Genomic DNA, 57,671 nt, shown 5'->3' with positions numbered 1-57,671 from the left:
GACGGGGCGGACCTCGTCGCTCATTCGAGGAGCTGCAGGCCGATGATCGGTCAGCCGGGCAAGCAAGCGGCTCAAGATCGACAAATCGGCTGCAAACATGCCCAGGTGTTCGCGACTCCATGCGTCGATCTCACCCAGTTTCCCGATGGCTGCGTCGATATGCGCGAACAGTTCGAGTTGTTGCGCGCGCAGATCATCGAGTTGCCGCGTCACGGAATCGACCGATAGCGCATCGCTCGGCCGCGGCTGCGCGAAGGCTCGCTCGACATCGCGTACTTGCAGGCGTGAAACCGACGAGCGCGCAAGCGCGATCTCGCGCACGTCCGCAAGCAAGCCGTCCATATCGGTCAAGGCCTGCAACGCGTTCATGCGGATTTCCAGCGCGGCGTCACGATCTTCGTCGACGCCCAGTTGCGGATGCACGGTATCGGCGAAAGCGTTCAGCCAGGCGGCAAGCAGGCCAAGGCCTTCGGCGAGTCCTGCGAACGCAGCCAGCCGCGTTCGACACCGCGTGAACAACACTGCGAGACGGATGTCTTTCGCCCGCATCATGAGCCTGCGGCAATCGCGCTCGATCTCGCTCCAGTTGACCGGTTCCGGCGTGCCGACGAAGTCGCCATACTGCGTTTCCGTGCGCGCGGCGACCCGCCCGAACAGCAGGATGAATTCCGGATCGTATTCGGGGTCCGCTCCGCAGGGCATATCCGCTGTGACAGGCGTCATCCAGTCGTGAGTGAGACCGGCTTCTGTCGTTACATTGCGCTTCTTGCTCATGCCGCACCTTCAACAGTTGTTTTCCGCGATGATCCGCGCTTCACGTATTGCTCCGGATCGAAGCGCATGCCTGTAACGGGCTGCTCATCGGGTGAGTTTCCGAGCCAACCCGACCAGCCCAATCGCTGCTCTTCACCGATCACGGCCCCAGACGCACACTCCGCGCGAATGCGCAATTCCAGCTCCCACTGGAACTCGAATCCGACGAAAGCGCGCACCCAGTCGACGAGTTCGGGCAGCGCAGCACCATGCGGCGTGAAGCGCAGATAGTCATCGAGCGACACCGGCCCGACGATCAGACGAAACCGGTATTGCCGATCCGGCACTTGTTCACCGAGCATGGCTCCGTCGCCCATGATCGACGAAGCGCTCAACTCGCCAAGATGTGTCTGCTCCTCTCGCGCCACCTCGATCCAGTGGAACACGAATTCCTCGATGCGCACCGGAACACTGAAGTAATGCTCGAGCGTCATGCGCAGCGCATCGGGATCGCGTGCTTCGCGCAAGAGGTTCGGCGATCCCGCGAGTTGCGCGTGAGCGGGTAAGGCTCGCGTCGATATTTCATCGGTATCCTGGCCCGTCAGGCTGGCGATGCAGAACGAGAAGCGCTCGTCATCGGTCCGGTCGAGACCCGCCGCTGCCTGCGCCGATTCCCATGCCCGGTACAGGAGCGTCAGATAACGATGATGGAAGATATCGAGAAAACGGCTCAGCGTCGGATCGTGCCGATTCTCCTCACGCTCCCGTGCGATCTCCGTGACGTGCAACGGCAGTGGCCCATTGGGCCCGAGCGCGCCGAGGCCGAAGAGCCGCACGTGCAACCGCCCGTTCAACTCGCCGACGCTTGCAATCTCGCGCGGCGCGAAAGCAAGACTGGGCTGCTGCCCGAGTCGGAACGGCTCGGCCGAAGGCCGCGCGGCAGTGCCGATCGGATCGATCTCCGGATTCGCACCGATACGCCGCATCAGCGAAAGAAAGCCGTAGCGCCATGGTTCGGCCTCGAGGTGCTCGATCATCTCGTGCGAGAGCGCGAGCTCACGCAGCAGTCCGCCCAGGCCTCGCCGCTCCATCACGCCACCCCACGCGTACCCATGCGCACAGGCCAGCGCATGATGCGACCGCGCTGCATCGAATGCAGTTCGGTCTGCGTGAATGAGTTCATCGACACATGTCGGGCCAGATAATGTTCGAGGATCATCCCGAAGAGATAGGGACTCGTGCCCGAGAATCCCGTTTCGTCGATGGTCAGCCGGCACTCGATGCCGCGTCCAAACACCAGCGGACCGGCACCCGGCAGCTTGCGCGTCACCGGGTTGGTCTTTACGCCAACGAGGCTCTCGACCTGTCGCTCGTGTTCGGTGTCGTCACCGCTCAGGAAGAGCCGCAGCATGTCGCGCAAGCCCTGTCCGCCCGGTCGATGATCGAGTTCTTCGAGAGGCAGATAGTTGAAGTTGAGCTGACGGATCAGCCGCCACGCGGTTTCTCCCTCTGCATACGGCGGCCGCGGCGCGCTAGGCGGGCGTATCAGTCCGATGCTCGCGAGGGGCGCATCGCCCTCCGCCTTGTCGAAGTCGTCGATGCCATTGCGCGGCACGAGCAACGGCAAGTCGCGATTGGTGACCCAGGCCCTGGCGGACAGATACCGCATGCCTTCGCGATAAGGCGCTTCGTGCTGATCGACCAGCGACACGAACGTCTCGGTGCCGATGTATGGCGTGCGCGTGCCGTAGCGTCGTGCCGAGTCGGACAACAAGCGGCGCTCGCGACGCACCGAGAAGTAGCGGCCGCGATTGCCTTCGTCATCGCTGAGCGTCTGAAACAGCGGACGAAAGGTCTGCGCGTTCGAGTTCCGCGCGACGCGTGCCTCGACCGTTTCGACCGAAAAGACCTCGTAGTCGAGCGGCTGCTGACGTCTGGGCACGAGATGGAACTCGGTGGCTGTATCGGTCAGCTCGATACGATCCAGGTTTTGCTCGAACAGATTGATGACCGGTGTGCAAAACAACGCGAAGCGTGACGCGTCGACGAGGCTGGCGAGCTTGTCCGGTGCCCGGTCGAGGAGCACGACGATCTCGGCTTCTTCTCCACGCGTCATCTTCAGGCCCGCAGCGAGCCCCGTGAGCGTGAAGAAATAAAAGCGGCTCGGACACGAGAAATATTCCTGTAGGAGGGTGTGTCCGTGAAACCTGGACCACACGAGCGGCAAGAGCCCCTGATCGGGATTCAGCCCGTCATGGACGACCGCCTTCGAACTGACCGCCGCGAACGGGCGATCCGGCGCGCTGAACTCGCCGGGCTCGCCAACGATGGACGCAATGCCCGCCGCATGCACGAGTTCGAACAGATTCGAGGCCACCTGCTCATCGCCGGCCAGATAGACCGGCAATCGATCGAGGCCCTCGAGCGTCGCCATCCTGCTCTTGTTGGTCGTGCGAATGCGCAACCTCAGCGCGCCTCGCACCTGGGCATGCGCGGGAACATAGCGCTCGAGACCATGAATGTCCGGCGGGATGCCGGTGAGCCACGCGCCGACGATCTCGAGCGGATACAGCACGACGTCCTGACTCGTCCGGAATGTGCATGGCGTGCGCTCGCCGCCGGGAGTGCGCGTTTTCAGCGACAAGCCACGCGGCACGCGAAATCCTTCGTTCAGGTTGCCTTTCGTATGCGCGGGAAACATGCGTACGACGGCCATCGACGGCGTCGGCGACACATAGTTCGGGTACGTCACTTCGAGCAGACGCTGCGTGAAGCGCGGAAACTCGGCATCGAGCTTGATGCGCATCCGCGCGGCCATCATGCAGAACGATTCGATGAGTCGCTCGACATACGGGTCGGTCATCTCGCCGGCCTGCAGGCCCAGACGCCGGGCGATCTTCGGATGCGCCTGCGCGAACTCCCCCGCGCTCTCGCGCAGATAGACCAGTTCTTCGTTGTAGTAGTCGAGTAGTCGCGGGTCCATGCAAAGGATCGCCTTTCGAAATCGTGTCGGAATCAGGCGCGCGTCGCACCGGCGCTGAGGCGGCTCGTTTCCAGATCGAGCGAACTTTGCACCATGAATTCGAGCGGGTACGGGTCCATGCGAATCATCCCGCGAATCTCGAAGGCGACCTGGTTGTGACGTCCGGCGCGATCGCCGTTGCTGCACGGGACGACTTCGAGCGATTCGGGCATCAGGCGCGGCTCGAAGGTCATGATGGCGCGCTTGACCATGCTCTCGATGTCCCGCCAGTCGCGCGATGCCATGAACGCGCCGGCGAGCGGCGGCACGCCGAAATTGACCGTCGACGCGGCGACGAGCGGATAGCGTCGCGCATCGAGCTGGTCGCCCAGATTCGTGGTGTTGAGCAGATAGGCGAGATCGCGCTGAATGATGTCGCGCAGTTGCGTGCGCGTGACGGTGTATTCGCCCGGCGCTTCCGTTTGCCGATGCGGCGCGTCGTCGCGCAAACGGTCGATCAGCGTGGGCAGCAAATGACTGTCTGTGCGCCGTGGCTCTCGCCTGGCCGGTGCTTGCGCGCTCATGCGTCTGCTCCCGCGTCATCGTTCGCGCCTGCGCCGAGCACACACTCGGCGAGGTCGAATAGACCGACGTCACCCGCGCTCGTCGTCCACGTCTTGCGGCCTTCCCCGAAGACGCCTGTGCGGCCGCACTCCCGCCACACGGTTTCGTGACCGAGCAACAGCGCGTCGCGCGCACCGGACGAAGACGTTGACGCATAGCGTGCGGGCATGAAGCCGTGCAGCGTCGTGCCGTCGTGCAGCATCAGATTGCACGGCGCCCAGACGAGGTCCACGAGCGAGCTCGGCCGACGAACTTGCCACTGCGCAATGTCATCGAATGCGAGCCATCGGTAGCGGCCTTCCGCGATGAACTCGCACACCGGACCGAGACGTGTATCGCTATCGGCGATCCACGAGAAGCGATGTCCTTCGCCCGCGCCCGCGACGAGCGGCGCCATGTCGAGCGCGGCCTCACGGGCGTCGTCGGCGGCATCGGCCTGATTCGCCGCGGACAGACCCAGCGCCGTAAGCAGGCCGCGCATCCACTCGGGCGCTTCATCGAAAATGAAATCGGGCTGCTGCTCGCCCGACATGACCTTGATCCGCGCGCGTTCGGCGCGTATCAAATGTCGATACGCGTGCACGACGCGCGTCTGCGATTCTTCGAGTTGCGCATACGTCTGAAGCTGCTGCACGGCTCGCTCCCATGCCTGAACGACGCACAAGATGTGGAACAGCGCCCAGCGATGCGCGGCGAGCGCCGGCTGCGCGCGCACGCGCGCTTCGGCTTCGCGTAGCAACTCGCCGAGCGGCGCATGCGATAAGCTTCGGATCGTGACAGGTGTCTCTGCGGTCATTCTGCTTGCACTCCTTCGCCATGACGCGTTACTGCGCCGAAGCCCGGCACAGGGCTGTCGATGGCGAGCGTATGATGCTCGCGTCGCGCAAGCGGCGGCGGCACGAAGCGTCGTTGCGCAGCGCCATTGACGTGATATTCCGAAGGTGCGAAGAGCCGCAGGATTTCCGGCGCCGCGTTCAGATTCAACTCTTCTGCGTCCAGTGCGTCGCCCTCGAGGAGCGGCCCGATTGCTTCCTCGAGCCGCTGCGGTTCGGAAAACAATTCGCTGATCGACACGTCGTCGTGTGCGCGTTCACTCGCATCGTCGTGCGATCCTGCGAAAGCCTCGAGATGCACTGCGGATACGGGCGATGCGTCCCACGAAGCCGACGACGCCAGATTCGATAAATCGAGCGCTGCACAGTATTGCCCCTGCAGCGCGCGAATGAGTTCGTCGGAATCGTGCACGGATGTAGCCGGCTTCACGGAAGGCGCGAGGGCATCGGCTGCGCCGCTCATGCTTGCGCTGAACAGTGCTAGCACGCCGTCGTTCGCGTCGCTCGCCGGCGACGACGAAAATGTGTCGAAGGCTGTTACATCGTCGCAGTCGCTCGCCTCATGGACGGCCGACGCGGCACATTCGGGCACTCGCGGCTCAATGCGCGCGGCCTCACCGGACCTTTTGCGCCGCTTGAAAATCGAAGGAGATCGCATTAACTCACTTGCTTTTTGACGTGCGGGAAAGATCGTTTAACCGCGACGCTTATGAATATCGTTTCCGTAGATTAACGCATGTCCAAGGCATTTTTCCAGACTTAATTAGGTGCCAATAGGCATTGATGGTTATCGAATAAGATATAGCGTCAAATTTCAATAAAAAGAACACCTTAATTAACAAAAATACTAGGATTACTCTTTTCCAATCTGTTCTTTTACCCTAATTTCTGATTCCACCTGCCGCCCACGGAAATGAAATCTGGATAACATCCCGTTTGTATACATATATTTAGGATACTTACAGTGTGATAACCCGCCTTACGTCAGTATTTTTAGTCGCCTAAGCAGGTTAATTACTGCGACTTGACCAACTGGAAAGACGAGTTGATTATCGAGGCACACATTTCAGTCGCTCAAAACCGAAAACACCGAGCTCTGGTTTTATCCGTACTGCGCGCATCTGAAATTCTTGTTTGAGAATAATCAATGATTTCCAGGCAGAATCTCTTTGGCAAACTCGGCACGACGCTGTTTCGGAGTATCGAATCCGCGACCACGTTCTGCAAATTGCGTGGCAATCCCTATGTGGAGCTCACGCACTGGATTCATCAACTCCTGCAACTGCCCGACAGCGACCTGCATCGCGTGATCCGTCACGCCGGCATCGAACGGGAAACGCTCGAGCAAGACCTCGCACGTGCGTTACGCGTGTTGCCTGCGGGGGCGAGTTCGATCAGCGATTTCTCGCACCATGTCGAGATGGCGATCGAGCGCGCGTGGGTGCTCGCCACGCTCGCCTTCGACGATCGTCGCATTCGAAGCGCCTGGCTTTTCGCTGCACTGGTCGGGACACCCGAATTACGGCGCTTGCTGCTCGCCGTGTCCCCGGCCTTCGGCCGTATTCCCGTCGAAGGCTTCAACGATGTCTTGCCTGGCTGGATCGCCGGCTCACCCGAGTCGAACGATGCGCCTTACGACAACAGCGACTTCAGCCCCGCTCTTCCTGGCGAGGCATCCGGCGCGCGGAGTGCATCGTCGCATGACGCGCTCGAGCAGTACTGTGCGGATCTCACCGCGCTCGCGCGTGCTGGCGAGATCGATACGGTGACGGGACGCGATCAGGAAATCCGCACGATCGTCGATGTGTTGCTGCGTCGCCGGCAGAACAACCCTCTGCTGACCGGCGAAGCGGGCGTGGGCAAGACCGCCGTGGTCGAAGGACTGGCGCTTGCGATCGCCTGCAACGAAGTGCCTTCGGTGCTCGCCGAGGTGCGCCTGCTCTCGCTCGATGTCGGCGCGTTGCTGGCGGGCGCGAGCATGAAGGGGGAATTCGAAGCGCGTCTCAAAGGTGTGCTCGAAGCGGCGAAGAAGTCGCCCGTGCCGGTGATCCTGTTCGTGGACGAGATCCACACGCTCGTCGGCGCGGGCGGTCAGGCCGGCACCGGCGACGCCGCGAATCTGCTCAAGCCCGCTCTCGCACGCGGCGCGGTGCGCGTGATCGGTGCGACCACGTGGTCGGAGTACAAGCGGCATATCGAGAAAGATCCCGCGCTCACGCGGCGCTTCCAGGTCCTGCAAGTGGCCGAGCCGCAAGAGGACGCGGCGATCGACATGGTGCGCGGACTGGCTCAGACGTTCTCGCGGCATCACAGCGTCGTCGTGCGCGACGAGGCGATTCGCGCAGCGGTCGCGTTATCGCATCGCTATATTCCATCACGTCAGTTGCCCGATAAGGCGATCAGCCTGCTCGACACGGCGTGCGCCCGCGTGGCGCTCTCTCAGCAAACGCCGCCGCGTGAGTTGCAAGACGTTCGGCAGCGATTGCAAGCGGCGCACGTGGAGTGTGACTTGCTCGAACAGGAGGCGCGCATCGGACTCGATTCGACCGATGGCGTGCTCTCCATTCAGGCGCGTATCGATACGTTGCGCGCGGAAGAAAGCGCATTGGAAGCAGATTGGAAAGCCCAGGTCGCGGCCGCGCAGGCGTTGATCAGCGCGCGGGAGGCGGCACTCGCTGCGCACGCTTCGGAAACGGCCGACGATCGCCCGCCGCCTGATGCCTTGCGCACGCTCGAACAGGAATTGCGCGCGCTGCAAGGCGAAACACCGCTCGTCTTTCCGGAAGTCGACGAAGCCATCGTCGCCGAGATCGTCTCGGACTGGACTGGCATCCCGGTAGGCCGCATGGTCACCGACGAGATCGCCGCCGTGCGCGCCCTGTCCTCCACGCTGGCCGCACGCGTGATCGGTCAGAATGACGCGCTCGAGCAGATCAGCGAACGGGTGCGGACCGCGCGCGCCGGCCTGACCGATCCGAAGAAGCCGCTGGGCGTGTTCCTGCTCGCGGGGCCGTCGGGTATCGGCAAGACGGAGACGGCGCTTGCCCTCGCCGAAGCGCTCTATGGCGGCGAACAGAATCTCATCACGATCAACATGAGCGAGTATCAGGAGGCGCATACCGTCTCCGGTCTCAAGGGTGCGCCGCCCGGATACGTCGGTTATGGCGAAGGCGGCGTGCTGACCGAAGCGGTGCGTCGGCGTCCCTATTCGGTCGTCTTGCTCGACGAGATCGAAAAGGCGCATCGCGATGTGCATGAGGTCTTCTTTCAGGTCTTCGACAAGGGCTACATGGAAGACGGCGATGGCCGCTACATCGACTTCCGTAACACGACGATCCTGCTCACCACCAACGCCGCCGCCGACCTCACCGCCAGCCTGTGCGCCGACGCGACGCTTGCGCCCGATCAGGACGCATTGCGCGCCGCGATCGCGCCCGAGTTGCTAAAGACATTCCCCGCGGCATTTCTCGGTCGCTTGACGATCGTGCCCTATCGCCCGCTCGCCCACGAATCGCTTGCGAGCATCGTGCGACTGCACATGAACCGCGTCGCGCAGCGTATGTCGAGCGCGCACGATGTCGTCCTTGCATTCGACGAACGCCTTGTCGACTACATCGTCGGGCGGTGTCTCGTGCAGGAGACCGGCGCGCGCGTGCTGATCGGATTCATCGAACAACATGTGCTGCCGCGCCTTTCCGCGGTCTGGCTCGATGCCATCACGCAAAGGCGTTCGATCCGGCGCATCGACATCGCAATTTCAGATGCGCAGGCCGCGCCCTCAAGCGCAATCGAGCTTGCAATCACTGACACAGTCGCGGCTCATTAACATTTCCTCCACGGAGACAGCATGTCCCAGTCCAGCAACAACAGTTCGCAGAAGTTCATTGCGAGAAACCGCGCGCCGCGCGTGCAGATCGAATACGACGTCGAGGTCTACGGTTCCGAAAAGAAGATTGAGCTGCCCTTCGTGATGGGCGTGCTCGCCGACCTCTCCGGCAAACCCGTCGAGCCGCTGCCCGCGGTGGCGGATCGGCGCTTTCTCGACATCGATATCGATAACTTCGACGAACGCATGAAGGCAATCAAGCCGCGCGTCGCATTCTCGGTGCCGAACACGCTCACGGGACAAGGCCAGTTGATGGTCGATATGACCTTCGAGAGCATTGAGGACTTCTCTCCGGCGGCCGTCGCGAAGAAAGTGGATTCTCTGCGTCAATTGCTCGAGGCGCGCACACAGCTCGCCAACCTGCAGACTTACATGGATGGCAAGTCGGGCGCCGAATCGCTCGTCAACTCGCTGCTAGCCGACCCGGCGCTGCTCAAATCCCTGGCCGCGGCACCCAAGCCCCGTGCGACGACCAACGGCGATGACGCCGAACCCACGCTCAACTGATCGCGACTGCTACGGCAATTACGCGGTTTGAACGGATCGAACGAACAAGAGGACACCCATGTCAGCCAACCAGGCACAAGCACGCACAGCAGCCGCGCAGGCTCAGGCACACGCCAAGCACAGCGACTTCGCGCAACTGCTCGAACAGGAATTCCGCCCCAAGACGGAGCATGCGCGCGAATCCGTTGAACTGGCAGTGCAGACGCTGGCCGAGCAGGCGCTGGCGCAGTCGATCGTTGTGAGCGACGACGCTTACAAGAGCATCGAAGCCATTATTGCGCAAATAGATCATAAGCTATCCGAACAGATCAATCTGATCATCCATAACGAGGATTTTCAGAGGCTCGAGTCGGCATGGCGGGGGCTGCATCACCTCGTCTCGAACACAGAGACCGACGAGCGCCTGAAAATTCGCTTCATGGATGTCGCGAAAGACGAACTTCGTCGCACGATGAAGCGCTACAAGGGCATCGCATGGGACCAGAGCCCGCTCTTCAAGCAGATCTACGAGGAAGAGTATGGACAGCTTGGCGGTGAACCTTACGGCTGTCTCGTTGCGGACTATTACTTCGACCATACGCCGCCCGACGTCGACCTGCTCGGCTCTATCGCCAAGGTGGCGGCGGCCGCGCATACACCGTTCATCTCAGGCGCATCGCCTTCGGTGCTCCAAATGGAATCATGGCAGGAACTCGCCAATCCGCGCGACCTGACCAAGATTTTTGCGCAGAACCTCGAATACGCGCCCTGGAATTCGTTGCGCAGCACCGAAGATGCCCGCTACATCGGTCTTGCAATGCCGCGCTTCCTTTCGCGCCTGCCCTATGGCGCGAAAACCAATCCGGTCGACGAATTCGACTTCGAGGAAGAGACCAACGGCGCCGATCATGGAAATTATGCGTGGGCGAATGCCGCGTACGCCATGGGTGTGAACATCAACCGTTCTTTCAAGCAGTACGGTTGGTGCTCGCTGATTCGCGGCGTGGAATCGGGCGGCACGGTGGAAAACTTGCCGTGCCACTCCTTCCCCACCGACGACGGCGGCATCGACATGAAGTGCCCGACCGAGATCGCCATCTCGGATCGTCGCGAAGCCGAACTCTCGAAGAACGGGTTCATCCCGCTGATTCATCGCAAGAACACGGATCACGCGACCTTCATCGGCGCGCAGTCATTGCAGCGGCCCGCCGAATACTACGACGCGGATGCGACTGCCAACGCGAATCTTTCGGCGCGCCTGCCATATCTTTTTGCGTGCTCGCGTTTTGCGCATTACCTCAAGTGCATCGTGCGCGACAAGATTGGCAGTTTCCGCGAGCGCGAGGAAATGCAGCAGTGGCTCAACGGCTGGATCATGAATTACGTCGACGCCGATCCGGCCAACTCATCGCAAGACACCAAGGCGAGCCGTCCGCTCGCGGCGGCTGAAGTAGTGGTGGAAGAGATCGAGGGTAATCCCGGCTATTACTCGGCGAAGTTCTTCCTGCGCCCGCATTTCCAGCTCGAAGGTTTGACGGTGTCATTGCGGCTGGTGGCGCGCTTGCCGTCGGTGAAGGACACCGCCTGATCGAAGCGCGTTTGATCGTTCGACGAATAGCGCCAGGTCCCGTATTACGTCGAAGACACAACACGGAAACGTATCGCGCATGAGCGCTCTACCTTGCATGGCGATATGCAGCGACAACTGAATCTGGGCCGTTCCGATCGAACGCTTCGCAATTCTCCATGAAGTTGATGATCGGATGTTCAGGCGCCTGATGGTTCAGAACGGGGTGCCGCCGTGCAGTGACAGCGGCATCCAAGGCTTGTTTCATCAACCCGCTCTCGTAAAAAAGGAGTAACTAGACATGACCATGGACATCTTTCTGAAAATCAACGGGATCGACGGCGAATCGCAAGACGCGTCGCACAAGGGCGAAATCGAAGTAACCCACTGGGGATGGGCCGTATCGCAGAATTCCTCGATGCACTCCGGCAGCGGTGGCGGTGCGGGCAAAGCAACGGTGGACGATCTCGCGTTTGAACACTTCGTCGACCGGGCCAGTCCGAACCTGATGAAGTACTGCCTGACGGGCAAGCACATCGACCAGGCCGTGCTGACCGTTCGCAAGGCGGGCGGCAGTCCGCTCGAGTATCTCAAGATCACCATGAGCGACGTGATCGTCACCCACGTTCAACCGTCCGGAAACCGTAGCGATACAGCGCTGAACGAGCAAGTCCGCCTCTCCTTCTCCAAGGTGAAGCAGGAATACATCGTGCAGAACGCGCAAGGCGGCAGCGGCGGTGCGGTCACCGCGGCATACGATATCAAGGGCAACAAGGACGCTTAAGTCCTCGCTTTCTCCTGCCCTTTCCTGGCTGAATCCCGCTTCGGCATCTTCGCGGGGTTCAGCGCACGTCCTCTTTCCATGCGCCTTTTGTCGATCCGCCCTTTTTTTTATCTGGCTTTGCTGATGCTTGCCGCCTGCACAAGCAACGCGCCCGCATTGCGCGAACCGCTCAGACTGACCGTATCGATCAATGCCGGCTCGAGCGTCAACCCCGACGACCAAAAGCGCCCCGCGCCCATTCTCGTGCGTGTGTACGAACTGAAGAACGCAGACACGTTCAATCAGGCCGACTTCTATTCTCTGCAAGACAAGGATAAGACGGTGCTCGCCGACGATCTCGTCGCGCGCGATCAATTCCTGCTGCGTCCCGGTGAGAGCAAAACCATCGCACGAAACGCGAACGATGCCAGCACGACGCTCGGCGTCATCGCAAGCTATCGGGACTTGCCCAATTCCGTATGGCGCGCCACCTGGCCGCTGCCTCCGACGCCCACGGCCGCGTGGTATCGCCGCGCACCGAAGCTCAAACTCATCGTTGACGTTGGCGCCAATGCGATCGACATCAGCGATGCGCAATCACGAAACCGATAAGTACTCTCCGTATGAGCTGGCATAACAAAGTCACCTGGAGTGAAGGGCTGTTTCTGCGACCGCAGTTGTTCCAGCAGCAGGAGCGCTATCTGGAACACTTCGCACACAAGCGCGCCGCGCCGCTTTCGCCCTTCTTCTTCGGCTTTTCCCGTTACGAGATCGATGAGGAAGCCCTTGCTTTGGGCAAGGTCATTGTCAGGTCGGCGAGCGGCGTGTTCGCCGATGGCACGCCCTTCGATATGCCGGGCAGCACGCCCCCGCCTGCGCCGCTGACGATCCGACAGGAACATCTCGACCAGGTCATCTATCTCGCCGTGCCCATTCGCGTGCCGAACGGCGAGGAAACGACGTTCGCGAATTCCGCCGATTCGCTCGCCCGCTATGCCGTCTTCGATACCGAGGTGCGCGATGCCAATTCCATCGGTCAGGGATTCAAGACCGTGCAGCTTTCGAACCTTCGCTTGCGTCTGCTGCCGCGCAAGGAACTGACGGACGCGTGGATCGGATTGCCGCTCACCAGGATCAAGGCCTTGCGCGCGGACGGCAGCATCGAACTCGACACGACCCTCATCCCGCCCGTCTCGGGTTATGGTGCGAGCCCGTTGCTCAGCAACTGGCTCGGCGACATTCACGAACTTGCCCGCATGCGCGCGAATCGGCTCGCCGAACGACTCACGGGCAGCGACGGAAAAGCAGGATCGGTCGCAGAAGCGTCGGATTATTTGCTTTTGCAAACACTCAACCGTTACGAGCCCTTGCTGCAACACCTGCGTCGCATCCCGACGACCTCGCCCGCCGATCTTTATGCCGTGCTGCTCTGCATGGCCGGCGAGTTGTCCACATATGTGCGGCCCAGCACGCGCCGACCGCTCGAGTCGCATCCGCCGTATCAGCACGAGCAGCCGCACGTTTGCCTGCGCCCGCTCTTCGACGACACGCAATGGCTGCTCAACGCAGTGCTCATACGCAGCGCGCAAGGCATCGCACTGGTCGATGCCGGTTACGGTGTGAAGAACGCTTCCGTCGAACCCGCCGAATTGCGGAGCTTCTCGGCGCTCGTGCTCGCGGTGTCGGCGCAGATGCCGCTCGATGCACTGGCGCAACAGTTCGTCAACAAGGCCAAGGTAGGCCCGTCGGAACGCCTTGCGGATCTCGTGCGCGGGCATTTGCCTGGTATTCCAATGCAGTCCATGCCTGTTCCGCCGCGCCAGATTCCGTTCAATGCAGGCTTCGTGTACTACGAAATTGCGCAGGGCGGCCCGCTGTGGGACATGGTGATGAAGCACGGCGGCATTGGACTGCACGTCGCGGGCGAGTTCCCGTCATTGCAGCTTCAACTGTGGGGCATACGTGGTTGAGCACAGACATAAAGACGAAGCCGGGGAACGAACGTGAATATGGATGCACCGACAACACAGCCCTTCGACGCTGACGAGAAGGCGCAACCCGGGCTCGGTGCCGCACTGCTCAGCCAGATTCCGCCGGGCGAGCAGGCATCCGTGCGCCTGGGCGCCATCAAACAGGCTCGCAATCCGCTGCTCGAAGCAGCACGCCCGCTTTTGCGCGTACTCGCTGAAATGCCCGACTCGTTGTCGAACAATCAGATCGAGGCACTGCACGCGCTGCTGAAGGAAGAAGTCGGAAACTTTCAGCGCTTGTGCGAGCAAGCCAATCTGCGACGGGAACATATGCTCGGGGCGCGCTATTGCCTGTGCACGGCGCTGGACGAAGCAGCCATGCAAACTGCGTGGGGAAAAGGTGATTCCGGTGCCGCCTGGATGAAGAATGGCCTCGCCATCCAGTTCCATGAAGACCCGAAAGGCGGCGAAAAAATCTACATGCTGATCGGCCGCCTGATGAGTCAGTCGCACGAGCACCTCGATCTGCTCGAAGTGATCTTCCGCATTCTGAGCCTCGGCTTCATGGGTCGATATCGACAGGAGGCGGACGGCGCGCGCAAGCATGACGCCGTGAGGCAGCGTCTCTATCACGAAATCCAGGCGAGCAGACAAGCGGTTCCCGTTCCGCTGTCGCCGCATGCGCACTCGGATGCGCGCGGCAAGCGTCTGTCGTTCTATGACTTTCCCGTGTGGATCTCGTTCGCGTTGTGCGGCTTCGTTCTGCTTGCCTTGTTCGGCTGGTTCAAGTATCACCTGCTCGCGCAAGGCACGAACGTCGAGAAGCAGATCGTTGAAATCGGCAAGATGGCGCCGCCGCCCGCTCCGCGCCTGCCGCCGTTGCGCGAACTCCTGAAAAACGAGATCGCCGTGGGCACGGTCAGCGTGGACGAGGACGCGCATCACGCCACCGTCACCTTTCGCGGCGACGCGATGTTCCCGCCGGGCGGCGTCAGCGTCAATGCATCGATGACACCGCTCATCGCCAAGATCGCGCGCGAACTGGCCAAGGTGCCGGGCAAAGTGTCGATCACGGGTTACACGGACAACGTGCCCATCAAGAGCCGACAGTTCGCTTCCAACGATGTCCTTTCTCTGGAACGAGCCACACAGGTCATGCAGATGCTGCAAACGTCAGGCGTTCCGGCCGGCCGTCTCGAAGCCGTCGGCAAAGGCGAAGCCGATCCCATCGGTGACAACACCACCGCGCAAGGCCGCGCGCTGAACCGTCGCGTCGCCATCAACGTGACGCCGTAGCCCGCGTTGCCCGCCTTTGGCCCTCTCCTTGCGTCTCATTCTGCCGAACGGAACTTGAAGTATGAAGAAGTTGTTGTCGTTTCTGCGCTCGCGCTGGTTTCTTGCGACCGTCGCGTTCATTCTGGCCGCGATGGGCGTATGGTTCCTCGGTCCGTATGTCGCCTTCGGCGGATTGAGGCCGCTGGAAAGCATCGCGTTGCGGGTCGTGCTCATCGCCTTGCTGCTGTGCGGCGCGTTGCTGTGGATCAACGGGTGGTCGACGGCGATCGTCTTTGGCGCGCTGCTATGTTTGTTGATATGGCATGCGGCACCGCTGCTCAGCTTTGGCGAAGCGAAACCCTTCGCTTCCGCCGAAGCGCGCGTGATCGCGATTGCCGTGGTCATTGCACTTTTTGCGATGTGGGGCCTTCACCGTATCTGGCAGCGCATGCGCCGCGACCCGCAGTTCCTGAACCGGACGCTCGCCTTCGACAGCCGAAAGTTCGACTCACCCGCAGCCGCACGCCTGAAAGAGATCGAGGCGCGCATGAACGGCGCGCTTGCGCGACTCAAACGCATGCGTTCCGGCGCGCACGGCGTGGCGCGCCTGTTTCAGCGCACGCGTCACTTGTATCAATTGCCGTGGTACATCACGCTGGGGTCGGCGGGTTCGGGAAAGACGCGCGTCGTTCTCAACGCCGGCCTTCCCGTATCGGCGGACATTGCACCACGAAGCCCCGCTTCGATCGGCGCAGCAGCGCAGCCGTCATCGGGCGCGCCCGTGCAGTGGTGGCTTACCAACGACGCGGTCTTCATCGACACCGCCGGCTACTACATCCATCCCGGCAAGTCGGCCCACGCGTTGCCGGAGCCCGTCATGCAGGCGGCGCTCACCAGCGACGACATGATGGCGCGAAATATCTCGAGCGTCGGGCGACGGGCAGACAGGCGACCGATCGATTTCGACGATGCGGCCTATCGGCGTCAGGCCGATACCGACGAATGGCTGGGCTTTCTGGCGCTGCTGCGCCGCAAGCGCCCGCGCACGCCGATCAACGGCGCGTTGCTGACCATCAAGCTCGAACTCCTGACCGACCCTGATCCGGCGACACGCGCGGCCGAAGCTTCGGCGCTGCGCGCACGACTCACCGATCTGCGCTCGACACTCGGAATCCGCTTTCCCGTCTATCTGATCGTCACGCAGATGGACCGTCTGACGGGATTCGACGCCTACTTCTCGTCATTGACCGATGAGCATCGTGCGCAGATCTGGGGATTTACCTTGCCGCTTGCGGAGCCGTCATTCGCTGAACGCTGCGCGCAGGAGCTGACTGGACTTGCCGACCGCGTCGCAGCGGGCGTCAACACACGTCTCGAAGACGAGTATGACGTCAAGCGCCGACGTCAACTCGCCGCGCTGCCCGAAGCGTTCGCCGCACTGACCGCGCCGCTGTCCGACTTGCTCGCGCAAACATTCCTCGATTCGCGCTATGACGACACGCAACATCAGTCGATGCTGCGCGGCGTGTATTTCACGAGCGCCATGCAAGAAGGCGTTCCGCTACAGGGCGAACCGCTCACCATCATGCAGCGGCTCGCCGCGCCGCTCAAAGCGTCGCTGGTGAATCAGCCGGCTCCTCCGTCGAGCGCGCATAGCTATTTCCTGCGCGAGCTGTTTTCTCGCGTCATTCTGCCGGAAGCGCATCTCGTGCATCCCAACCTGCGCTGGGAATATCGCGCGCGCGTGTTGCGTCTGTTCGGACATGCCATCGCGATCATTGCGTTCGTATGGCTTGCTCTTGCATTGCGTACGAGCTTCGGCAACAACAGCGACTACCTGCAGGTCATCGCGAAGAAGACCGAGACGCTTTCCGCGAACGTCGCGCGTCTTTATCGCGATCCGAAGCCCGAGGCGATACCCGATACACTCACCGATGCACGCAACCTGCCAGGCTGGAGCGGACTGGATCTCGTCGACCCCGATGCGGCTTTCCGCTATGGCCTCTACGCCGCACCGGGCATCGTCACTGCGAGCGCGCAAACCTATCGCGCGCTGGAAGGCAATCTCCTGCTTCCGCAGATCGTGCGCCGGATTGAGACGGTCATCGACAAGGCCATCGCTGACAAGGACACGAAGACGGCCTACTCCGCGCTGCGCGTCTATTTGATGCTGCACGACCGCACGAAGTACGACCCTGACGAGCTCAAGGCCTGGGTTCTGGATGACTGGTCGCGAACCGACAGCGCGACGATCTTCGGCGCGCGCGCCTCGATGCTGGAGCATGCGCAACAGCTCTTTTCGGGCGACCAGATCGTTCAGTCACCGCTCATTCGAAACGACGCGCTGATCGAACGCGCTCGCGCCTTCCTCGATTCCAGCAACGGTACGCAGCGGCTTTACGAGCGGGCGAAGGCCGCCATGCAGCAAGACGCTCCTGATGACTTCACGCTGTTGCGGGCGGTCGGCCCGCAGGCCGGAACGGTGTTCACGCGGGCAAGCGGCGATCCACTCTCGCGCGGCGTGCCGGGGCTCTTCACGTTCGACGGATATCGCAATCTCTTCGACAAGCGTCTGCCCGAGTTCGTGCAAGTCGCGCGCGACGACGATGCGTGGGTCATGGGCCGATCTTATCTGACAGACTACACTTCGGCTCAAAAAAAAAACGCTTGAGAGCGCCCGTACTGCCGCAGGTGCGGATGACGGCCTGACCGATGCCATCCGCCGGCTCTACCTCACCGAATACGCGCAGCGTTGGGAAAGCTTCCTTGCGGATATCCGGCCTGTCACGGGATCGAGCCTCGCGTTCAACCTTCAGATCCTGCGTCAGTTCTCGGCACCCGATTCGCCCCTCGCGCGTCTCGCGCGTGCCGTCACACGCGAAACCACGCTTACGCAAAAGATCACGGGGCCGGACAGCACGCTCATCGACAAGACGAGCAGCAAGCTCGACGAAAAAACGAAGCTGTTCGGCTTTCGCGCGCAAGAGCGGGTCGAACGCGAACTTGTCGACAGTCGCTTCGCGCCGCTGCGCGAGATGGTGACGGGCAGCGCGCAAATCCAGACCGACGCGCAAGCCGCCGCGCCTGCCGGCAAAACCGGACTCGACAGCGTGACGACGCTGCTCAACGATAGTTACACCGCGCTCACGATTGCCGACAACGCACTGGCCAATAACGGTTTGCCGCCGCCGAGCGATGCATCGGCCAAACTCAAGATGGCGGCCGCGACAATGCCCGCGCCTTTCCGCGAGGTCTTGCTGGGACTCGCGACGCAGGGTTCCGTCGAAGTTAATCGCGGCGTCGGCCAACTGCTATCGCGTCAGACACAGGCGGTCGTCGGCGATGCATGCCGCGTTGCGGTCGAAGGCACGTTTCCGTTTGTACCGGAGAGCGGCCGTGATATCAGCGTCGAGGACTTCACGCGCCTGTTCGCCCAAGGCGGTCTGATCGACGATTTCTTTACGAAGAACCTCGCTTCTTTCGTGGATACGTCGTCGCAGCCGTGGCGATACAAAACCCTGCCCGGATCGACGGAGCCCGTGCAAGGTCCCGATCTCGAACCATTTCAACAGGCGGCCGCGATCCGCGCGGTCTTCTTCGGCGACCAGGGCAAGCAGGTGGCGTGGAAAGCCGAGTTGCGCGTCCCCGAGCTCGATCCCACGATATTGAACCTGGGCATCGATATCGATGGGCAAAGCACCCTGTACCAGCATGGACCTGTCACGCCACTCAAATTCACGTGGCCGGGGCCGCGCGGCGGTGTGCACGTCGAAGTGACAGCGAGCCCGCGTATTCGCGCGGAGACGTCCACCATCAGTGCCGATGGACCGTGGGCATTGATGCGCCTGTTGCGTCGCGGGCAAGTCGTACAGACCGCGACGCTGGGGCGCACGCGGGTGGTGTTCGACTTCGATGGCCGCAAGGCGGCGCTGGATGTGACCGCTCCGGGCAGCGTGGCCAATCCGCTCACGAGCGATGTGCTCACGCGCTTTCATTGTCCGAGCGCGATGCCGATGTTCAACCTCGCCGACAGCGGACCGCCGCCGGGATTGCCCTCGGTGGCAAAGGGTGCGGGGCGCTGAGTCTGGCTTACTCTGGGACGAAGCACTTGACTCCGCTTCGTCCTGCCAGAGATTGCCGGCTCTCAGGAATGAGAAAGCCCGCTATGAGGCGCAACGTCGTTCAGGTACCGCAGCCACGCGTATGCGCATGTCGCGCACGCTTCGACCGTCGCCGGCCGCCGGTACGAAGCAGCGTATGCCGTCGCGCGGTGGCAGTAGAAGGTCATCTGGATAACTTCGGCAAGGACCCCGTCGAAGCCGCCATAGCAAGCCTCTTTCCGGACCGTCCCAATCTGTTTCCAAATCGTCGCATCGAGCATGATCTAACTCAATGGAAAAGAATCATGCTACTGCCAGCGCTGCACTATCTCTTGACCGGCTTTCCTAGTACCGAACCCCTTCGCAGCCAACAGGAATGCGACGATCGCTCGCCGCTTCCCTCGAAACACGCCGTTTCGGTTTTCAACACGCCGCCGGCGCGCCTTTCGTCGCGCCCGTCAACAGCAGTTCGATGAGATCGCGCACGCTGCGGATCGCCGCGCCGAAAGGCAGCGTCTCGCGTCCGCGGAAGAACAGGCCATTGCCGACATCGCCGCGCAATGCCGCCGCAAGGCGCGTATCGATGCAGAAGTGGCCGAACTTCTCGATGCCGTCGCGCAGGCCGCACGCGCTCAGGCATTCGAGCGCCGACGGGCACGTCTGCTTGCGCGCGCCGATCTTCGTGCGGATGCGCTCCTCGTTGCGCAGATAGCGCATGAGCCACGGCGTCTTCACGGCGCGCGCGGGCAGGCCGGTCACGCTCACGAATTCGACGATATCCTCCGGCGTCGCCTCGACCAGCACGCGCTTGAACTCGGGATGCGCGTCGCCCTCTTCGGTGACGGCGAAAGGCGTACCGAGCTGCACGCCGTTCGCGCCAGCGGCGAGCCACTTGCGCACGGCCTCATGACTGTTGATGCCGCCCGCCACGATCACCGGCACATCGTCGCGCTTCAGCCCGAGCGATGCAAAGGACGCGTCGAGTTCCTTCAGCACGCGCTCGAAGCCGAAGCGCTCGTCGTGCATGTCCGCGACGTCGCTGACGCCCAGATGCCCGCCCGCATGCGCCGGATGCTCGATCACGATCGCGTCGGGCAAGCGGCCGTTCTTCATCCACTTCTTGAGAACGAGGGTCACACCGCGGCTGTCCGACAGAATGGGGACCAGCGCGATATCGCAGCCTTGGGTGAGATCCGGCAAGTCGAGCGGAAGACCCGCGCCCATCACGATCGCATCGGCGCCCTCTTCGCACGCGACGCGCACATAGTCCGCATGCGCGCTCACGGCCTTCATCACGTTGATGGCGATCATGCCGCGCCCTTCCGACAGCGCGCGCGCCGCCTTGATCTCACGCGCGAGCGCGATCACGTTCGCGCGCTCGAGCGTCGGACGTGACGGGTCTTCACGGCACATCGCGAGCAAGTCCTCATGATGATGACGCAAGTCGATACTCGCGATGGTGCCGAGCGCGCCTTCGCGCGCCACGCTGCCCGCCAGCCGATGCGCGGAGATGCCCACGCCCATGCCGCCCTGCACGATCGGCAGCAGATTGCGGCCGCGAATCGTGAGCGGCGCGAAAGTATGAGCGTAAGAGGTCATGGGCAACTCAGTTTGATAAGAATTCATGGTGTAACGCTTGATGTGATGCGAGCTTTCACGCGTGTTGGTGAACGTTCAGGCGGCTTGCGTCGGCTGCGCGGCGTCGTGCCCGACTGCGTAGATCGCGACCTGGACGCGGCTCGTCAGATTGAGCTTGCGCAGGATGCTGCGCACGTGGATCTTCACCGTGCTTTCCGCGAGCAGCAGCGAGCGTGCGATTTCCTTGTTGCTCGCACCGCGCGCCAGTTCGCGCATGATGTCGCGCTCGCGTGTCGTGAGTGGATCGGCGGCGACGGGAGCTGCAACCGGCGCGGCTTTCGGCGCGCGCATGCTGGCAACAAGCTTCGCCGTCATGTCGTCTGCGATGACGGGATGACCCGCCGCCGCCTTGCCGATCGCGCTGGCGAGGGTTTCGGTTTCGATACTCTTGAGCAGGTAGCCGCACGCGCCGTCGCGCAATGCGAGCGCGAGTTCGTCGAGTTCCTCGGAAACAGTCAGCATGACTACCGCGGCCTGCGGCACGTCCTGCACGAGCAGTTTCAGCGTTTCGAGCCCGGAAAGCCCGGGCATGTTGAGATCGAGCAAAATCACATCCGGTAGAAACTGCTTCGCGCGCTTAAGGCCTTCGATCCCGTCGGCTGCTTCGCCAACGACTTCGAAATCGGATTGCCGCTGCAAGATGGCGTGAACGCCTGAACGGAACAGCGCGTGATCGTCGATCAACAGAATACGGATGGTCATGACACAACTCGAAGCAGCTCTCGAAACCGGCGCGCGAGACCCTGTTCATGCAGCCTTACGCGCCGGGCCCGGCAAGACGAGTTCGACGCGCGCGCCGTGACCGGGCGCTCCGGTCAGCCGAAGCTTGGCGCCGAGCCTGTGCGCGCGCTCTCGCATGATGTGAAAGCCGACGTGTGTCTCGCCCAGGACGGCCATCTCTTCTGGATCGTAGCCCTGGCCATCATCCTCGACAAGGAGGCGGAAGTCGCGATCATTGACGATCGTCACGTTTACGCGCTGCGCCTCCGCGTGCTTGCGAATGTTCGAGAGCGCTTCCTGCAGGATGAAAAGTACCTGCAATTGCTGATCCGGCGGCAACGGAAGGCCGCCTTCGTCGCGATAGTCGAGCAAGGGCACGACGCCCGTCTGCACGCCGAAACGTTCGAGCGATTCATCTACCGTGCGCCTGAGTTCGCCGCTGCCGAGCTTCGTGCGGAAGTTCATCAGAAGTTCGCGCACGTCGACATAGCTTTCGGCCACGCCGCCCGCGAGCAAGGGCACGATCTCGCGAATCTCGTCCATGCGTGCTTCGCGCGTGGCGGCGTCGAGCAAATGGACCTGCATCTTCAGAAAGTTAAGGCTCTGCGCAATGCTGTCGTGCAAACCTTGGGCGACAAGATTGCGCTCCTCCGACACCGCAAGCTGCCGGGCGAGCGCCGCGATCCGCCTGCTTTCGAGGGCCGTACCGAAATGCGCGCCGAGCGTTTCGAGGAGCTGCGCTTCCGACGCGGGAACGAGTCGCTCGCTACGGAAATGCAGCGAAAACGCACCGAGCTTTTCGCCTTGCGACACGATGTCGAACGCCCTGACGCTCGTGAAGCCAACGCTGCGGCAGGGCCGTTCGTCGCACACACAGCCGTCGGCGTCAAAGCAGCGTTCGTCCCGAAGCAACGCGTCGGGCAGCCCTTCCGAACCGATCAGACGCACCTGAGCATCCTCGGTCAAGAGACGAACTGCGGCGCCGTCCGCGTCGAATTGACGCGTGAGGCGCGTGAGAAAACCTCGGCATAGCGCATCGACGTCATTCGACTGATTCAGGAATGCCGCCATTTCATAGAGCGTCGTGAGTTCGCGGTTCTGCGCGGCGAGTTCGGCCGTCTTCGCATCGACGCGGCTCGCCAGATCGCGATAGAGCGTCTGCAATTCCGCAGCCATGCGGTTGAAGCCTGCCGCAAGATGTCCAAACTCGTCTTGTGTGTCGACGGGCAGACGCGCGTCGAACTCGCGCGCTTCGATGCGCGCGAGGCCTGCCTGCAAGCGCTGCACGGGCACGACAATCCATAGATAGAGCAGATAGACGATCGCCACGGTGCCGATGCACGCCATCGCTGCGAGCGCCATCTGCGACGTGCGCAGCCACGCGGTCTTGCGCGCGTTCTCCCGTTCGATCAGGCCAACGAGTTCGTCCGCGCCCGTGACAAAAGTACGCAATTCAAGCAGATAACGCGTTACCGCTTGCGGTTCGGCGGCCATACCTTTGCGCACGTCGGGTTCGAGCCGCCTGTGCCACGCATCCGCGACGTAATCGAACTGGCGGCGCACGTCGGTATCGTCGGGAAGAAAGAGCGGGCGCGCAGGATCGCCCTTGCGCAGGCGATCGAGCGTCGAGTTCATCTGTTCGATCTGAAATAGCAACACCGGCTGCGAAGGTACCGGGTGCTGCATCAGGGCAATCGCCAAGGCGTTCGCGCGCATGCGCAAGCTGCCCGCGTCGTTGATCGCGGCGCCCGCACCCTGCAATTGCCACGACAGCCAAAGCGTTCCGCCGATCATCGTGAGCACGAGGAGAAGCGACACCATCGACAGCGCGACGATGCGTGTAGTCAGACGTTCGCGAAACGACGGCAAGGACATGCTTCTCCGTTGACGGATTCAGCGGCTGCGGACCAGTTGCCACGCCCGCCCGAGATAACCCACAGAAGCGAAGCCGCTCCAGACATGCACGAGACGCGTGAACGGGAATATCACGAACAGACTCATGCCCATGAACAAATGTACGCGGAAGAGCAGCGGCGCATCTGCGACATAACGCGCGGCATCGGCTCTGAATGTGACGATGTGCTGCGCCCAGGTCATGAGGCGCACCATCATGGAGCCGTCCATGTGACCGGCCGACAGACCGATCGTCGAAAGCCCGAGCAGCAACGTGATCAGAATCCACAGCAGCAGCACACGGTCGCCGGTTTTGGTCAGTGCCGACAGCCGCGCGCTCCTCAGGCGACGATGCAGCAGGATCAGCAGCCCGGCAAGACACATCGTGCCCATCACGCCGCCGGCGACCATCGCGAACACCTGCTTGACGCTGTGCTCGATGCCGAGCGCATCCCACACCGCAACCGGCGTCAGCAAGCCGACGAGGTGGCCGAAGAACAACCCCAGAATCCCGACGTGGAACAGGATATTGCCGAGCCTGAGGTTGCCGCGTTCGACGAACTGCGTGCTGTCCGCCTTCCACGAGTACTGCTCGCGCTCGAAGCGCACGAGGCTGCCGAACAGGAAGACGCTCGCGGCGATGTAGGGATAGATGCCGAACACGAAGGCGTTGAACAGATTCATCGTGCGTCCTTTGCGATGGGTGCGCCCGCGCCGGCCATCAATGCGCCGCGCGGATGAAAGCGAATGGTTTGTGTGTCCTGTCGCGCGTGCGGCGCGAGCAGCGGCTCGACGCCGTCGGGACCCGGCCCGAACGTTTCGAGCATCTCGTCCATGTCGCGCACGGGCGGCTGCACGAGCGGGCGCGGCTCGATCGTGGCGAGCCCGCGCAAGACGGCGAACACCGCCGCATACGGGCTTTCATCGCGCGCCAGACGTTCCCCGATTGCGTCGAGTACGTGAATCGCATCGTCGAGCAATGACTGTGCGCGACCGGGTTCGATCGCGCCGAGCACTTCGAGAAAGAGCGGCACGTAATCGGGCAATTCGTTCGATGCGACATCGAGGCCGAGACCGCGATACTCGTCGAGCAGATCGACCATCGCCTGGCCGCGATCGCGGCTTTCGCCGTGCACGTGCTCGAAGAGATGCAGTGAGTGCGACGGATTGCGGTCGAACGTGGCGACGTAGTTCTGCTGCACGTCGATCAGCGGAAGCTTCAGTGATTCGATGAGCGGCGCAAGGCGCGTCCGCGTCTGCGGCCACTCGTGCAGTGCGGCTTCAATTTCCGGCAGCGCGTCCAGCAACGCCGGTTCCGGATAATCGAGGAGCGCAGAAAGAATGGGATAGAGCGACATCGTGTAGTCCTTGATCAACCGTCCGCCAGCGCCTTCTTTCGCGACTTCGGCAACGCCGCGTAGCTCACTTCGCCATGCGTTCGCGATCCGAAGAGCGATCCGTCCGATGCGCCCGGCGAGCCGCAATTGCCGAACGAGAAGCCGCAACTGCCTTTCTCGTCGAAGCTGTCTTCCGCCATTTCCTTGTGGGACGACGGCACCACGAAACGGTCCTCGTAGTTGGCGATCGCCATCAACTGATACATCTCTTCCACTTGCGATGCCGTGAGGCCGACGTCGTTCAGCACGGCGGCGTCGTTCACGTTGGTCACGTTCTGTGCGCGCTTGTAGACGCGCATCGCGAGCATGCGATCGAGCGCGGCGACGATCGGCGCTTCATCGCCCGCGGTGAGCAGATTCGCCAGATAGCGCATCGGTATGCGCAGGCTCTTCACGTCCGGGATCACGCCATTCAGGCTCATGTGACCCGCGTCGGCCGCGGATTGGATCGGCGAAAGCGGCGGCACGTACCACACCATCGGCAGCGTGCGGTATTCGGGATGCAGCGGGAATGCAACCTTCCACTCACACGCCATCCGATAAACCGGTGAGCGCTTCGCTGCGTCGAGCCAGCTTTGCGCGATGCCTTGGCGCGCCGCTTCGGCCTGAACCCGCGGATCGTGCGGATTGAGGAACAGATCGAGCTGCGACTGATAGAGATCCGTCGGGGCTTGAACCGATGCCGCTTCGGCGATGCGGTCCGCGTCGTACAGCATCACGCCGAGATAGCGGATGCGCCCCACGCACGTTTCCGAGCACACGGTCGGCTCGCCCGCCTCGATACGCGGATAGCAGAACACGCACTTCTCCGCCTTGCCCGACTTCCAGTTGAAGTACATCTTCTTGTACGGGCAACCGGACACGCACATGCGCCAGCCACGGCACTTGTCCTGGTCGACGAGCACGATGCCGTCGTCCTCGCGCTTATATACCGAACCCGACGGACAAGAGGCCACGCACGCCGGATTCAGACAGTGTTCGCACAGACGCGGCAGATACATCATGAAGGTGTTCTCGAACGTCGAGTACATCTCCTTCTGCACGTTTTCGAAGAGGGCATCGCGGCCGCGCGATTCGAATTCGCCGCCGAGGTCGTCTTCCCAGTTTGGACCCCAATGGATCTTGTCCATTTTCTTGCCGGTGATCGCGGACACCGGGCGCGCCGTTGGCGGCGTCTCGGAGAGCGGCGCGTTCTGCAGGCGCTCATAGTCGTATGTGAACGGCTCGTAGTAGTCGTCGATGGCCGGGAGATTCGGGTTCGCGAAAAGGTTCGCGAGCACTTTCAGCTTCGGACCCTGACGCAGTTCGATGCCGCCATCGCGCTTGCGAATCCAGCCGCCGTTCCACTTCTCCTGACGCTGCCACTGTTTCGGATAGCCGATGCCCGGCTTCGTCTCGACGTTGTTGAACCACGCGTATTCGACGCCGTCGCGCGAAGTCCACACGTTCTTGCATGTGACCGAACACGTATGGCAACCGATGCACTTGTCCAGATTCAGGACCATCGCAACCTGGGCGCGGATCTTCATGATGCTGCTCCTTCCTTGAGCGGGCCTTCGAGCCAGTCGACTCTCTTCATCTTGCGCACGATGACGTATTCGTCGCGGTTGCTGCCCACAGTGCCGTAGTAGTTGAAGCCGTAGGCCTGTTGCGCATACCCGCCGATCATGTGCGTCGGTTTGAGCACCGTGCGCGTCACCGAGTTATGAATGCCGCCGCGCATGCCGCTCGTCTCCGCGCCCGGCACATTGATGATCTTCTCCTGCGCGTGATACATGAGGCACATGCCGCGCGGCACTCGCTGGCTAACGACGACGCGCGCCGTCAGCGTTCCGTTCACGTTGAACACTTCGACCCAGTCGTTGTCCTTCAGGCCGGCTTCCTTCGCTTCGGCTTCCGAGACCCACACGTGAGGACCGCCGCGCGACAGCGTGAGCATGCGCAGGTTGTCCGTGTAGGTGGAGTGAATGCCCCACTTCTGGTGCGGCGTGATCCAGTTCAGCACGAGTTCACGCTCGCCGTTGGGCTTCGCACCGAGCATCGGCGAAATGGTCTTCGTATCAATCGCGGGCTTGTAGACGCACGAGCCTTCGCCGAAATCCAGCATCCAGCGATGATCCTGATAGAACTGCTGCCGTCCGGTGAGCGTGCACCATGGGATCAGTTCGTGCACGTTCGTGTAGCCCGCGTTGTAGCTGACTTCTTCCGATTCGAGCCCGGACCAGGTCGGGGCGGAGATGATCTTGCGCGGCTGCGCCTGCACGTCGCGAAAGCGGATCTTGTCGTGCTCGCGGCCGAGCGCGAGATGCACGTGATCGCGTCCTGTGATCTTCGAGAGCGCTTCCCACGCCTTCACAGCGACATGACCATTCGTTTCCGGCGCGAACGTGAGAATCATCTCGGCGGCATCGATGGCGGTGTCGAGACGGGGGCGTCCCTCGTTTTCGCCGGACAGCGACGCGAGCTCACGCACTTCATGCGCCGTATTCCAGGTGATGCCCTTGCCGCCGTTGCCGAGCTTCGCGAGCAACGGGCCGACCGACGTGAACTTGTCGTAGATCGCTTTGTAGTCGCGCTCGACGAGCGTCATCGACGGCGCCGTCTTGCCGGGAATCAGATCGCATTCGCCATGACGCCAGTCTTTCGGCTCGAACGCCTGGCCGAGTTCGCCCGGCGTATCGTGCATGAGCGGCGTACATACGAGATCGGTACGCGTGCCGAGATGCCTGCCGCCGATTTCCGCGAATTTCCTGGCGATCGCCTTGTAGATGTCCCAGTCGCTCCTGCTTTCCCACAACGGCTGCACCGCTTCCGACAACGGATGGATAAACGGATGCATGTCCGACGTGTTCAGGTCGTTCTTCTCGTAGAACGTCGCGCTCGGCAGCACGATGTCGCCATACAGACACGTCGTGCTCATGCGGAAATCGAGCACGGTCAGGAGATCGAGCTTGCCTTCGGCGGCGTCGCGCACGTTCACTTCGCTGGGCCTGATCGCATCGGCTTCGTCGCCGAACAACGCGTTCTGTGTGCCGAGCAGATATTTCAGGAAGTATTCGTGACCCTTGCCCGAGCTGCCAAGAACGTTTGAACGCCACACGAACATGTTGCGCGGGAAGTTCGCTGGATTGTCGGGGTCGTCGCACGCGAAGCCGAGCGCGCCCGATTTCAGTTGTTCGACCGTATATTCGATCGGATCGCGGCCCGCTCGCTTCGCGGCATCGACGATATCGAGCGGATTCGCCCCGAGCTGCGGCGCCGACGGCAGCCAGCCCATGCGCTCCGACTTCGCGTTCATGTCGAGCATCGAGAGGTTCTTGTAGCGCGACTTGTCGGCGGTCGGCCCGAGAACCTCGTCGATGGCCACTTTTTCGTGACGCCACTGGCTCGTATGGTTATAGAAGAACGACGTGCCGTTCATCTGTCGCGGCGGGCGCGACCAGTCGAGCGCGAACGCGAGCGGCGCCCAGCCGAATTGCGGACGCAGCTTTTCCTGACCGACATAATGCGCCCAGCCGCCGCCGCTTTTGCCGATACATCCGCACATCATCAGCAAATTGATGATGCCGCGATAGATCATGTCGTTGTGATACCAGTGATTCAACGCCGCGCCGACGATCACCATGCTCTTGCCCTGCGTGCGGTCGGCGTTGTCCGCGAACTCGCGCGCCACCTGAATGACGAGATGGCGCGGCACGGTCGTGTGCTTCTCCTGCCATGCTGGCGTGTAGGGCACGTCGTCATCGTAGGACGTGGCGACGTTCGCGCCGCCGAGGCCCTGATCCACACCGTAGTTCGCCATCTGCAAGTCGTACACGGTCGCGACACGCACGCTCGTGCCGTCCGCGAGCGTGATGCACTTCACGGGCACGCGGCGCGCGAGCAACGCGTCGTGCTCCGTGCCAAAGTAAGGGAAACTCACATCCACCGCTTCGTCGTGCATACCGATGAGCGACACGCGTGGATCGATATCCCGCCCCGAGCCGCCGTCCTTCTGTTCGAGATTCCAGCGTCCGACCTTCGCGCCGTCGTTATGATTCGACTCGCCCCAGCGAAAGCCGATCGTGCCGTTGGGCGCGACGATCCTGCCGCTCGTCTCGTCGATCACAAGCGTCTTCCATTGCGGATTGTTCGCTTCGTCGAGATCGTTCTGCAGTTGCGACGCGCGCAGGAAATGGTCGGGGACGAGCGTGCCCTCGTGTTCGCGCAGTACGACGAGCATCGGCATGTCGGTATAGCGCTTCACGTAATCGCGGAAATACGCGGACTTGGCCGTAGCGTGGAATTCCTTCAGTACGACGTGGCCCATCGCCATGGCGAGCGCGGCGTCGGTGCCCTGCTTCGGCGCGAGCCAGATGTCGCCGAACTTCACCATTTCGCCGTAATCCGACGACACCGCCACCGTCTTCGTGCCCTTGTAGCGCACTTCAGTGTAGAAGTGCGCATCCGGCGTGCGCGTTTGCGGGACGTTGGAGCCCCACACCATCAGGTACGTGGAGTTGTACCAGTCGGCGGATTCGGGTACGTCGGTCTGTTCGCCCCAGATTTGCGGCGAGGCAGGCGGCAAGTCGCAATACCAGTCGTAGAACGACAGACACGCACCGCCGATCAGACTCAGATAGCGCGCGCCGGCGGCGTAGGACACCATCGACATGGCCGGAATCGGCGAGAAGCCGATCACGCGATCGGGTCCGTACTTGCCGATGGTATATGCATTCGCCGCCGCGATGATCTCGGTCGCCGTGTCCCAGTCCGCGCGCACGAAACCGCCGAGGCCGCGCACGCTCTTGTAGCGCTTCGCCTTCTTTGGGTCTTCGCAGATCGACGCCCACGCCGCGACCGGATCGAGCGTCTTGCGCGCCTCGCGCCACATTTCGACGAGTCGGCCGCGAATCATCGGATGCTTTACGCGCTGCGCGGAGTACACGTACCAGCTATACGATGCGCCACGCGGACAGCCGCGCGGTTCGTGATTCGGCAGATCGGGACGCGTGCGCGGATAGTCCGTCTGCTGCGTTTCCCATGTGATCAGCCCGTTCTTGACATAGACCTTCCACGAGCAGGAGCCCGTGCAGTTCACGCCGTGCGTGGAGCGCACGATCTTGTCGTGCTGCCAGCGGCTGCGATAGCCGTTTTCCCATTTGCGGTCATCGTTCACGACCGCACCGTGTCCGTTCGCAAACGTGGACTTGATGCGCGACATGAACTTCAGCCGATCCAGAAAGTGACTCATCCGTTTCTCCGGGCGTGGCGGCGGTGCGCCGCCACGAATACATTGATTCGAGTGTAGGGACGCGATGCACTCGTGCCCATTCCCCGAATGGGGCGATCGATGCGCCTCATGAGGACTAACGCGCCTACGCCTTCTGGACTAGCTCAACAGGGCATGTCCGCATTGCGGCGCGCGTAGCAGATCCAAGTCACCGCCGCGCACACCGCATAGAACGCGATGAAGCACCAGAGCGCGGCGTCGGGCGAGCCGGTCATGCTCATCGACGTGCCGAAGCTGCGCGGGATGAAGAAACCGCCGTACGCGCCGATCGCGCCCGCGAAGCCCAGCACCGCCGCCGACTCCTTGCCCGCTTCGTGCAGCGCCTGTTTCTTGACGTCGTCGGCCTGGCCTGCGGCTTCGCGCTGCTTCTGCGTGAGGAAGATCACCGGGATCATGCGGAACGTCGAGCCGTTGCCGAGCTCGTGGACGGATCTCGCAGCGCGACGCCCATGCCGATTGCCGGAATCAGCAGACTCGCCGTGGAGAGCGCCGTGAAGCGCCGGCCGCCGAAGATGGGCACCAGGAACGAATAGAAGATGCGCAGCGTCGCGCCCGACACTGCCGGCAACGCGGTGAGCCAGAACAACTGATCTTTCGTGAAGTGGAAGCCGCCTTTATCGAGACTGACGACCACCACGCTCCAGAGCGACCACACCGCGAAGGCCAGCGCGAGCGCGGGAATTGAAATCCAGAGATTGCGGCGGGCAACTGATTCTCCCGTCGCACGCCAGAAGACGGCGTTCTCGGGCTCCCATCGGGTGAGCAGGTATCTTGATGACATGGCTAGTGTTTGGGTTGAAACGTGAAATGCATGCTGATGAGACTGACGGCGGTGGCGCCGAACATCAGCATGAAACAGGTGGTGCGTACGCCCGTGAGATCGACGAGCACGCCGAAGAGGATCGGCAAAAGGAAGCCGGCGAGACCGCCCGCAAGGCCGACGATGCCCGACACCGCACCGATATTCGCGGAGAACTCATCCGAGACGAACTTGAATACCGACGCCTTGCCGATCGCCATGGCAACGCCGACAACGAACATCAGCGCCGTGTAGGCGACCGGCCCCGTCTCGATGCGAAACGTGCATGGACCGTCCTTCGCGTGGACGACGAAATCCGTGACCGGGTAGCTCAGCATGAAAAAGCATGCGAGCGCGATCCACATGACGACCCATGTGGTGCGATACGCGCCGAAGCGGTCGGACATCCAGCCGCCGAGCGCGCGCAGCATGCCGCCCGGAAGCGAGAAGCAGGCGGCGAGAAACGCGGCGTGCTCGATGCCGAAGCCGTACTGATTCACGTAGTACTGCGGCATCCACAATGCGAGGCCCACATAGCCGCCGAACACGACCGAGTAGTACTGCGCGTAACGCAGCACGCGCCGGTCTTTCAGCACGGCCATCTGCGCCGCGAAGCCGGGCGCGCCTTCACTGCGATGCGCGGGGTTCGATGCCGACACGAGCCAGAAGGCGAGCGCAGTGACGAGCATCGCGATCGAATAGACCTTCGGCACGATTGTCCATGTGCCCGCGGCGAGAATGAGCACGGGCGCCACGAACTTGGTGAGCGCGGCGCCCGAGTTGCCTGCGCCGAAGATGCCCATCGCGAGACCCTGGCGCGACTTCGGAAACCAGCGCGCGACATACGGCGTACCCACGGAAAACGATGCCCCCGCAACGCCGACGAACAAGCCGAGCACGAGAAATTGCCACAGTTCCGTGGCGTACCCGATCAGCCAGATTGGCACGACGGTGACGGCCATCGTGAAGAAAAACACGACGCGGCCGCCGAACCGGTCGGTCCAGATGCCCAGGGGCACGCGCAGTAACGAGCCCGTGAGCACGGGCGTCGCGGCGATGAGACCGAACTCGGTATCGGACAGATGCAACTGCTTCTTGAGGGGTATGCCGAGGATGGCGAACACCATCCAGACGGCGAAGCAGATCGTGAATGCGAACGTGCTCGCGCCGAGCACGCGCCATGCGCGCGTGTCGGTCGATGCGGTTGAATCGAGGTGTGTGTCGACGACGCTCATCGTCCTTTCCTTGTCGTTGCTGCTTGGTCGACAAGGGTAAGGAGCGCCGCGCGAGACGCCTATCCGCCGTGAGGATGAGGCGGCGATGTGCCGCTAGTCAAAAAGGATTAGCGGCACCGCCGTGTACGACCGGGGCCGAGGTAGATGCGCATTGCCCATCAATGCCTTTGTCGCGCCGTTTAGCCGACGCTATCCGAAATGCACGCGGCATTCGAATAGCACTCGGCTTGGCGGCCCGGATCAGGCGATCCATCCACCGTCGACCGTCAGGCTCTCGCCGGTCGTATAGCCTGCTTCGGGGCTGGCGAGATAAGCTACGGCCGCCGCGATTTCTGCCGGTTTGCCGAAACGTCCCACGCTTGCGAGCTTCGTCATCGTTGCGTGGTCTTCCGTGCCGGGCTGGGGAGCAAGTTCTGTATCGATCGGGCCGGGCTGGACGGCATTCACGGTCACGCCGTATTTGCCGAGTTCGCGAGATAGCCCGCGAGTAAAGCCTCTGAGAGCGAACTTCGATGCTATGTAGAGCGTCACGCCAGGCAGGGGCGCGGCTTCGCCAAAGGCCGAGCCCACGTTGATAATGCGTCCCCATCCCGCCGCGACCATTCGCGCTGCCGCGTCTTTTGCCAGTTCGATCGGCGCACGCACGTTCAGGTTGAAGTGAGTGTCGTATGACGTCTCCGAAGAATCGAGAAATGGGCCGTACTCGACCGTGCCAGCGTTGTTAACAAGGATATCGAGCCGCCCCTCGAAGCGGCCGCCGAACGCGCCGTTCAGTGAGTCAGTAAGGCTCTTGACGCCTTCGGGCTGCGACAGGTTGGCGCCGACAGCCTCAGCCTCGCCACCGGCATCACGGATCTCCTTGACGACTGCTTCGGCCCGCGCCGGACTCGACGCATAGTGAACGATGACCGACGCGCCGTCGCGCGCAAGACGTGCGGCAATAGCTGCACCGATTCCTCGCGAAGCGCCAGTAACGAGGGCGAGTTTGCCTTTCAGAGCTTGAGTCATTTTTTCCTCAACAGGTAGGTTTCAAAGCGGTTCTCCGGCCCGGGTAGCCGGGGGGGACCGCTGCATCGGAGCCAATGTTTTCGTGCACCGGCTGATGCGTATCCTCCGCTCGGGTGGCATCGCGCGGTAGTCGCGCGTGAGGAATAGCTCCTATTCCTGCGACGAGGGGGCAGACCGAAGCAGTCAGCGCCCAGGTGCGAAGCGGCTAGGCGGTGAGGTCCTCGCTCGATTTGCGCTCATTGAGAAGGTGCTCGACAAAAGCGACGAAAGCACGCGCCTTCGTGGTTGCCATGCGGCCGGACGGAAAAACTGCCCACAGATCAATCGGCGGCAACGTCCAGTCAGTCAGGACGGCCTTGACTGTGCCGTTCGCGAGTTCGGGGGCGAACATCCATTCCGAAGCGACAGCAAGGCCCATGTGAGCGAGTACCGCCGAGCGCATGCCTTCAGCTGCGTTCACGCTTATTCGGCCAGACAGCGTCACGGTTGAGTCGGAGCCGTCACTGCGGCTGAACAACCACGATTCACCGCCGCCTCGGACGGAGTACACGACCGCTTGATGTCGGTTTAGCTCGACAGGTGTTTGCGGACATCCCGCTTCCGCGAAATATGACGGTGTGCCGACGACGAGCCGCCGCCCGGTGGCGATACGGCGCGCAGTCATGGTCGAATCGTCCAGGGTGCCCATACGCAATGAGACATCGACGCCCTCTTCAAGCAAATCGACGGACCGGTCATGAAGTACGATATCGATGCTCAGACTGGGGTGTTGATCCAGGAAGGACTTCAGTGCCGGCAAGACGTGCAACCGTGCGAAGGTGACGGCTGCGCCTATGCGCAGTCGGCCGGACAAGCCATCCGCCGATTCACGCACTGCTTGTTCGGCCAACTCCGCCTCGTCGATGGCTCTGAGTGCGTGATCGTAGAACCGCTGACCGGCATCCGTCGGCGCCAGGCCCCGTGTCGATCTTAATAACAGACGGGCGCCCAGACGTTCCTCCAACTGTGCGACTGCCTTTGAGACGGCTGGTTGGCCCAGCTTCAACCTGCGTGCGGCGGCAGAGAATGAACCCGCATCGACAACTGTTACGAAAGTCTCCAACGCCACCATGCGGTCCATGTGCATCCTCCTGGCAGGATATCAGCGCAAGTGCGCAGTGTAGCGAACGGACGACCTCACGAGACAAAGCACGCCTTAGCTGGCGCCGCCCCGAAATCTTTCCGACGCGGCGCTTCATGCCGTCGAAATTGAAGGCGTTTCTCGATGCGCTGAAAGCGTGGGAGGGACCGCTTTGGCTTCCGTTGCGCTGAAGCCCGAGCCGTCGCGCTAGCGCCAGCCGAGCGCGGGGGCGACGTGCGTGAGGATCGATTCGATCACGTGTGCGCAGTACTCCACGCCGAGTTGATTCGGCACGGTCAACAGTAGCGTGTCGGCTTCCGCAATGGCCTCGTCGGCTGCGAGTTGCCTGACGAGCGCGTCGGGCTCTGCCGCATAACTGCGGCCGAACACTGTCCGGATGTTGCCGTCCAGCAGGCCGATCGTGTCGTCGCTGTTCGCATCGCGTCCGAAGTACATGCGGTCGCGATCGTTCATCAGCGCGAAGATGCTGCGACTCACCGACACGCGCGGCACGCGTACGTGTCCGGCGTCCTTCCATGCCTGCCGATACGCGCGAATCTGCTCGGCCTGCTGAACATGGAGCGGACGGCCCGACTCGTCGTTCTTCAGTGTCGAGCATTGCAGGTTCATGCCCATACCGGCTGCCCAGACGGCGGTGGCATCCGATCCCGAGCCCCACCAGATGCGATCGCGCAACCCTTCGGAATGGGGCTCGACGCGTAGCAGGCCCGGCGGGTTCGCAAACATCGGTCGGGGATTTGGCTCAGCGAAACCTTCGCCGCGCAGCACTTCGTAGAACACTTCAGTGTGTCGACGGGCCAGATCGACGTGTGTCTCACCTTCGCCCGGCGCATAGCCGAAATAGCGCCAGCCGTCGATCACCTGTTCGCCCGAGCCGCGGCTGATGCCGAGTTGCAGGCGTCCACCGGCGATGAGGTCGGCCGCGCCCGCATCCTCGGCCATGTACAGCGGGTTCTCGTACCTCATGTCAATGACGGCCGTGCCGATCTCGATGCGGCTGGTTCTCGCACCCACAGCCGCCAGCAGCGGAAACGGCGACGCGAGCTGGCGCGCGAAATGATGCACGCGGAAAAACGCGCCATCCGCGCCGAGCTGCTCCGCGGCAACCGCGAGGTCGATGGATTGCAGCAGGACGTCGGAAGCAGAACGCGCAAGCGAATGGGACGAAGGAGACCAATGGCCAAACGATAGAAAACCGATTTTTTTCATGTCAGCGTTGCGCGCAAGCGTGAGAAGACAATGAGCGTATGTTGCCCGAGTCGGGCAGACGCCGCTTGCACGCGCGCTGTCTGCCCGTTCTTTCTTCGCGGATCAGGCCGGAAAGTCGGTGGATGCGGAAAGCGCCTTCCAGGTTTGCGTTGCGGCAGTCACGTGCGCATTCTTTTCCGCGAGCGCCTTGAGCGTGTCCGTGCCGAACGGCAAACGCAGCGGCGGCTTCATTCCATCCGTGCCCGTCTAATCAAAAGTCCCTGTCGCGCCGACATTCCTTACCACTTCGTTTCGAATCCATCACGAACGAACGGAATGCGATATAGGAGAGCGACTCGTCGACTTCCAATAGAAAAAATTCTGGATCTCGGTCGCTTGTCCAATCCCCCGCTGATTGCGACCTGCTGTGACGAGGGAAAACCCTCAGCGTCGAACTTCCACCCCACAGCTCCGTCGGGCGCGGCACACGGGATGCGCCCCGACCGATCGTTACCCTCGTGATAACGAACGCATTCTGAAGCTGATTGAAACCACTTCGTCCGCTCCCTAGACTTGCCTCATGTCCTGAGCGAGAGTCCACATGTCCATTCAAAGTCAGAGCCAATCCCGCTGGGCCACGCGCCGCGCGGAAAAACATCGCCGGCTTGCGCGGGTTGCATCGATCGCGGATGGCATGGTGCTGCCCACCGGGCGCATCGTCGATGTCCTGCAAGCGCTCGTCGCACCTGGCGACCGCGTCGTCGTCGAGGGGAACAACCAGAAGCAGGCGGATTTCCTGTCGCGTTCGCTTGCGAAGGTCGATCCGGACATCGTCCACGACCTGCATCTCATCATTCCGAGCGTGAGCCGCGCCGAACATCTCGATCTCTTCGAGCGCGGCATCGCAAGGAAACTCGACTTCGCCTATGCCGGCGCGCAAAGTCTGCGCATCTCGCAGTTCCTGCAGGACGGCATCCTGGAGATCGGCGCGATTCACACCTACATCGAGCTGTATGCGCGGCTCTATGTGGACCTGACGCCGAACGTCGTGCTGTGCGCGGGCTACAAGGCGGATCGCGCAGGCAATCTCTATACGGGTCCGAGCACGGAGGACACGCCCTCGCTCGTCGAAGCCGCGGCGTTTCGCGACGGCATCGTGATCGCGCAGGTCAACGAGATCGTCGACGACCCGAAGGACCTGCCGCGCGTCGATATCCCCGGCTCGTGGATCGATTTCGTGGTGCAGGCCGACAAGCCTTTCTTCATCGAGCCGCTCTTTACGCGCGATCCACGTCTCATCACGCCGATCCAGGTGCTGATGGCGATGATGGCGATTCGCGGCATCTACGAGCGGCATCAGGTGCAGTCGCTCAATCATGGCATCGGCTTCAACACCGCGGCAATCGAACTGATCCTGCCCACCTACGGCGAAAGGCTCGGCCTCAAGGGCAAGATCTGTCGCCACTGGACGCTGAATCCTCATCCGACGCTGATCCCGGCGATCGAAACCGGCTGGGTCGAGAGCGTGCACTGCTTCGGCGGCGAACTCGGCATGGAAGCGTATGTCGCGCAACGGCCCGACATCTTCTTCACCGGCCGCGACGGCTCGATGCGCTCCAATCGCACGATGTGCCAGCTCGCCGGGCAATACGCGGTGGACATGTTCATCGGCTCGACGCTGCAGATGGACGGCGCTGGCAATTCGTCGACGGTCACGCATGGGCGGCTCACCGGCTTCGGCGGCGCGCCGAACATGGGCCACGATCCGCACGGCCGGCGCCACGCGACGCCCGCATGGCTCGATCTCCTGCAAACGGATAGCCCCCTCGAACGCGGCCGCAAGCTCGTCGTGCAAATGGTCGAGACGTTCCAGGCGGGCGGCCAGCCGACCATCGTCGAATCGATCGATGCCGTCGAGGTCGGCCGCGAGTCCGGCATGCCGCTCGCACCCGTCATGATCTATGGCGACGACGTCACGCACGTGCTGACCGAGGAAGGCATCGCATATCTCTACAAGGCGCGCTCGCTCGAACATCGCAAGGAGATGATCGCCGCCGTCGCGGGGGTCACGCCGATCGGTCTCAAGAGCGACGCAGGCAAGCTTGCGGCGCTGCGCCGCGACGGCTTCGTCGCGCTGCCCGAGGACCTCGGCGTCCATCGCAGCGAGGCGAGCCGGTCGCTGCTCGCCGCGAAAAGCATGGCCGATATCGTCGACTGGTCGGACGGGCTGTACGAACCGCCCGCACGCTTTCGGAGCTGGTAATGCGCGAGAACCTCGCTATGAATGCGGCGCGGCCGCTGCGCCACGCACCGGATCTGGCCGAGCGTTTCGGCGCGCATGTGGTGGAAGCGCTGATCGATGAAGTCACGCTCGCGCCGAAACCCGGCCTCGTCGATATCCGCAGCCGCGGCGCGCATCGCGATCTCGACTGGAGGCTGATGTGCGTATCGGCGCTCGCATTGCAGCCGACGTTCGTCGAGCTGGCGCGAGCCGGCTTCGAAATCGAGCCGATGCTCGCGCTGCGCGAGCGCATCGGCGCAATCGGACGCGACGGCGAAGCGCGCATGCTCGGCGCGACTGGCGGGGTGAACACGCATCGCGGCGCGATCTGGGCGCTCGGGCTGCTCGTGACCGCAGCGGCACGCGCACCTTTGGAACTTGCACCGCGAGCCGTCGCGTTGCGTGCCGGGTCCATCGCTCGCGTGCAGGACCGCCACGCCCCGGCGATCACCGGCAACAAGGGCGAGCAGGCGTGCCTCGACTACCACGTCGGCGGCGCGCGCGCACAGGCGCAGGCCGGCTTCCCGCATGTCGTGGATATCGCGCTGCCGGAGCTCATGCGTTCGCGCTCGCGTGGCGACAGCGAAACGGCTGCGCGCCTCAACGCATTGCTCGCCGTGATGGCAACGCTCGATGACACCTGCGTGCTCGCGCGCGGCGGCCCTGACGCGCTCGCCGAAATGCAGCACGGCGCGCGGTGCGTGCTCGAACGAGGCGGCGCCGCCGCGCTCGCGGGGCGCCGCGAACTGAAGACCCTCGACCGGCGTCTCGTCGAACTGCACGTATCGCCCGGCGGCGCCGCCGATCTGCTCGCCGCAGCCATCTTTCTCGACCGGCTTCGAGGCGAAGCCAATCATCCGTCGAACGCATAGGAACACACATGGAAACCATCGTCCTCGAATTCCCGGCGGGGCAGCCCGCGCAAGGCCGCGCGCTCGTGGGGGTCGTCGCTTCGGGAGACCTCGAAGTGCTGCTCGAAGCGAACGCGGCGAATCGCACCGTCGTGAACATCACGACCTCCGTCGACGGAAAAGGCCGCCTCTGGCAAGCCGTGCTCGAACGCATCTTCGGCGACGGATCGCTGCCCGCCGCGAAACTCGAGATCAACGACTCGGGCGCGACGCCGGGCGTCGTGCAGATGCGCATCGGGCAAGTCTTCGAACAACTGAAATCAACCGGCGGAGCGTGAACATCATGGATACACGGCAACTGCTCGAACGCCAGAGCTTCATCGAGCTCGATGCGCGCAGCCGCGCAAAAAGACTCCTCGACAAAGGCACGTTCAGCGAACTGCTCGACCCGTTCCAGCGCGTCACGTCGCCGTGGCTCATGCGCCAGGGCATCGTCACGCAGGCCGACGACGGCATGGTGGTCGCCCGGGGCACTATCGACGGAGAGCCCGCCGTCGTGCTCGGCATCGACGGCGGATTCCAGGGCGGCAGCATGGGCGAGGTGTCGGCGGCGAAGATCGCGGGCAGCCTCGAACTCGCGGCCGAGGACAACCGCAACGGCATTCCGACGCGCGCGGTCATCCTCTTCGAAACGGGCGGTGTGCGCCTGCAGGAAGCCAATCTCGGGCTCGCGGCGATCGCGGAGATTCACGCGGGCATCGTCGACTTGCGGCGCTACCAGCCGGTGATCGGCATCACGGCCGGACCGATCGGCTGCTACGGCGGCATGTCTATCGCGGCAGGCCTGTGCAGCTATCTCATCGGCACGCGCGAAGCGCGCCTCGGCCTCAACGGGCCTGCTGTTATCGAGCAGGAAGCGGGCATCGCCGAATTCGATTCGCGCGACCGTCCGATGATCTGGAGCTTCACCGGTTGCGAGCAACGGCATCGCACGGGACTCGTCGATGACTACGTCGCCGACGACGCCGATGCGATGCGCGCGGCCGTCATCGACCTGTTTCGCGCGGGCCGGCCCGAGGCATGCCGCAGCGAACGCGTCGCGGGTTTCCTGGCGCGGCTTTCCGAGGTCGATCCGGGCGTGCAGGCCACGCCCGAACAGGTAGCCGCCATCTACGGCAAGGGGTTTCAGTCATGAGCACACAAGAGCTTTCGAAGCGCGGCGCGGTCTGGCTCGACGCGCTCACGTACAGCGCGCCGTTGCAGCCCGGCTATCCGCCGTCCGTGCGTGTCGCCGATGCGCGGCTGGGCGAGCATCGCGCACGCTTTATCGCCGTGGTGCCCGATCCGGACAACCCGTTCCCGCGCGCGCGCGGCGGCGAGGTCGGGCTTGTCGAGGCGTGGGAACTTGCGCGGGCGGTGCGCGAAGTCATTGCGGCCGACAAGGAGCGCGACGAGAAGCGCGTAATCGTCGCGGTCATCGATGTCGCGAGTCAGGCGTACGGACGGCGCGAAGAAGCGTATGGCATCCACCAGGCGCTCGCCGGTGCCGCGGATGCTTACGCCAGCGCACGGCTCGCGGGTCATCCGGTGATCGGGCTGATCGTCGGGCGCGCGATGTCCGGGGCGTTTCTCGCGCACGGCTATCAGGCGAACCGGCTGATCGCGCTCGCCGATTCGCAGGTCATGGTTCATGCGATGGGCAAGGAATCGGCCGCGCGGGTCACGCTGCGCTCGGTCGCGGATCTCGAAGCCTTCACGGCGCGCGTGCCGCCGATGGCCTACGACATCGACAACTATGCGTCGCTCGGGCTGCTGTGGAAGCTCCTCAGCGTGAGCGATGCCGATGCGCCGACCCGCGCCGATCAGACGGCCGTCGAGACGTCCCTGCAAGCCGCCTTCGACGACATTCGCCGCGACCCTTCGCGCGGGCTGGAAAGCCGGCTCGGCAGCGAACACCGCGCGGCCTCCGCGACCGTGCGGCGCAAGTTGCGGGAGCAGTGGCGCTAGAACCGGCCCTTCGCAGCGGCTCGCTAGAAGCCAATAAATTTATTAACGGAGACACGAAATGATCATCTACGGAACCGCCCTTCTGGCGTTCTGCCACCTCGCAGGACTATTTCTCGGCGATCTGCTCGGCGTTGCCATCGGCGTGAAGACCAACGTCGGCGGCGTCGGCATCGCAATGTTGCTGCTGATTTTCCTGCGCCTCTATCTGCACAAGAAGGGCTGGCTGCCGAAGGAGACCGAAGCGGGCGTGGGCTTCTGGGGCGCGATGTACATCCCCGTCGTCGTCGCGATGGCGGCCAACCAGAACGTTGTCGCCGCGCTCAAGGGCGGTCCCGTCGCGCTGCTGTCGGCGTTGGGCGCTGCCGCTGTCTGCGCGGGCTGCATCGCCGTCCTTTCCCGCACCGGTCACGACAGCACGTCGTTCGTGAACGCCCCGCACCTCGAAGAAATCTGAAGCAGGAGACCGCCATGCTGCATATGCTCGACAAGATTCTGATCCAGAACGGCCTCGTCACCGCGTTCTTCCTCGTGGGCCTCATCATGTGGGTGTCGTCGGTGATTTCGCGCAAGCTGACCTTCGGGCGCGTGCACGGCTCGGCGATCGCGATCGTCATCGGCCTCGTGCTTGCCTACCTCGGCGGCGCGTTCACCGGAGGACAAAAAGGTCTCGCGGACCTGCCGCTGTTTACCGGCGTCGGTCTGATGGGCGGTGCGATGCTGCGCGACTTCGCCATCGTCGCGACCGCGTTCGAAGTGCAGGCGACCGAAGCCCGCAAGGCGGGACTGATCGGCGTGGTCTCGCTGCTGCTCGGGACAGTGCTGCCGTTCATCGTCGGCGCGAGCATCGCGCATGCGTTCGGCTACACGGACGCGGTCAGCATGACGACCATCGGTGCGGGCGCGGTCACGTATATCGTGGGTCCCGTGACGGGCGCGGCGATCGGCGCGAGCTCGGATGTGATCGCGCTCAGCATCGCGACGGGTCTCATCAAGGCGATCATCGTGATGATCGGCACGCCGATCGCGGCAGGCTTCATGGGGTTGAAGACGCCACGGTCCGCGATGATCTTCGGCGGGCTGGCCGGCACGGTGAGCGGCGTCAGCGCGGGGCTGGCCGCAACCGACCGGCGGCTCGTTCCCTACGGCGCGCTGATCGCGACCTTCCATACGGGCGTCGGCTGCCTGCTCGGGCCCTCGCTGCTTTTCTTTGCGACCAAGGCGCTGATGGGCGCGTGATGCGTCCGAGAGAACCATCGTGTCCATCACCGAAGAAATCATCCGCCCGCACGACCTCCTGTGGATTGCAACGCCGCAAGACATCCGGCCGATTTCGGACGTGCCTGCATGGGCTTCGCCCGAGTGGCTGTCGGTCGCGCCGGTCGTCGTGCGGCGCGAGGCGGTCGCGGAACATGGCCTCGTGCCGGTGGGGATTCGAGGGCGCACGCGCGGCGAGCGCTTCGCGGCGTTCGTGGCCCGCGAGCGCATCGTGCGGCGCGTGACACCCGAGGCGCTCGCCCGGGGGCGCGGCTGGCGGGCACACGTCGCGCTCGCGAACCTGCCCTGCATTCGCGCACTCGATCGCATCGCGCCCGAACTCGACCGGCTCGCGTTGACCTGGGGCGTTGCCGGCAGCGTCGGCTTTGCGCTGGCAAGCGGCGTGAGCACGCTCCGGGAGGACAGCGACCTCGACCTTCTGGTGCGTGCGGAGCGGCCGTTGCCGCGAGAGGAAGCGCGGGCGCTGCTGTCGCTGCTGCGAGCCGCGCCCGCGCGCATCGACATGCAAGTGGATAACGGCCACGGCGGTTTCGCTCTGGCGGAGTGGGCCGGCCGGGCCGACCGCGTGCTGCTGAAGACAGGGCGCGGTCCCGTGCTCGTAGCCGATCCCTGGGCGCCCGACGCATCATGAGCGTGCTATTCACGTTTCCCGGTCAGGGCTCGCAGCGCGCCGGCATGCTGCATGCGTTGCCGGCGCACACCGAAGTCGCCCGCACGCTCGAAGAAGCCAGCGACGTGCTCGGCTACGACGTGAAGTGCATCGACGACGCGGCAGCGCTTCGCTCCACCGTCGCCGTGCAGCTTTGTCTGCTGATCGCGGGCGTCGCTCAGGCGCGCGTCATTCGGGCCCGCGGCCACGAGCCCGACATGGTGTCGGGACTTTCGGTCGGCGCGTATCCCGCCGCCGTGATCGCCGGCGCCCTCGCCTACGCCGATGCCACCAGGCTTGTCGCCTTGCGCGGCCAGTTGATGGAGCGCGCCTATCCGGGCGGCTACGGCATGACTGCGATCATCGGCATGACGCAACGGGCGCTCGAACGGCTGATCGCGCAAGTGAATAGCGACACCGAGCCCGTCTTTCTTGCGAACATCAACACGGAAACGCAGATGGTGGTCTCGGGCAGCGATGCCGGGATGCAACGTTTGTCCACGCTCGCAATCGAACACGGCGCGCAACGTTGCGAGCGTCTCGATGTCGCGGTGCCATCGCATTGCGCCCTGCTCGACGCACCCGCGGCCTCCCTCGCCGATGCATTCGCAGACGTCCACGTACGTGCGCCGGGTATCGCGTATCTGAGCAGCAGCGCCGCCCGGCCGCTGTTCGACGGTGCGCGCATCGCCGCCGATCTTGCCGGCAATATGGCGCGGCCGGTGCGCTGGCACGACACGATGAGACTTGCGTGGGAGCGCGGCGCGCGCCTCGCGATCGAGATGCCGCCCGCAAATGTCCTGACGCGCATGGCCAGCCCGATTTTCACGGAGGGCGTCGCGGTGAGTTGCAGCGAGACCTCGCTGCCGGACCTCGGCGCGCTCGTCGAACGCGAACGCAGACGCGACGAACGGTGAAGCGTCAGCCAGCGCTTCTTGTGCGCAAGCGGCAGACGGCCATCAGCGCGAGCAGGTTCGGGTCGCGCTCACGCGCGCGCAGGAAGCTCACGCCGATAGTCTGGCGCATCAGGTATTGCGGCTTGAGCGGAATGAATTGCACCTTGTCGCCGAAGACCCCGCGCACGCGCCCGGGCAGAAGCGTGTAGCCGACACCGCCGCTCACCAGGTTCATCAGCGAGAAGATATCGCCGGTTCGCATCGTCACGTTCGGCGTGAAGTCAGCGACGCGAAATGCCTCCACGAAGCCGTGATAGGTCGCAAAGCCCTCGCCGAGCGAAACGAATGCCTCGTCGCGGCAGTCCCGCAGGTCGACCGCCTCCTGGTTTGCGTAGGCGGAACCCGCCGGTGCGGCGAAAAAGATGTCGTCTTCGAAAAGGGGGATGGATTCGACCTCGGGTTCGGCATCCGGCACCGCCATCAGCGCCGCATCGATTTCGCCCCGCTTCAGTTTGTCGAGCAGTTCCACATTCGGACCGAGCACCAGTTCGACGTGGAGTGTCGGCCGGCGCACCTTGATATCGACGACGATGCCGGGCACGGTTTTGATGGTCAGCGAATACAGCGAGCCGATCTTGAGCCGGTCTGACGAATAACCCGCGGCCTCGCGTGTCGCACGAATGCCTTCGGACATCAGCGTCAGCACCTCCTGCGCCACGTCGGCGAGCATCTGCGCCGCTTCGGTCGACTTGAGATTGCGGCCCTCGTGGCGGAACAGCGCGCATCGCACGCCTTGCTCGAGCGAGTGCAGCGCGCGGTGCACGCTGACGGTGCTCACGTTCAGCGCTTCGGCCGCCTTCGCCAGATTGCCCGTCTCCATGAATGCGAGCAGGACTTCGAGCTTGCGGAAGGTTATTTCGTCGTCGATTCGGTCGCGCATCGTCGGTCATGGAACGGTCGAGGTTGTCGATTATCGCCCCGCGAGTGCGGCGAACGAATAGCGTTTATCCCTCAATCCGCTTCTACACTTCGAATACCAGAAGGCATCGCCCGAGATCCTCGAGAAGGTCGCGCGTATCAAGGCAATCGCCGATCGCCACAACGTGAGTGTCAAGGCCGCGGCGCTGCAATTCGTGCTTGCGAATCCGGTCGTCGCGGCAGTGATTCCGGGCGCAAGCAAGCCCGAACGCATTGCGGAAGATCATGCTGCCGTCAAGGAAGCGATTCCGGCGGCGGGCGTTCGCCTGGGAGATCCCCACCTGAAAGTCCGTGTAGTCCATCGTTTCGCCGCAGTGTCAAAGGAACCGCTAGGCGCGGCGCTGAACTACATACTCGAGTAAGTGACACAATAGGCCGCAGGCGTGACCTCGAGTCAACTCCCAACGTGGAGGCAACGGCAACTATGGACGGAAGCATCACATCCCGGGTCATCCGGTATTTCACGCCGGCTCTCGTTGTCGCGATATTCGCATTGGGTTCGGCACACGCCCAGTCCCCATCGTTCGATTCGTTCGCCGTTCCCGCCGGCAGCGCACCGCACGACGTCGCTCCGTCTCCCGACGGCACCGTCTGGTACACCGCGCAGGCGCAAGGCGCAGTCGGACGGCTGGACCCGCGTAACGGCAAGACCGATCGGGTCCTGCTCGGCAACGGGTCGGCACCGCACGGCGTGATCATCGGTCCGGATCGGGCGGCATGGATCACGGACGGCGGCCTCAATGCAATCGTGCGCGTCGACGCCGGGACACTCGCCGTCACGCACTTTCCATTGCCCAAGGACCGACAGAACGCGAACCTCAACACGGCGGTTTTCGACAAGCGAGGCCATCTCTGGTTTACCGGGCAACGTGGTATCTACGGTGAGCTTGATCCGGCAAGCAAGAGGATGCGTGTGTTCGACGCTCCGCGCGGACCTGGGGCCTACGGAATCTGCGTCACGCCCGACGGGAGCTTATATTTCGCATCCCTTGCCGGCAGCTACCTTGGCCGCATCGATCCGGTGAGCGGCGCGGCGAAGGTCATCGAACCGCCGACACCGGACCAGGGCGCGCGCAGAGCGTGGTCCGATTCGCGGGGACGCGTCTGGATCAGCGAGTGGAATGCAGGAAAGGTCGGTATGTTCGACCCAGCAACGAATCAATGGCGCGAGTGGGGTCTGCCGGGCGCAAGTCCGCATGCTTACGCGATATTCGTCGATGACCGTGACATCGTCTGGCTTAGCGAGTGGAGCGCCAACGCGTTAGTCCGCTTCGACCCGCGCACGGAGCGTTTCGAGACGTTCGCGCTGCCGCGGGCGCACGCGAACGTGCGTCAGATGATGGGTCGCCCAGGAGAAGTCTGGTTGTCCGAATCCGGCACCGATCATCTGCTGCGCTACCGGTCCGGCTCATCGAATGCCGGCGGTAACTGACGGCACTTGATCTGCGTGATGCCCGGCGCTTCCTGCAAGGCGCGCACTTTCCGTTATCTTCACCAGGCGTTCCAATGACAGACGACTCCGATCACGATTCTTGCCCCGATCCCGACAAACTGACGGGTCCTGGTGGCATGACGATGCGCCAGGTCTACGAAAAGGTGCAGCAGTCAGTACAGCGAGACCAGGAGGCACAGGCTGCGCACAAGTCAACCTCGCAAACGAACCGATGGCGACGGTGGGTGCGTTACGTCTGGGGCCGTTCCGGACGGCGCTAGTCGCGTCATTCATCGAGTTCGAAAGCTATTCGGCGGTTCGCAACCCTGAACCGCCGGTTGACGTGCTTCGAATCGGACTTTCGAGCCCACTGCATCGAACAGAATTGACCAAGTTACTCTATTGTTTTCATCACATCACGCTGACCCGAACATGAACGTATCCGAACGCCTTGCACAAGCGGGCCTCGAATTGCCGCCTCCAATCGACCCGCTCGGCTCCTATCGAACGGTCTCCGTCTCCGGAAGTCAACTCTATGTCTCCGGTCTCGGGCCCTTCGAGGGTGGCAAGCCGATCGTCGGAATAGTCGGCGCCGATGTGTCTCTGGAAAGAGCCCAGCACGCAGCGCGTCTGACGATGCTCATGATCCTCGCCTGCGTCGATCAGGCGTGCGGGCTCGACAACGTCGAGAGATGCAGCCGGCTGACGGTCTACGTGCGTGCCGATCAGTCGTTCACCCAACATCCGCAGGTGGCCAACGGCGCCAGTGACCTCTTGCTGACATTGTTCGGGCAAGACAAGCTTCCGGCTCGAAGCGCGCTCGGGGTGCATACGTTGCCGATGGGCATCCCGGTTGAGATCGACAGCATCTTCGAATTGAAGCGATGAAGCTGCCAATTCATCGGCTGAGTCGGTCGTCGGACGGCAGGAAGTAAGCTCAGAGGGCCGTCAGGCGGCGGTCCGGAGCATCGTCGAGATTGGCGCGGGTCGTTGCGGCTCGCGCGATCTCGAGCCGGTTGCCACCGCGCGATTTTGCGCTGTAGAGCGCGCGATCCGCGGCGGCGAGAACTTTTGCGAGCGTGTCTTCCTCGGTGCCAAAGCGCGCCATGCCGATGCTCACCGTGGCCGCGATCTCCACGCCGCCCGTCGTGCGCGTGACCGTCTGCGAGAATCGGCGAACGACGGCTTCGGCCAGGTCTTTCGCGCGGGCGCTTTCGTGCCCCGGCAGCAGCGCGGCAAACTCTTCGCCACCGATGCGCGCCAGAATCACATCGCGGCCGAGCACGCTGCGGAGAATTTTGGCGAACGACTTCAGCACTTCATCGCCGGCTTCGTGGCCGAAGCGGTCATTGACCGCCTTGAAGTGGTCGAGGTCGAGCGCGAGACAGGACACTGGCGGAAAGGCGTTGCTTTCGCGGATGGCGCTTGCGCCTTCTTCGAAGAACCATCGGCGGTTGCCCAAACCAGTGAGGTAATCGGTCTGCGATTCGCGTCGCAGATCGGCGTGGGCTTCGTCGCGCGCGAGGCGCAGGAGCGTCATCGGCAGGACGACGGAATAGAGCACCCCTTCGTACATCGTCGCCTGGCCGAAGAGCGCCAGCAAGTGCGGTCCGAACGATGCCGCCAGCCACGGCAGAATGGTGACCCTGAACGCGTAGAAGAGCGCGTGACCGCCCGTGACGGCCACGGCGATGTTGCGCGACTGCTTCCATTTTGAATCGCGCATGCCGAGGAGTTCGCGCGCGGTCAGGCCGCACACCACGGAGATGGGAATGGCGCTGATGTATGCCCACATAACCGCTTCGCCGCGCTCGCCCGCGATGGCCCAGGCGAACGCGAGCATCGACATAATGCCGAGGGCGATCCGGCCGTAGCGGCGTTCCTTCAGGAGCGCGACACCTTGCAAGTTCAGCAGATACCCGCCGACGATGATGAGATTCGCCAGCGCGGAGCCCGCGACGCCGGGAAGGCCGGGAAGGTTATGCCGGAACGCGGCGGCGGCGCAGCCTAATGCGAGCGTAGCGTAACCCGCCGCCAGCACGCCAAGTTCGCGCCTGCGCCGCGGATACGACCGGCGCTCCCAGAGCGTCAAGGCGCCGCTGGCGAGGAGCGTTCCGATTGCTAACAGGTAAAAGGTGATGAGGTCGACACGCATGCGCTCGTTGAGCCTTCGCCCAGCCGAAGACGATCTGACATGACTCGTTTACGGCAGAAAAATCAGAAAATTGAGGCGCATGTCTTATTGGGGCTGACGCGTTCAACGCGATTTGCCGCGAGCCGTCTTTTCCCGAAAGCCGTCAATGCGGCGGGACGCGACTCGAGGTGGCCGACTGCTTTGCCCGGTGTCGTCCGCCGTGGTTCGCACGACCTCACTTCCGATCCAGTGAGTATCGGCCAGGGCCTGTTGCTGCGAGCAGCAACAGGCCACCCATGATGCTGACGTTCTTGTAGAAATTGATCATGTTTGCGTACTGCGCCGTGCCCGTCATGGTCCAGTAGTGGTGGCCTATGAACGCGGTGCCGAGCGTATACAGGGCCAGCAGCAAGGCAAGTGGGCGGGTGTAAAAGCCGACGACGATCGCGATGCCTACCACGAATTCCATGACGACCGCGACAACCGCAGAAAGCATCGGCGCGGGTGCGCCGACCGAAGTCATATAGCCAACAGTGCCTGAGAAGCCCGTCAGCTTCTGCCAGCCAAAGAGCACAAAAAGCGCCATCAGGAGCACGCGAGCGAGGAGAAGAAGTGCGTCCTTGCCTTGATCGAAAGAGTAGTAGCGCATGGTAGTTTCGGCCTCGCGTAATAAAGGTGTTTGTTACACAGTCTGTCAGCAAGTTCGGCGGCGCGCATCCCCGATTCTCGGCGATTTCAGGTTTGCTGACGACCGTTCTCTGCGCGCGCTTGGCAGCGCGCATGCTTGCCGAGAGCGCCCGCGAGTTGCCCGATGCTCGACCAGCTCGCCTGCGCGACGTTCAGCCATTGGGTAATGCTGCCCGGGGCGAGCAGCGCATACGCGACGATGTTCGCAAGCAAGCCGGTGGCCACTGCCCACCAGTCTTCCGTGCTTCGCACTTACGCCGCAACACTTTCGACAAACTGCCTGACGTTGTCCAGGACGGGTTGTTGATCTCCGGCGAAAGGCCAGTGATCTGCCCCGTCGAGTTCGACGAACCGCGCATGCGCGATATGGCTGGCGAGATGGCGGCCAGCGCCGATGCGAACGGCGCGGTCGTCGTGACGGTGCAGCACCAGCGTCGGGACGGAAATCTGGCCCAGAAGATGCCGCACATCCATATCGCGCAACGCCTCGAGCACGCCCTTGATGGCTCCCGGGCTCGACGCAGCCCGAAGCATGCCTGCCCACCAGGCTCTCGCCCGAGGATCGCCGGACAGGCTCGGCGCGAAAGTCTCAATGCCCGCAGGCCCACCCCAAACTGCAATGAGTTGCCGCAGCCATTCGTCGTACTGACCTGCCAGCAGCGCGTGGCGATAATCATGCGTTGCGGTCCCCTTCGCCAGTGAGCCGAACAGAATGAGGCCGGCGACACGGTCGGGGTGATCGACGGCAAACTTGATGCATGCCGGTCCGCCCTCCGACGCGCCGAACAGAACGACCCGACGGCTGCCGGCGGCGTCGAGTACCGTCCCGATGTCCTGCGCGGTTGCGTCGACGCCGGGATTGAACCCGACTCTGTCGGAGAGCCCGACACCGCGGCGATCGAGCAAGATGAGACGGCCCATTCTGGCGAGGGAGGACAAAAACGCCCGGCAACGTGGCTCCTCCCACACCCGCTCGACGTGGGAGACGAAACCGGGCAGAAGCAGAACATCGATCCGGCCGACGCCGCAGGCCTGGAATGCAAGATGGACGCCGCCGCCGCCGACGTAGCGCGTCGACGGCGGATCGTCGATGGACAAGGCTGCGCTGTCGCTCAGCAGCGCGCGCGTCTCGGATTCGGGCGCCACATGAAGCTCGTCGCGAAGGCGGCGTGTCAGGGCCTCGAGGTGGCGCTGGGCCGTGGCCCGGTCTCCGGCAAGCAGGAGATTGCGGATGAGGTGACGGCCGTACACTTCGCTAAGCGGATCGAACTCGACAAGACGGCCGGCGTGCGCGGCCGCCGCAGCGTACTCACCGGCCGCATTCCTGTCGTGCACCACTCTCTCTAGCGCCTGGATCGCCCGGCCTCGCAATGCTTCCCGGCGAAAGAAGGCCCACTCGTCGAACTCCGGGCAGTCGCCGGGTGAAAAACCCTCGAGAAAGTCGCCCGAATACGCGCGGCACGCCCGCTCGAACTCCCCGCGGTCGCAGGCTTCTTCGAATAGCCGGGCATCCACCTGCAGTTCGATCGATTCCGACCATCGAACTGTCGAGCGGTCGATGGTCAGAACACTGTCGCCAAGCGAGAGCTGGAGGCGATGCAGCAGACGCCGCAGCCGCGCCCGCACAACCTCTTCGCAGTCTTCCGGCCACAACATCGTGGCGAAGGTGTCGCGCCCGACCGACGTCCTCGCTTCGGCCAGGTAGACGAGCAGAGCCAGTCCCTTGCGCAAGGCCAGCTGGCACAGCCGGCCGTCCCGACGGATCTCCGGAAATCCAAGCGTTCGCACGCTGAAAAAAGCCATGGCAAGACAGCCCTCGACGACGGCGTCCCGGGGACGCTCAGGGGACGACGCAATCCTAGCATTTGCCTGCAGACGATGGCCGCTGTGCTCATCGCGACAGACTGAACTGGGGGATTGCCATGAAGAAACTCGGCGAGCATGCCATTGTGATCGGCGCCGGCATAGGTGGGCTCCTGGCCGCCCGCGTCCTGTCGGATTTCTATACCAACGTCACCGTGCTCGAACGCGATGCGTTTCCCACCGACGACAGCCCGCGCAAGGGCGTGCCGCAGGGTCGTCATACTCACGGGCTCCTGGCCCGCGGCAGTGCGATATTCGAGGAATTCTTCCCGGGATATAACAATGACGTCGTCGCGCAAAGCGGCGGTCTGATCGGCGATGTAGCCAACGATGTGATCTGGATCGGCCGCAACGTCAGGCTTGCCAACGGCACAAGCGACCTGAGCGGTCTGCTTGCGAGCCGTCCGGTGCTCGAAGGCCATTTGCGTCGACGGCTTCTGGGATTACCCAACGTGCATGCCATCGAAAATTGCGCTGCGCGGGCGATTGCCACCGGTCCCGATCGCAAGAGCGTGACGGGCGTGCGCACATTCGCCAAGGGCAAGCCGGAAGAGATCATCGACGCGGACCTCGTCGTCGATGCGACCGGTCGCGGCTCATCCAGTGCCGCGTGGCTCGATGACCTCGGCTACCCCCCGCCCGCCGAGGAGAAGGTCGAGATCGGCATCTGCTACACGACCCGTACCTATCGGCGCCGGCCGACCGATCTCGACGGCAAGCACGGTATCGTCGTCGCTGGCAGCGCGCCGAACTGGCGCAACGGCGTCATGCTCGCACAGGAAAGCGAAACCTGGATTGTCAGCGCCGGGGGTTATCTTGGCGACGACGCCCCGGACAACGACGCGGGCTTTCTCACGTATCTGGCGACGCTGCCGACGATGGAGATTCATGACGTCGTCGCAAGAGCAGAGCCGCTGACCGATTACAGGCGCTACCGCCACGTCTCAAGCCTGCGCCGGCGGTATGAAAGGCTCGCGCGCTTCCCCGAAAATTACCTGGTTTTCGGCGACGCTATCTGCAGCTTCAACCCCGTCTACGGGCAGGGCATGACGGTCGCAGCAGAGGAGGCGCTGACGCTGCATCAGTGCTTGCGTGCGGGCTCGATCGACCTTGCGCGTCGATTCTTCGGGGCGGCCGCAAAGATCGTCGATATTCCGTGGGACATCGCGGTTGGCAACGACCTGCGCCATCCAGACGTGAAGGGCGCGCGGCCGCCGACGATGCGTTTCATCAACTGGTACATCGGCAAGCTTCATCTTGCTGCGACACGGGACAGCACGTTGGCGACTGCGTTCCTGAAGGTTGTCAACTTGATGATGCCGCCGTCGTCGCTGTTCAGCCCTGCGATCGTCGGACGCGTCTGGCACGGCAACCGGCGGCCTGTACCCATTCATTCCATCGCCTGCAACCGAAGGAACGAGGCGCAATAGCGTGGGCGGTTACGGTTTGGAACGGATACCTGAACGTCTGACCGACGTTACATGCGAATCTCGCTTCATGGCCGGCTCCTGCCTGACGGGTTCCGTGGAAGGGCTGGGAATTCGATCGCCGCCAGGGCGTCACCTAACCTGCGCACTGCGCCGCCCAGTCGCTGAAACCGGGCCCGTCGTAAATAGTTTTACGGCTCGCCCACTCGACTTCAGCGGCGGTTCCATACGTCACGCCTGGCTCCCACCAAAGCGCGCCCTCCTGCTGGAAAGACGGTCGTCTTTGCATTCGCGCCACCAAAGACTCGAGCTTGGGTCGGCCTGGAGCCCGCCATGATAGTCGCAGTGGCCGGCGTTCGATGAAGTGACAAAAACATGCGAGCAGGATGTCCTGGGCGGAAACCACGCCGGGGACGAAACCGTCGTCGGCGCCGAGTAGCTGAGCCTCGAACCAGTCGAGAAGATGCTGATTGCGAATTGCACATCGCCCGGCATGTCCATTCTCTTCATGCCGGACGCCGGACCATTGCAGTTGCGACACCGTCGTCGTCGACACGCCGAAGGTTTGCAACGTGGCCAGGACGAGCTTATCGTGCCAGCCCACTGTCGCGCGCACGTAATCAGCCGCTAACGGCGCCATGCCTTGTGGCGCAGGACGGCCTGCATAGCTGGACATGAGATAGTCGATGATCACGGCGGAATCCCATAAGGTCAGCTCGCCATCGACCAGGGTAGGAACTTGCAGAGTGGGCGTCACCTTCGCACGGTCTTCAGCGCTGGGCGTGGTATAGGTTTCCGCACGCTCGAAGTCGAGTCCTTTTTCAACAAGCACGATCCTGTTGTAAAGAACAGCTTGCGCATGTTTTCCTCCGTGATCGTCGATCTCGTTGAGTTCACCGACGGCTTGCTTTGCTCTTCTACGCCTTGGCACAGACTGATCGACTGCCGGGCGATATGCCCGGAAAAGTTATGAAAAGGCTATTCCGATTACAAAGCGAAGCATGACGCACTGAAGGCGTATATCAGCGAATCCAAATTCCAGTACGCGGTAGGCGACCTTCGACATCCGTCACCCAAAACAATGTTTTCCCAGACTCCTCTCTGCCTAAATAACCCGAACGATCGAGCTTAACGAATCGCTGTGTAGTAAACCCTGATTAATATGCGAACGGTTAGCATGTTTTAATGCTACAAAGGTTGGACGGCACTTGCAGCTATTTGTACTGCCAGACGAAACCACGAAACGACGTACATTAATAGCGATTTAACCTATGAATGTGCACGAGTTACAGCGGAGAGAGCTTTCGCACCTCGAAAGCATTGTGGCTCATCTCGAATGGTTGAGAAGCTGCGGTTCATTTGGCGCCGGTTCTATTATTTATAGTTCCGAATATTGGCGATCCAGGGTGCTCGCGCTTTGCAGTCCAAATTCGGAGGCCGACATCCAAGAGAGAACGCACCGGCTTCTAGAATGCTTGCCAACGGTCGATAGGGGTCAATCAGCGGCGTCTTCTGTTGAGCGCGCAGCCCGTAGGCGCCGCCCAAAGCCAGATGCGTTGCCGGATGAAAAGTCGCCGGTCGACAAAGAGAATCCGAGAGAACGATAGCCGGAGTAATGGCTTCCCGCGCGGCAGGCAATTGTCGAAGGCTGCATCGGAACTTCAAGAGCGGACCGAATTGCCAAGGGAGGCCCTGTGCTTCGTCCGAAGACATTCAATCTGAAATACACGCGCCAGCAAGGTCTACAGCGCACGTACGACGTAACGGTCACTGTCGTCCAATATGAATCGGGAATCTTCAGGTACCAGTCGTGGGTGCATTTTGCCCGGGAATTCAAGGGCAACGGTCTCGTGTTTCCATTGTGCGCGAGAACGCCCGAGCTGGCAGCAGCCGAAGCAAAAGCACGAATAGAGAGCCACATCGAGACTCTCGCTGGGCTCCATGAGTAAGCATCCTCCGCCTCGGATCGAATGCCGCGAGCAGCCTTGCAATTGATAATAGAGACGCTATCGCTTCTCTATCTGCATGCATTGCCGCGCGGAAGGCCGGATCAGGACCGTCTCCCCGTGTGATGACGATGTGCGCCCTTCGTGAACACGAAAAGGCTCGCGCCCGCCGCTGCGATTGCGAATCGACTCGGGTTCGCCTTCACTGCATCGAGCACCTTTGCGATCACCGGCAAGCCGGTCCGCGCGACGCGATGCTCGGAGTGCACCGCGGACGCGGATACGATCGCATGTGCGGCAACGGGCGCCGCTTGCGCACGGGTGTTCGCGGGCAGGTTCATCGGCGCAGCGCGAGGCGTGCGCTCCCCGTTCGATGCCTTTCCTTCGCTTTCCCCTGCCTCGCCTTCACGCGCTTCCACTCTCGTTGCAGCAGCTTCGGCGCCGAGCAGCATGACGGCGGCGGCGAAATACAGCCACATCAACAGCACGGCGAGCGAGCCGGCCGCGCCGAACGCGCTCGCCGTGCCGGCGTGTGTGAGATATAGCGCGAAGAGCTTCTTGCCGACGGAAAACAGCACCGCGGAAATGACACCGCCAACGAGGGCATCGCGCCAAGGTACGTGCCCATCAGGCAAATACTTCAATAAAGCGGCGAATGCGCACGAAAGAATCGCGAGGCCGAGCACGAACTGCACGATATCGCCGATGACGACAAGCGGCGAATCACCGAACACCCACTTGCCCGCGGCCTGCACGGCGGTGTCCATCACGAGCGACACGATCAGCAGGAACGCGACGCCCATGACAAGGCCGAACGAAATCAGCCTGACCTTGACGAGCGTCGCGACGCCCGACTTGCGTTCGTTAGGCGTCGGCCAGATGATGGAGAGCGCCGTGTTCAGCGACGAGAACGTCGCGGACGCGCCCACCGCGAGCAGCACGAACGACATCGCGGCCGCGATGCCACTGTCCCCGCTCCGATGCGCATGCGAGACGATCGTCTGCACGCTTTCTGCCGCGTCCTTCCCGAGCATGCCGCTGATCTGGTGAAAAAGCTGCCCGCGGGCGGCCTCCGCACCGAACACGAGGCCGGCGACGGCGATCACCATGACGAGCGTCGGCGCGAGCGAAAAAGCGGAATAGAACGCGATACTCGCGGCCATCGGCGCGCCGCGATCGGCGCCGAAACGTTTGAAGGTGCGTGCGGGCCATGCGAAAACCCGGCCCAAAAGCGATTTGCCGTTCATGAATGTCTCCGGTGATTCATGCGCTGGCCTTGAAGCATTGACGATGCCCGCCGCAGGAAAAAGTCGAATCGCATGGCCCGAAAACGAGTTTTCGTTCACGACAAGCGTCTGCGACACACGTATCGCGTGAAGCTGCGTTGCCTGCTCTGCGCTATCCGATGCTGCGTTCCAAGGGCCGCACCTTCACGCGCTCATCGTCCACCTGGGCGGCGGACTTGTCGCTGGCAATGCCAAATTCCCCTATGTCATTTATCGAAGGATGCCTAATTCATTTCATGCCCTCATAGCGAGCCGCGAAATCGCATCGGCGATGCAGTCTTGAATCCGCCGCGCTGGCAACCTACGATGCTTTAACAGTTGCCCTGGCTGCCGACGACGCCCGGCGCAGAGACCCGCGTGGATGAATATGCTTGCGTTCGCTGGAGGCGGCGGTCACGATAGCTTGGGCAGAAGCAAAGTCAGCGCGCAAGGAGGTTCTAATGAACTCGAGATTGTTCGTAGCCTTGCTTTTCTTCTGTTCGACCCTGTCGTTTGGCGACGATGCGGCGCGCAGCGGGCATCGGCCCGACGATCGACGCGTCCCCAAATTATTCGACGCGCAGGGCAAAGTCGTGGGGCCGATCGAGTCGTTCCGAAGTGAACCGGGAGTGTATCTCTCGATTAACGGCGCCTTGACTTTCGTACCCGTACGCCGCCAGAACACCGCTGATTATCAGCAGTACTCCGCCTCGCAATTCCAATGGTCGGATACGGGATTCGTCCCCTACACCGGTGCGAATTGCAGCGGTTCCCCTATCATTGTTTATTATGATGGACCGCGCCCGTCGATGGCCGTCAGACAGGGCACCGATGTTATCGTGTACGTCGCCGCCGATGCCTATTCCACACCCGCGGTAGCCGCTTCAGTTCGGCAAAACCCGAATTTGAGCGAGTGCACGTCCTACTCCGGGACGATACCTTCGGCGTTCACGCCCGAAAGCAGTTATCCCATCACGCAGTTCTATCCGGAACCGCTCACTATCCGATATTGAGTTATCCAGATGGCACCGTAAATTCGCGAAATCATTCGAGACTACATTCGGCGATCGAATAAACCAAGCCGGTACGCTGACACGCTTCTTCGATGCGTTCACGCGGCAAGCTGCCGATTGTGCCACTCCTGCACTGTCCACTCCGGCGATGGAAGTGGACAGTGATCGATTCGTGCCATACCGTACTGAAAGGCGAAGCGCAGCGCTTCGATTGGACAGGGAAAATCGCCAAGGACGCCGGTCGTATGCTGTATGCCATCGGGCGAGCGAATGACGAGCTTGACGGCATACATGCCGTCGTCTTCCGCGAGGCCGGGCACAAGCACCAGTTCCTTGTATCGCATTTCAGGCCATTCCATGATGCGCTTCCTGACCGAACTGACTCGGCGACTGCCACCTGCTTAATATTAGGCAGCGCGCAGACCGTTCGCCTGGTGTAAATCAAAAGGCAGTCACGGCGTGGGCACCGAGCTGAAAGAACGCTATTACGCTTCGGGCAAGCAACGGTGCCGGGCTTCGACGCATACGGCATCGGGATTGCTGAGACCCTGCATCGCCGCTTCGGAGCCCATCATGAGACCGCTCGTTTGCACCATCCTCGCCGTGAGCCTCGCCGCTTTTGCGCACGCGGGCATCGCACAGGAAACCGCCAGCCGGTCCGAGAGGCACGGCGATGGCACAAAGCTCCAGCTCATCGCGACGTTCGAGCATCAAGTCACCGGCGTCACCGTGACCCCGGACGGCCGCACGTTCGTGAACTTTCCGCGCTGGACGGAAGATGCGCCCATATCGGTCGCCGAACTCGGCAGCGCGGGCGATCTGCGGCCTTATCCCGATGTCGAATGGAATAGCTGGCGCAATGCCCGCCGCGATCAAGTCACGCCGCAGGATCATTGGGTCTGTGTGCAGTCGGTCGTCGCGGACAAGCGCGGCAATCTCTGGGTAATCGACCCGGGTGCGCCGGCCCAATCGCTCATCGTCCCGGGCGCGCCGAAGCTCGTGCAGGTCGATCTGGCGTCGAACCGCGTCGCACATGTCTATTCATTCGATGAAACGATCGCGCCGCAAGGCAGCTATCTCAACGATGTCCGCATGAGCCCAGACGGCCGGTTCGTCTACATAACCGACTCCGGTGTGCGCGGCGCGATTGTCGTGGTCGATACGACGTCCGGCGCGGCGCGGCGCGTGCTCGACGGCGATCCGAGCACGCAGGCCGACAAGAGCGTGACCGTCAAGGTCGACGGCAAGCCGCTGCAGCAGACCGACGGGCGGCGCGTGAGCTTCTCGGCGGACGGCATCGCGCTGACACCCGATGGGCGTTATCTGTACTGGCAGGCGGTAAAGGGTAAGACGCTCTATCGCATCGCGACCGATGCGCTTCAGAACACGCAATTGAGCGCGCAGCAGGTTTCGGCGCGCGTGGAAGCGGTCGGTATCGATGGCCCCGCGGACGGCCT

46 protein-coding genes and 5 pseudogenes (2 of these 51 cut by a window edge) are annotated in these 57,671 nt (G+C 62.7%); 24 read left to right on the top strand and 27 right to left on the bottom strand.

Translation table 11 applies throughout. The features are described from left to right. The 6 genes in view from NCT32_RS33530 to NCT32_RS33505 are tightly spaced (at most 32 nt apart) and all read right to left on the bottom strand, a layout consistent with a single transcriptional unit that may run on beyond the window. Positions 1-774 carry the 5' portion of an ImpA family type VI secretion system protein gene (locus NCT32_RS33530; protein WP_250491302.1) on the bottom strand. The gene continues 285 nt to the left of window position 1, outside the view, so only the first 774 of its 1,059 coding nucleotides appear in the window; the start codon lies at positions 772-774; the stop codon falls past the left edge of the window. After that, positions 771-1,844 carry a type VI secretion system baseplate subunit TssG gene (gene tssG, locus NCT32_RS33525; protein WP_250491301.1) on the bottom strand — a complete coding sequence of 358 codons (1,074 nt, stop codon included), beginning with the start codon at positions 1,842-1,844 and terminating at the stop codon, positions 771-773. The genes NCT32_RS33530 and tssG overlap by 4 nt, the downstream gene beginning before the upstream one ends. Next, positions 1,844-3,736, bottom strand: coding sequence for a type VI secretion system baseplate subunit TssF (gene tssF / locus NCT32_RS33520; RefSeq protein WP_250491300.1), 1,893 nt, complete (start codon positions 3,734-3,736; stop codon positions 1,844-1,846). Before tssF ends, tssG begins: the two co-directional genes overlap by 1 nt. Positions 3,737-3,768: 32 nt before the next feature. After that, on the bottom strand, positions 3,769-4,299 hold the full coding sequence (gene tssE / locus NCT32_RS33515) for a type VI secretion system baseplate subunit TssE (RefSeq protein ID WP_250491299.1): 531 nt from the start codon (positions 4,297-4,299) through the stop codon (positions 3,769-3,771). Then, positions 4,296-5,135 carry a type VI secretion system accessory protein TagJ gene (locus tag NCT32_RS33510; protein WP_250491298.1) on the bottom strand — a complete coding sequence of 280 codons (840 nt, stop codon included), beginning with the start codon at positions 5,133-5,135 and terminating at the stop codon, positions 4,296-4,298. Before NCT32_RS33510 ends, tssE begins: the two co-directional genes overlap by 4 nt. Continuing rightward, complete coding sequence (locus tag NCT32_RS33505; protein ID WP_250491297.1) at positions 5,132-5,659, bottom strand: TagK domain-containing protein; 528 nt, start codon at positions 5,657-5,659, stop codon at positions 5,132-5,134. Before NCT32_RS33505 ends, NCT32_RS33510 begins: the two co-directional genes overlap by 4 nt. Positions 5,660-6,319: 660 nt before the next feature. Here NCT32_RS33505 and tssH point away from each other — a divergent pair. From tssH to tssM, 8 genes and pseudogenes are all read left to right on the top strand, one after another. After that, positions 6,320-8,998 (top strand): type VI secretion system ATPase TssH, encoded by a 2,679-nt coding sequence (gene tssH, locus NCT32_RS33500; protein ID WP_250491296.1) that lies wholly within the window; start codon positions 6,320-6,322, stop codon positions 8,996-8,998. A gap of 21 nt (positions 8,999-9,019) precedes the next feature. Beyond that, positions 9,020-9,565: a type VI secretion system contractile sheath small subunit gene (gene tssB, locus NCT32_RS33495; RefSeq protein ID WP_250491295.1), complete on the top strand. Its 546-nt coding sequence runs from the start codon at positions 9,020-9,022 to the stop codon at positions 9,563-9,565. A gap of 58 nt (positions 9,566-9,623) precedes the next feature. Continuing rightward, entirely contained in the window at positions 9,624-11,132 is a 1,509-nt protein-coding gene (gene tssC / locus NCT32_RS33490) for a type VI secretion system contractile sheath large subunit (protein WP_250491294.1), read from the top strand. A gap of 280 nt (positions 11,133-11,412) precedes the next feature. Beyond that, complete coding sequence (locus NCT32_RS33485; protein ID WP_250491293.1) at positions 11,413-11,895, top strand: type VI secretion system tube protein Hcp; 483 nt, start codon at positions 11,413-11,415, stop codon at positions 11,893-11,895. Between the two features lie 78 nt (positions 11,896-11,973). Continuing rightward, positions 11,974-12,486, top strand: coding sequence for a type VI secretion system lipoprotein TssJ (gene tssJ / locus NCT32_RS33480; protein ID WP_250491292.1), 513 nt, complete (start codon positions 11,974-11,976; stop codon positions 12,484-12,486). Positions 12,487-12,497: 11 nt separating this feature from the next. After that, a complete protein-coding gene (tssK, locus tag NCT32_RS33475) occupies positions 12,498-13,844 on the top strand; it encodes a type VI secretion system baseplate subunit TssK (protein WP_250491291.1) in 1,347 nt (448 codons plus the stop codon). A 39-nt stretch (positions 13,845-13,883) separates the two neighbouring features. After that, positions 13,884-15,140 (top strand): type VI secretion system protein TssL, long form, encoded by a 1,257-nt coding sequence (gene tssL, locus NCT32_RS33470; protein WP_250491290.1) that lies wholly within the window; start codon positions 13,884-13,886, stop codon positions 15,138-15,140. Between the two features lie 61 nt (positions 15,141-15,201). Beyond that, positions 15,202-19,201: pseudogene (gene tssM, locus NCT32_RS33465) on the top strand (type VI secretion system membrane subunit TssM). A 441-nt stretch (positions 19,202-19,642) separates the two neighbouring features. Here the strand turns inward: tssM and NCT32_RS33460 are convergent. From NCT32_RS33460 to NCT32_RS33410, 11 genes and pseudogenes are all read right to left on the bottom strand, one after another. Beyond that, positions 19,643-20,818, bottom strand: coding sequence for a nitronate monooxygenase family protein (locus tag NCT32_RS33460; RefSeq protein ID WP_250491289.1), 1,176 nt, complete (start codon positions 20,816-20,818; stop codon positions 19,643-19,645). Positions 20,819-20,893: 75 nt separating this feature from the next. Next, positions 20,894-21,559, bottom strand: coding sequence for a response regulator transcription factor (locus NCT32_RS33455; protein WP_250491288.1), 666 nt, complete (start codon positions 21,557-21,559; stop codon positions 20,894-20,896). A 45-nt stretch (positions 21,560-21,604) separates the two neighbouring features. Beyond that, the gene (locus NCT32_RS33450; RefSeq protein ID WP_250491287.1) at positions 21,605-23,452 is read right to left on the bottom strand and encodes a type IV pili methyl-accepting chemotaxis transducer N-terminal domain-containing protein; all 1,848 of its coding nucleotides are present in this window, start codon (positions 23,450-23,452) and stop codon (positions 21,605-21,607) included. A gap of 18 nt (positions 23,453-23,470) precedes the next feature. Beyond that, positions 23,471-24,154 (bottom strand): respiratory nitrate reductase subunit gamma, encoded by a 684-nt coding sequence (narI, locus tag NCT32_RS33445; protein ID WP_061118529.1) that lies wholly within the window; start codon positions 24,152-24,154, stop codon positions 23,471-23,473. Next, positions 24,151-24,828 carry a nitrate reductase molybdenum cofactor assembly chaperone gene (narJ, locus tag NCT32_RS33440; RefSeq protein ID WP_061118569.1) on the bottom strand — a complete coding sequence of 226 codons (678 nt, stop codon included), beginning with the start codon at positions 24,826-24,828 and terminating at the stop codon, positions 24,151-24,153. The genes narI and narJ overlap by 4 nt, the downstream gene beginning before the upstream one ends. A 14-nt stretch (positions 24,829-24,842) precedes the next feature. Continuing rightward, positions 24,843-26,396 carry a nitrate reductase subunit beta gene (narH, locus tag NCT32_RS33435; protein WP_250491286.1) on the bottom strand — a complete coding sequence of 518 codons (1,554 nt, stop codon included), beginning with the start codon at positions 26,394-26,396 and terminating at the stop codon, positions 24,843-24,845. After that, positions 26,393-30,100, bottom strand: coding sequence for a nitrate reductase subunit alpha (locus tag NCT32_RS33430; protein ID WP_250491285.1), 3,708 nt, complete (start codon positions 30,098-30,100; stop codon positions 26,393-26,395). The genes narH and NCT32_RS33430 overlap by 4 nt, the downstream gene beginning before the upstream one ends. Positions 30,101-30,243: 143 nt before the next feature. Then, positions 30,244-30,920 (bottom strand): annotated as a pseudogene (locus NCT32_RS33425) (hypothetical protein). A gap of 2 nt (positions 30,921-30,922) precedes the next feature. Further along, positions 30,923-32,173, bottom strand: coding sequence for a nitrate/nitrite transporter (locus NCT32_RS33420; RefSeq protein ID WP_250491284.1), 1,251 nt, complete (start codon positions 32,171-32,173; stop codon positions 30,923-30,925). Between the two features lie 240 nt (positions 32,174-32,413). After that, complete coding sequence (locus tag NCT32_RS33415) at positions 32,414-33,181, bottom strand: SDR family NAD(P)-dependent oxidoreductase (RefSeq protein WP_250478455.1); 768 nt, start codon at positions 33,179-33,181, stop codon at positions 32,414-32,416. Positions 33,182-33,386: 205 nt separating this feature from the next. After that, positions 33,387-34,301, bottom strand: coding sequence for a LysR family transcriptional regulator (locus tag NCT32_RS33410; RefSeq protein ID WP_250478454.1), 915 nt, complete (start codon positions 34,299-34,301; stop codon positions 33,387-33,389). Positions 34,302-34,381: 80 nt separating this feature from the next. Between NCT32_RS33410 and NCT32_RS37725 the strand changes: the two are divergent. After that, a pseudogene (locus tag NCT32_RS37725) lies at positions 34,382-34,492 on the top strand (LysR family transcriptional regulator); the annotation flags it as partial. A 16-nt stretch (positions 34,493-34,508) separates the two neighbouring features. Here NCT32_RS37725 and NCT32_RS33405 read toward each other — a convergent pair. Next, positions 34,509-35,531 (bottom strand): LLM class flavin-dependent oxidoreductase, encoded by a 1,023-nt coding sequence (locus NCT32_RS33405; RefSeq protein ID WP_061118525.1) that lies wholly within the window; start codon positions 35,529-35,531, stop codon positions 34,509-34,511. 102 nt (positions 35,532-35,633) lie between these two features. Next, positions 35,634-35,768: pseudogene (locus NCT32_RS33400) on the bottom strand (short-chain dehydrogenase/reductase); the annotation flags it as partial. A gap of 343 nt (positions 35,769-36,111) precedes the next feature. Here NCT32_RS33400 and mdcA point away from each other — a divergent pair. Genes mdcA through mdcH form a run of 9 tightly spaced genes read left to right on the top strand, consistent with a single transcriptional unit; the run spans position 36,112 to position 43,490 of the window. Continuing rightward, complete coding sequence (gene mdcA / locus NCT32_RS33395) at positions 36,112-37,773, top strand: malonate decarboxylase subunit alpha (protein WP_061118524.1); 1,662 nt, start codon at positions 36,112-36,114, stop codon at positions 37,771-37,773. Next, the gene (locus tag NCT32_RS33390) at positions 37,773-38,663 is read left to right on the top strand and encodes a triphosphoribosyl-dephospho-CoA synthase (RefSeq protein WP_250478453.1); all 891 of its coding nucleotides are present in this window, start codon (positions 37,773-37,775) and stop codon (positions 38,661-38,663) included. The genes mdcA and NCT32_RS33390 overlap by 1 nt, the downstream gene beginning before the upstream one ends. Positions 38,664-38,671: 8 nt before the next feature. Further along, positions 38,672-38,980, top strand: a complete 309-nt coding sequence (locus NCT32_RS33385) for a malonate decarboxylase subunit delta (protein ID WP_061118522.1) — start codon at positions 38,672-38,674, stop codon at positions 38,978-38,980. Between the two features lie 5 nt (positions 38,981-38,985). Continuing rightward, complete coding sequence (locus NCT32_RS33380; RefSeq protein ID WP_061118568.1) at positions 38,986-39,837, top strand: biotin-independent malonate decarboxylase subunit beta; 852 nt, start codon at positions 38,986-38,988, stop codon at positions 39,835-39,837. After that, positions 39,834-40,649, top strand: a complete 816-nt coding sequence (gene mdcE, locus NCT32_RS33375; RefSeq protein WP_250478452.1) for a biotin-independent malonate decarboxylase subunit gamma — start codon at positions 39,834-39,836, stop codon at positions 40,647-40,649. Before NCT32_RS33380 ends, mdcE begins: the two co-directional genes overlap by 4 nt. Before the next feature lie 58 nt (positions 40,650-40,707). After that, positions 40,708-41,103, top strand: a complete 396-nt coding sequence (gene madL / locus NCT32_RS33370) for a malonate transporter subunit MadL (protein ID WP_061118520.1) — start codon at positions 40,708-40,710, stop codon at positions 41,101-41,103. A 14-nt stretch (positions 41,104-41,117) separates the two neighbouring features. Further along, positions 41,118-41,885 (top strand): malonate transporter subunit MadM, encoded by a 768-nt coding sequence (gene madM / locus NCT32_RS33365; protein WP_061118519.1) that lies wholly within the window; start codon positions 41,118-41,120, stop codon positions 41,883-41,885. A gap of 19 nt (positions 41,886-41,904) precedes the next feature. After that, the gene (locus NCT32_RS33360) at positions 41,905-42,555 is read left to right on the top strand and encodes a malonate decarboxylase holo-ACP synthase (protein ID WP_250478451.1); all 651 of its coding nucleotides are present in this window, start codon (positions 41,905-41,907) and stop codon (positions 42,553-42,555) included. Further along, entirely contained in the window at positions 42,552-43,490 is a 939-nt protein-coding gene (gene mdcH, locus NCT32_RS33355) for a malonate decarboxylase subunit epsilon (protein ID WP_250478450.1), read from the top strand. Before NCT32_RS33360 ends, mdcH begins: the two co-directional genes overlap by 4 nt. A 4-nt stretch (positions 43,491-43,494) precedes the next feature. On the opposite strand, the gene NCT32_RS33350 is transcribed toward mdcH, so the two are convergent. Further along, positions 43,495-44,409 carry a LysR family transcriptional regulator gene (locus NCT32_RS33350; RefSeq protein WP_061118516.1) on the bottom strand — a complete coding sequence of 305 codons (915 nt, stop codon included), beginning with the start codon at positions 44,407-44,409 and terminating at the stop codon, positions 43,495-43,497. A gap of 85 nt (positions 44,410-44,494) precedes the next feature. On the opposite strand from NCT32_RS33350, the pseudogene NCT32_RS33345 reads away from it, so the two are divergent. From NCT32_RS33345 to NCT32_RS33335, 3 genes and pseudogenes are all read left to right on the top strand, one after another. Then, positions 44,495-44,809 (top strand): annotated as a pseudogene (locus NCT32_RS33345) (aldo/keto reductase); the annotation flags it as partial. Positions 44,810-44,871: 62 nt separating this feature from the next. Beyond that, positions 44,872-45,879, top strand: a complete 1,008-nt coding sequence (locus NCT32_RS33340) for a lyase (RefSeq protein WP_250478449.1) — start codon at positions 44,872-44,874, stop codon at positions 45,877-45,879. Between the two features lie 432 nt (positions 45,880-46,311). Then, complete coding sequence (locus tag NCT32_RS33335; RefSeq protein ID WP_250478448.1) at positions 46,312-46,767, top strand: RidA family protein; 456 nt, start codon at positions 46,312-46,314, stop codon at positions 46,765-46,767. Between the two features lie 49 nt (positions 46,768-46,816). Here NCT32_RS33335 and NCT32_RS33330 read toward each other — a convergent pair whose 3' ends face one another. The 4 genes from NCT32_RS33330 to NCT32_RS33315 all read right to left on the bottom strand — a co-directional run bounded on the left by NCT32_RS33330 (position 46,817) and on the right by NCT32_RS33315 (position 50,503). Then, positions 46,817-48,034, bottom strand: a complete 1,218-nt coding sequence (locus NCT32_RS33330) for a diguanylate cyclase (protein ID WP_250478447.1) — start codon at positions 48,032-48,034, stop codon at positions 46,817-46,819. Positions 48,035-48,248: 214 nt separating this feature from the next. Continuing rightward, complete coding sequence (locus NCT32_RS33325) at positions 48,249-48,662, bottom strand: DoxX family protein (RefSeq protein WP_061118512.1); 414 nt, start codon at positions 48,660-48,662, stop codon at positions 48,249-48,251. An 86-nt stretch (positions 48,663-48,748) separates the two neighbouring features. Continuing rightward, positions 48,749-48,952 (bottom strand): hypothetical protein, encoded by a 204-nt coding sequence (locus NCT32_RS33320; RefSeq protein WP_250478446.1) that lies wholly within the window; start codon positions 48,950-48,952, stop codon positions 48,749-48,751. Next, entirely contained in the window at positions 48,953-50,503 is a 1,551-nt protein-coding gene (locus NCT32_RS33315; protein WP_250478445.1) for an alpha/beta hydrolase, read from the bottom strand. 119 nt (positions 50,504-50,622) lie between these two features. On the opposite strand from NCT32_RS33315, the gene NCT32_RS33310 reads away from it, so the two are divergent. Then, positions 50,623-51,993, top strand: a complete 1,371-nt coding sequence (locus tag NCT32_RS33310; protein WP_250478444.1) for an NAD(P)/FAD-dependent oxidoreductase — start codon at positions 50,623-50,625, stop codon at positions 51,991-51,993. Positions 51,994-52,126: 133 nt separating this feature from the next. On the opposite strand, the gene NCT32_RS33305 is transcribed toward NCT32_RS33310, so the two are convergent. Together NCT32_RS33305 and NCT32_RS33300 are read right to left on the bottom strand one after the other, a co-directional pair. After that, the gene (locus NCT32_RS33305) at positions 52,127-52,921 is read right to left on the bottom strand and encodes a glutathione S-transferase family protein (RefSeq protein WP_250478443.1); all 795 of its coding nucleotides are present in this window, start codon (positions 52,919-52,921) and stop codon (positions 52,127-52,129) included. Positions 52,922-54,040: 1,119 nt separating this feature from the next. Continuing rightward, positions 54,041-55,183, bottom strand: a complete 1,143-nt coding sequence (locus NCT32_RS33300; RefSeq protein WP_250478393.1) for a YihY/virulence factor BrkB family protein — start codon at positions 55,181-55,183, stop codon at positions 54,041-54,043. Between the two features lie 479 nt (positions 55,184-55,662). Here NCT32_RS33300 and NCT32_RS33295 point away from each other — a divergent pair, with 479 nt between their 5' ends. After that, positions 55,663-56,214 carry a hypothetical protein gene (locus NCT32_RS33295; protein ID WP_250478392.1) on the top strand — a complete coding sequence of 184 codons (552 nt, stop codon included), beginning with the start codon at positions 55,663-55,665 and terminating at the stop codon, positions 56,212-56,214. 98 nt (positions 56,215-56,312) lie between these two features. Here NCT32_RS33295 and NCT32_RS33290 read toward each other — a convergent pair whose 3' ends face one another. Then, the gene (locus NCT32_RS33290; RefSeq protein WP_250478391.1) at positions 56,313-56,573 is read right to left on the bottom strand and encodes a hypothetical protein; all 261 of its coding nucleotides are present in this window, start codon (positions 56,571-56,573) and stop codon (positions 56,313-56,315) included. A 214-nt stretch (positions 56,574-56,787) separates the two neighbouring features. Here NCT32_RS33290 and NCT32_RS33285 point away from each other — a divergent pair, with 214 nt between their 5' ends. After that, positions 56,788-57,671: the 5' portion of an L-dopachrome tautomerase-related protein gene (locus NCT32_RS33285; RefSeq protein ID WP_086961127.1), read on the top strand. Its footprint extends 244 nt past the window's final position; the window shows 884 of its 1,128 coding nt (coding positions 1-884); it begins with the start codon at positions 56,788-56,790; its stop codon lies off the right edge, out of view.

Source organism: Caballeronia sp. INML2, from assembly GCF_023631365.1.
In the GTDB taxonomy this organism is placed as follows: Bacteria; Pseudomonadota; Gammaproteobacteria; order Burkholderiales; family Burkholderiaceae; genus Caballeronia; species Caballeronia turbans.
This window is presented reverse-complemented; position numbering and strand designations above follow the sequence as displayed.

Bases quoted from the DNA above. Each gene is read 5' to 3' on its own strand.
- tssG (WP_250491301.1), bottom strand. From the start codon at position 1,844: ATGGAGCGGCGAGGCCTGGGCGGACTGCTGCGTGAGCTCGCGCTCTCG.
- tssF (WP_250491300.1), bottom strand. From the start codon at position 3,736: ATGGACCCGCGACTACTCGACTACTACAACGAAGAACTGGTCTATCTG.
- tssE (WP_250491299.1), bottom strand. From the start codon at position 4,299: ATGAGCGCGCAAGCACCGGCCAGGCGAGAGCCACGGCGCACAGACAGT.
- NCT32_RS33510 (WP_250491298.1), bottom strand. From the start codon at position 5,135: ATGACCGCAGAGACACCTGTCACGATCCGAAGCTTATCGCATGCGCCG.
- tssH (WP_250491296.1), top strand. From the start codon at position 6,320: ATGATTTCCAGGCAGAATCTCTTTGGCAAACTCGGCACGACGCTGTTT.
- tssB (WP_250491295.1), top strand. From the start codon at position 9,020: ATGTCCCAGTCCAGCAACAACAGTTCGCAGAAGTTCATTGCGAGAAAC.
- tssC (WP_250491294.1), top strand. From the start codon at position 9,624: ATGTCAGCCAACCAGGCACAAGCACGCACAGCAGCCGCGCAGGCTCAG.
- NCT32_RS33485 (WP_250491293.1), top strand. From the start codon at position 11,413: ATGACCATGGACATCTTTCTGAAAATCAACGGGATCGACGGCGAATCG.
- tssJ (WP_250491292.1), top strand. From the start codon at position 11,974: ATGCGCCTTTTGTCGATCCGCCCTTTTTTTTATCTGGCTTTGCTGATG.
- tssK (WP_250491291.1), top strand. From the start codon at position 12,498: ATGAGCTGGCATAACAAAGTCACCTGGAGTGAAGGGCTGTTTCTGCGA.
- tssL (WP_250491290.1), top strand. From the start codon at position 13,884: ATGGATGCACCGACAACACAGCCCTTCGACGCTGACGAGAAGGCGCAA.
- NCT32_RS33460 (WP_250491289.1), bottom strand. From the start codon at position 20,818: ATGACCTCTTACGCTCATACTTTCGCGCCGCTCACGATTCGCGGCCGC.
- NCT32_RS33455 (WP_250491288.1), bottom strand. From the start codon at position 21,559: ATGACCATCCGTATTCTGTTGATCGACGATCACGCGCTGTTCCGTTCA.
- NCT32_RS33450 (WP_250491287.1), bottom strand. From the start codon at position 23,452: ATGTCCTTGCCGTCGTTTCGCGAACGTCTGACTACACGCATCGTCGCG.
- narI (WP_061118529.1), bottom strand. From the start codon at position 24,154: ATGAATCTGTTCAACGCCTTCGTGTTCGGCATCTATCCCTACATCGCC.
- narJ (WP_061118569.1), bottom strand. From the start codon at position 24,828: ATGTCGCTCTATCCCATTCTTTCTGCGCTCCTCGATTATCCGGAACCG.
- narH (WP_250491286.1), bottom strand. From the start codon at position 26,396: ATGAAGATCCGCGCCCAGGTTGCGATGGTCCTGAATCTGGACAAGTGC.
- NCT32_RS33430 (WP_250491285.1), bottom strand. From the start codon at position 30,100: ATGAGTCACTTTCTGGATCGGCTGAAGTTCATGTCGCGCATCAAGTCC.
- NCT32_RS33420 (WP_250491284.1), bottom strand. From the start codon at position 32,173: ATGAGCGTCGTCGACACACACCTCGATTCAACCGCATCGACCGACACG.
- NCT32_RS33415 (WP_250478455.1), bottom strand. From the start codon at position 33,181: ATGACTCAAGCTCTGAAAGGCAAACTCGCCCTCGTTACTGGCGCTTCG.
- NCT32_RS33410 (WP_250478454.1), bottom strand. From the start codon at position 34,301: ATGGACCGCATGGTGGCGTTGGAGACTTTCGTAACAGTTGTCGATGCG.
- NCT32_RS33405 (WP_061118525.1), bottom strand. From the start codon at position 35,531: ATGAAAAAAATCGGTTTTCTATCGTTTGGCCATTGGTCTCCTTCGTCC.
- mdcA (WP_061118524.1), top strand. From the start codon at position 36,112: ATGTCCATTCAAAGTCAGAGCCAATCCCGCTGGGCCACGCGCCGCGCG.
- NCT32_RS33390 (WP_250478453.1), top strand. From the start codon at position 37,773: ATGCGCGAGAACCTCGCTATGAATGCGGCGCGGCCGCTGCGCCACGCA.
- NCT32_RS33385 (WP_061118522.1), top strand. From the start codon at position 38,672: ATGGAAACCATCGTCCTCGAATTCCCGGCGGGGCAGCCCGCGCAAGGC.
- NCT32_RS33380 (WP_061118568.1), top strand. From the start codon at position 38,986: ATGGATACACGGCAACTGCTCGAACGCCAGAGCTTCATCGAGCTCGAT.
- mdcE (WP_250478452.1), top strand. From the start codon at position 39,834: ATGAGCACACAAGAGCTTTCGAAGCGCGGCGCGGTCTGGCTCGACGCG.
- madL (WP_061118520.1), top strand. From the start codon at position 40,708: ATGATCATCTACGGAACCGCCCTTCTGGCGTTCTGCCACCTCGCAGGA.
- madM (WP_061118519.1), top strand. From the start codon at position 41,118: ATGCTGCATATGCTCGACAAGATTCTGATCCAGAACGGCCTCGTCACC.
- mdcH (WP_250478450.1), top strand. From the start codon at position 42,552: ATGAGCGTGCTATTCACGTTTCCCGGTCAGGGCTCGCAGCGCGCCGGC.
- NCT32_RS33350 (WP_061118516.1), bottom strand. From the start codon at position 44,409: ATGCGCGACCGAATCGACGACGAAATAACCTTCCGCAAGCTCGAAGTC.
- NCT32_RS33340 (WP_250478449.1), top strand. From the start codon at position 44,872: ATGGACGGAAGCATCACATCCCGGGTCATCCGGTATTTCACGCCGGCT.
- NCT32_RS33335 (WP_250478448.1), top strand. From the start codon at position 46,312: ATGAACGTATCCGAACGCCTTGCACAAGCGGGCCTCGAATTGCCGCCT.
- NCT32_RS33330 (WP_250478447.1), bottom strand. From the start codon at position 48,034: ATGCGTGTCGACCTCATCACCTTTTACCTGTTAGCAATCGGAACGCTC.
- NCT32_RS33325 (WP_061118512.1), bottom strand. From the start codon at position 48,662: ATGCGCTACTACTCTTTCGATCAAGGCAAGGACGCACTTCTTCTCCTC.
- NCT32_RS33315 (WP_250478445.1), bottom strand. From the start codon at position 50,503: ATGGCTTTTTTCAGCGTGCGAACGCTTGGATTTCCGGAGATCCGTCGG.
- NCT32_RS33310 (WP_250478444.1), top strand. From the start codon at position 50,623: ATGAAGAAACTCGGCGAGCATGCCATTGTGATCGGCGCCGGCATAGGT.
- NCT32_RS33300 (WP_250478393.1), bottom strand. From the start codon at position 55,183: ATGAACGGCAAATCGCTTTTGGGCCGGGTTTTCGCATGGCCCGCACGC.
- NCT32_RS33295 (WP_250478392.1), top strand. From the start codon at position 55,663: ATGAACTCGAGATTGTTCGTAGCCTTGCTTTTCTTCTGTTCGACCCTG.
- NCT32_RS33290 (WP_250478391.1), bottom strand. From the start codon at position 56,573: ATGGAATGGCCTGAAATGCGATACAAGGAACTGGTGCTTGTGCCCGGC.